46 protein-coding genes, 1 pseudogene and 1 riboswitch (1 of these 48 only partly in view) are annotated in these 57,351 nt (G+C 73.0%); of the genes and pseudogenes, 15 read left to right on the forward strand and 32 right to left on the reverse strand.

From position 1 onward, the window contains the following. Positions 1-89 precede the first annotated feature (89 nt). The 6 genes and pseudogenes from ACIP5W_RS25760 to ACIP5W_RS25785 form a co-directional block, all read right to left on the reverse strand. A pseudogene (locus tag ACIP5W_RS25760) lies at positions 90-626 on the reverse strand (M15 family metallopeptidase); the annotation flags it as partial. 399 nt (positions 627-1,025) lie between these two features. After that, positions 1,026-1,631, reverse strand: coding sequence for a GTP-binding protein (locus ACIP5W_RS25765; RefSeq protein ID WP_401478034.1), 606 nt, complete (start codon positions 1,629-1,631; stop codon positions 1,026-1,028). Next, positions 1,612-5,268, reverse strand: coding sequence for a hydantoinase B/oxoprolinase family protein (locus ACIP5W_RS25770; protein ID WP_401478037.1), 3,657 nt, complete (start codon positions 5,266-5,268; stop codon positions 1,612-1,614). Before ACIP5W_RS25770 ends, ACIP5W_RS25765 begins: the two co-directional genes overlap by 20 nt. A 24-nt stretch (positions 5,269-5,292) precedes the next feature. Then, positions 5,293-5,688: a DUF742 domain-containing protein gene (locus ACIP5W_RS25775; protein ID WP_401478040.1), complete on the reverse strand. Its 396-nt coding sequence runs from the start codon at positions 5,686-5,688 to the stop codon at positions 5,293-5,295. Between the two features lie 9 nt (positions 5,689-5,697). After that, positions 5,698-6,132: a roadblock/LC7 domain-containing protein gene (locus ACIP5W_RS25780; RefSeq protein ID WP_401478043.1), complete on the reverse strand. Its 435-nt coding sequence runs from the start codon at positions 6,130-6,132 to the stop codon at positions 5,698-5,700. Beyond that, entirely contained in the window at positions 6,129-9,026 is a 2,898-nt protein-coding gene (locus ACIP5W_RS25785; protein WP_401478373.1) for a nitrate- and nitrite sensing domain-containing protein, read from the reverse strand. The genes ACIP5W_RS25780 and ACIP5W_RS25785 overlap by 4 nt, the downstream gene beginning before the upstream one ends. A 420-nt stretch (positions 9,027-9,446) precedes the next feature. On the opposite strand from ACIP5W_RS25785, the gene ACIP5W_RS25790 reads away from it, so the two are divergent. Then, entirely contained in the window at positions 9,447-10,073 is a 627-nt protein-coding gene (locus ACIP5W_RS25790) for a hypothetical protein (protein ID WP_401478046.1), read from the forward strand. Positions 10,074-10,270: 197 nt separating this feature from the next. Here the strand turns inward: ACIP5W_RS25790 and ACIP5W_RS25795 are convergent, their stop codons facing one another. The 3 genes from ACIP5W_RS25795 to ACIP5W_RS25805 form a co-directional block, all read right to left on the reverse strand. Then, entirely contained in the window at positions 10,271-14,884 is a 4,614-nt protein-coding gene (locus tag ACIP5W_RS25795) for a hypothetical protein (protein WP_401478049.1), read from the reverse strand. Positions 14,885-15,024: 140 nt separating this feature from the next. Further along, positions 15,025-15,900, reverse strand: coding sequence for a hypothetical protein (locus ACIP5W_RS25800; RefSeq protein WP_401478052.1), 876 nt, complete (start codon positions 15,898-15,900; stop codon positions 15,025-15,027). Between the two features lie 152 nt (positions 15,901-16,052). Further along, positions 16,053-17,579 carry a hypothetical protein gene (locus ACIP5W_RS25805; RefSeq protein WP_401478055.1) on the reverse strand — a complete coding sequence of 509 codons (1,527 nt, stop codon included), beginning with the start codon at positions 17,577-17,579 and terminating at the stop codon, positions 16,053-16,055. A gap of 291 nt (positions 17,580-17,870) precedes the next feature. Here ACIP5W_RS25805 and ACIP5W_RS25810 point away from each other — a divergent pair, with 291 nt between their 5' ends. The 4 genes from ACIP5W_RS25810 (at position 17,871) to ACIP5W_RS25825 (ending at position 21,017) form a co-directional block, all read left to right on the forward strand. Then, complete coding sequence (locus ACIP5W_RS25810; protein ID WP_401478058.1) at positions 17,871-18,491, forward strand: MFS transporter; 621 nt, start codon at positions 17,871-17,873, stop codon at positions 18,489-18,491. A 12-nt stretch (positions 18,492-18,503) separates the two neighbouring features. Beyond that, positions 18,504-19,256: a LamB/YcsF family protein gene (locus ACIP5W_RS25815; RefSeq protein ID WP_401478061.1), complete on the forward strand. Its 753-nt coding sequence runs from the start codon at positions 18,504-18,506 to the stop codon at positions 19,254-19,256. Then, positions 19,253-19,879 (forward strand): allophanate hydrolase subunit 1, encoded by a 627-nt coding sequence (locus tag ACIP5W_RS25820; RefSeq protein ID WP_401478064.1) that lies wholly within the window; start codon positions 19,253-19,255, stop codon positions 19,877-19,879. The genes ACIP5W_RS25815 and ACIP5W_RS25820 overlap by 4 nt, the downstream gene beginning before the upstream one ends. 268 nt (positions 19,880-20,147) lie before the next feature. After that, positions 20,148-21,017, forward strand: a complete 870-nt coding sequence (locus ACIP5W_RS25825) for a biotin-dependent carboxyltransferase family protein (RefSeq protein ID WP_401478067.1) — start codon at positions 20,148-20,150, stop codon at positions 21,015-21,017. Positions 21,018-21,032: 15 nt separating this feature from the next. Here the strand turns inward: ACIP5W_RS25825 and ACIP5W_RS25830 are convergent, their stop codons facing one another. From ACIP5W_RS25830 to ACIP5W_RS25845, 4 genes are all read right to left on the reverse strand, one after another. After that, a complete protein-coding gene (locus tag ACIP5W_RS25830) occupies positions 21,033-22,319 on the reverse strand; it encodes a glycosyltransferase (RefSeq protein WP_401478070.1) in 1,287 nt (428 codons plus the stop codon). Next, positions 22,316-23,443 (reverse strand): glycosyltransferase family 4 protein, encoded by a 1,128-nt coding sequence (locus ACIP5W_RS25835; protein ID WP_401478073.1) that lies wholly within the window; start codon positions 23,441-23,443, stop codon positions 22,316-22,318. The genes ACIP5W_RS25830 and ACIP5W_RS25835 overlap by 4 nt, the downstream gene beginning before the upstream one ends. 172 nt (positions 23,444-23,615) lie before the next feature. Then, positions 23,616-25,037 carry a HEAT repeat domain-containing protein gene (locus ACIP5W_RS25840; RefSeq protein WP_401478076.1) on the reverse strand — a complete coding sequence of 474 codons (1,422 nt, stop codon included), beginning with the start codon at positions 25,035-25,037 and terminating at the stop codon, positions 23,616-23,618. Positions 25,038-25,361: 324 nt separating this feature from the next. Beyond that, positions 25,362-25,754 (reverse strand): ankyrin repeat domain-containing protein, encoded by a 393-nt coding sequence (locus ACIP5W_RS25845; RefSeq protein ID WP_401478079.1) that lies wholly within the window; start codon positions 25,752-25,754, stop codon positions 25,362-25,364. A gap of 263 nt (positions 25,755-26,017) precedes the next feature. On the opposite strand from ACIP5W_RS25845, the gene ACIP5W_RS25850 reads away from it, so the two are divergent. Together ACIP5W_RS25850 and ACIP5W_RS25855 are read left to right on the forward strand one after the other, a co-directional pair. Then, on the forward strand, positions 26,018-26,212 hold the full coding sequence (locus tag ACIP5W_RS25850; RefSeq protein WP_401478082.1) for a hypothetical protein: 195 nt from the start codon (positions 26,018-26,020) through the stop codon (positions 26,210-26,212). Between the two features lie 55 nt (positions 26,213-26,267). Further along, the gene (locus tag ACIP5W_RS25855) at positions 26,268-27,836 is read left to right on the forward strand and encodes a hypothetical protein (RefSeq protein ID WP_401478085.1); all 1,569 of its coding nucleotides are present in this window, start codon (positions 26,268-26,270) and stop codon (positions 27,834-27,836) included. Between the two features lie 116 nt (positions 27,837-27,952). On the opposite strand, the gene ACIP5W_RS25860 is transcribed toward ACIP5W_RS25855, so the two are convergent. Continuing rightward, the gene (locus ACIP5W_RS25860) at positions 27,953-29,452 is read right to left on the reverse strand and encodes a PLP-dependent aminotransferase family protein (RefSeq protein WP_401478088.1); all 1,500 of its coding nucleotides are present in this window, start codon (positions 29,450-29,452) and stop codon (positions 27,953-27,955) included. Positions 29,453-29,550: 98 nt separating this feature from the next. Between ACIP5W_RS25860 and ACIP5W_RS25865 the strand changes: the two genes are divergently transcribed. From ACIP5W_RS25865 to ACIP5W_RS25880, 4 genes are all read left to right on the forward strand, one after another. Then, positions 29,551-30,216: a YitT family protein gene (locus ACIP5W_RS25865; RefSeq protein WP_401478091.1), complete on the forward strand. Its 666-nt coding sequence runs from the start codon at positions 29,551-29,553 to the stop codon at positions 30,214-30,216. After that, positions 30,213-30,980 (forward strand): glycerophosphodiester phosphodiesterase, encoded by a 768-nt coding sequence (locus tag ACIP5W_RS25870; protein ID WP_401478094.1) that lies wholly within the window; start codon positions 30,213-30,215, stop codon positions 30,978-30,980. The genes ACIP5W_RS25865 and ACIP5W_RS25870 overlap by 4 nt, the downstream gene beginning before the upstream one ends. Before the next feature lie 62 nt (positions 30,981-31,042). Beyond that, positions 31,043-32,398: an MFS transporter gene (locus ACIP5W_RS25875; RefSeq protein ID WP_401478097.1), complete on the forward strand. Its 1,356-nt coding sequence runs from the start codon at positions 31,043-31,045 to the stop codon at positions 32,396-32,398. Between the two features lie 278 nt (positions 32,399-32,676). Further along, positions 32,677-33,051 carry an RNA polymerase-binding protein RbpA gene (locus tag ACIP5W_RS25880; protein ID WP_020128921.1) on the forward strand — a complete coding sequence of 125 codons (375 nt, stop codon included), beginning with the start codon at positions 32,677-32,679 and terminating at the stop codon, positions 33,049-33,051. Positions 33,052-33,165: 114 nt separating this feature from the next. Here the strand turns inward: ACIP5W_RS25880 and fxsA are convergent, their stop codons facing one another. The 4 genes from fxsA to ACIP5W_RS25900 all read right to left on the reverse strand — a co-directional run bounded on the left by fxsA (position 33,166) and on the right by ACIP5W_RS25900 (position 37,546). Beyond that, on the reverse strand, positions 33,166-33,726 hold the full coding sequence (gene fxsA, locus ACIP5W_RS25885) for an FxsA family membrane protein (protein WP_401478101.1): 561 nt from the start codon (positions 33,724-33,726) through the stop codon (positions 33,166-33,168). Between the two features lie 101 nt (positions 33,727-33,827). Then, the gene (locus ACIP5W_RS25890; protein ID WP_401478104.1) at positions 33,828-34,703 is read right to left on the reverse strand and encodes a polyprenol monophosphomannose synthase; all 876 of its coding nucleotides are present in this window, start codon (positions 34,701-34,703) and stop codon (positions 33,828-33,830) included. Positions 34,704-35,271: 568 nt separating this feature from the next. Then, positions 35,272-36,885, reverse strand: coding sequence for an amidohydrolase (locus ACIP5W_RS25895; protein ID WP_401478107.1), 1,614 nt, complete (start codon positions 36,883-36,885; stop codon positions 35,272-35,274). A gap of 220 nt (positions 36,886-37,105) precedes the next feature. Next, complete coding sequence (locus ACIP5W_RS25900) at positions 37,106-37,546, reverse strand: Lrp/AsnC family transcriptional regulator (RefSeq protein ID WP_363091426.1); 441 nt, start codon at positions 37,544-37,546, stop codon at positions 37,106-37,108. Between the two features lie 240 nt (positions 37,547-37,786). On the opposite strand from ACIP5W_RS25900, the gene ACIP5W_RS25905 reads away from it, so the two are divergent. Continuing rightward, positions 37,787-38,254: a hypothetical protein gene (locus ACIP5W_RS25905; RefSeq protein WP_401478111.1), complete on the forward strand. Its 468-nt coding sequence runs from the start codon at positions 37,787-37,789 to the stop codon at positions 38,252-38,254. A gap of 443 nt (positions 38,255-38,697) precedes the next feature. Here the strand turns inward: ACIP5W_RS25905 and ACIP5W_RS25910 are convergent, their stop codons facing one another. The 4 genes from ACIP5W_RS25910 to ACIP5W_RS25925 all read right to left on the reverse strand — a co-directional run bounded on the left by ACIP5W_RS25910 (position 38,698) and on the right by ACIP5W_RS25925 (position 43,299). Next, complete coding sequence (locus ACIP5W_RS25910) at positions 38,698-39,870, reverse strand: acyl-CoA dehydrogenase family protein (RefSeq protein ID WP_401478114.1); 1,173 nt, start codon at positions 39,868-39,870, stop codon at positions 38,698-38,700. A gap of 912 nt (positions 39,871-40,782) precedes the next feature. Further along, entirely contained in the window at positions 40,783-41,442 is a 660-nt protein-coding gene (locus ACIP5W_RS25915; RefSeq protein WP_401478117.1) for a TetR/AcrR family transcriptional regulator, read from the reverse strand. Positions 41,443-41,547: 105 nt separating this feature from the next. Then, a complete protein-coding gene (locus ACIP5W_RS25920; RefSeq protein ID WP_401478120.1) occupies positions 41,548-41,688 on the reverse strand; it encodes an SCO1431 family membrane protein in 141 nt (46 codons plus the stop codon). A 165-nt stretch (positions 41,689-41,853) separates the two neighbouring features. Next, positions 41,854-43,299 carry a peptidase C39 family protein gene (locus tag ACIP5W_RS25925; RefSeq protein WP_401478123.1) on the reverse strand — a complete coding sequence of 482 codons (1,446 nt, stop codon included), beginning with the start codon at positions 43,297-43,299 and terminating at the stop codon, positions 41,854-41,856. A 256-nt stretch (positions 43,300-43,555) separates the two neighbouring features. On the opposite strand from ACIP5W_RS25925, the gene ACIP5W_RS25930 reads away from it, so the two are divergent. Beyond that, a complete protein-coding gene (locus ACIP5W_RS25930) occupies positions 43,556-44,161 on the forward strand; it encodes a uridine kinase (protein ID WP_401478376.1) in 606 nt (201 codons plus the stop codon). Positions 44,162-44,652: 491 nt separating this feature from the next. Then, entirely contained in the window at positions 44,653-46,512 is a 1,860-nt protein-coding gene (locus ACIP5W_RS25935) for an AAA family ATPase (RefSeq protein ID WP_401478126.1), read from the forward strand. Positions 46,513-46,553: 41 nt separating this feature from the next. Here ACIP5W_RS25935 and ACIP5W_RS25940 read toward each other — a convergent pair whose 3' ends face one another. The 9 genes from ACIP5W_RS25940 to ACIP5W_RS25980 form a co-directional block, all read right to left on the reverse strand. Next, positions 46,554-47,600, reverse strand: a complete 1,047-nt coding sequence (locus ACIP5W_RS25940) for a hemolysin family protein (protein WP_401478129.1) — start codon at positions 47,598-47,600, stop codon at positions 46,554-46,556. After that, positions 47,597-48,922, reverse strand: coding sequence for a hemolysin family protein (locus ACIP5W_RS25945; RefSeq protein WP_401478132.1), 1,326 nt, complete (start codon positions 48,920-48,922; stop codon positions 47,597-47,599). Before ACIP5W_RS25945 ends, ACIP5W_RS25940 begins: the two co-directional genes overlap by 4 nt. Positions 48,923-49,144: 222 nt before the next feature. Then, positions 49,145-49,600: a PH domain-containing protein gene (locus tag ACIP5W_RS25950; protein ID WP_401478135.1), complete on the reverse strand. Its 456-nt coding sequence runs from the start codon at positions 49,598-49,600 to the stop codon at positions 49,145-49,147. A 13-nt stretch (positions 49,601-49,613) separates the two neighbouring features. Beyond that, a complete protein-coding gene (hisG, locus tag ACIP5W_RS25955) occupies positions 49,614-50,462 on the reverse strand; it encodes an ATP phosphoribosyltransferase (protein WP_401478138.1) in 849 nt (282 codons plus the stop codon). Between the two features lie 48 nt (positions 50,463-50,510). Then, positions 50,511-50,783 carry a phosphoribosyl-ATP diphosphatase gene (locus tag ACIP5W_RS25960; protein WP_356280403.1) on the reverse strand — a complete coding sequence of 91 codons (273 nt, stop codon included), beginning with the start codon at positions 50,781-50,783 and terminating at the stop codon, positions 50,511-50,513. A 33-nt stretch (positions 50,784-50,816) separates the two neighbouring features. Then, entirely contained in the window at positions 50,817-51,302 is a 486-nt protein-coding gene (gene ribH / locus ACIP5W_RS25965; RefSeq protein WP_398097621.1) for a 6,7-dimethyl-8-ribityllumazine synthase, read from the reverse strand. A gap of 20 nt (positions 51,303-51,322) precedes the next feature. Then, complete coding sequence (locus ACIP5W_RS25970; RefSeq protein WP_401478143.1) at positions 51,323-52,642, reverse strand: bifunctional 3,4-dihydroxy-2-butanone-4-phosphate synthase/GTP cyclohydrolase II; 1,320 nt, start codon at positions 52,640-52,642, stop codon at positions 51,323-51,325. Continuing rightward, entirely contained in the window at positions 52,639-53,280 is a 642-nt protein-coding gene (locus ACIP5W_RS25975; protein WP_401478146.1) for a nicotinamide riboside transporter PnuC, read from the reverse strand. Before ACIP5W_RS25975 ends, ACIP5W_RS25970 begins: the two co-directional genes overlap by 4 nt. Continuing rightward, positions 53,277-53,882 (reverse strand): riboflavin synthase, encoded by a 606-nt coding sequence (locus ACIP5W_RS25980; protein WP_401478149.1) that lies wholly within the window; start codon positions 53,880-53,882, stop codon positions 53,277-53,279. The genes ACIP5W_RS25975 and ACIP5W_RS25980 overlap by 4 nt, the downstream gene beginning before the upstream one ends. A gap of 145 nt (positions 53,883-54,027) precedes the next feature. Next, positions 54,028-54,158, reverse strand: a riboswitch (FMN riboswitch). 217 nt (positions 54,159-54,375) lie between these two features. Between ACIP5W_RS25980 and ACIP5W_RS25985 the strand changes: the two genes are divergently transcribed. After that, positions 54,376-56,748, forward strand: coding sequence for a chitinase C-terminal domain-containing protein (locus ACIP5W_RS25985; RefSeq protein WP_401478152.1), 2,373 nt, complete (start codon positions 54,376-54,378; stop codon positions 56,746-56,748). Between the two features lie 82 nt (positions 56,749-56,830). Here ACIP5W_RS25985 and ACIP5W_RS25990 read toward each other — a convergent pair whose 3' ends face one another. Beyond that, positions 56,831-57,351: the final stretch of an ROK family transcriptional regulator gene (locus tag ACIP5W_RS25990; RefSeq protein WP_401478155.1), read on the reverse strand. Its footprint extends 721 nt past the window's final position; only the last 521 of its 1,242 coding nucleotides appear in the window; the start codon falls outside the window, past its right edge; its stop codon occupies positions 56,831-56,833.

Here is a 57,351-nt window from a genome sequence, read left to right on the forward strand (position 1 = left end):
TAACTTCACCCGAGCACGGTTTACTTCATGTGCATCCACACCTTCAGCGTTCCCCCAGACAGGACCGACAGGCAGACGTAACGGAGTCCTACTAGAGGTTCACTGGGCACGTACGGCCCGGCCGGTCGGGCCGGCAGTCTGACGAGTGTGACGTCCAGGGTCGAGCCGCGGCTGTGACCGGATTTCTCGGCGATGTAACCGTCCTCGAAGAGGCGGGTCTTGTCGACGTTCGGGTAGAACTCCCCCTTCATGGCCTGGTCGTCGAGGTCCTGGGCCCAGCGGACGAAGTGGTTCACGGCGCGCTGGGGGCGGTAGCAGTCGTAGACCTTGAGTGTGTAGCCCCGGCGCAGGAGCTTCGTCTGGGCCCTGTGCAGGGCTTGGGCGGCCGGCCGGGTGAGGATGCACAGCGACTGGCGATAACCGTCGATGCGTTCGCCGACGAAGTTGTGCGGGGTGACGTAGCGCATGTCCTGGAGGATCGTCCGGTCCACGGTCCGCAGAGCGACGAAGTCCGCCGGGGCTCCGGGGTCGGGGTCCGCGCGGGCCGTGGCGGACGCGGTGGTCAGTGCCAGCAGGGCGGCGAGCGTGGTGACGGCACCGCGCACGGCGCTGGAAAGTCGTGTCATGTCCCCTGCATCTATCAGGTCCCGGTACCGCGCGGGAAGACGATCGCCGCGGCTCCCTGCGAGGAGGCGGGCATCGGGCCCGTGGACCTCTGCCCCGCCGAGGTCCACGACCTCCCCACCGCCCTGGAGTTGCGGTGGTACGAGGGCCTCGCGTTGCGCGGGAGGGCCGGCCGGCCGGGCGTGTGGGCATCACGGCGCGGGCCTCGGGGCGGGCGGTGATCGCCTTCGGCTGGGGCTTCGGTGTGCCGGCGGTGGCCTCCTCCGCAACGCCGCCTTCTGAGCGGTCACCGGGTCACGAGCCAGCACCCGGGGGTTGGCCCGAGCCCGCCCCACGCGTGTGCGTCGTCCGGCGGCTGCGGCCCGTACCCCGGTCGTGAGGGTACGGGCCCTGCGCACCTCTCAGGTGGTGACGGTGCGGCGGCGGTCGGCATCGTGGTCCATGGCGTGCTGGACGACACCGACCAGCACGTCCTTCACCGAGCCACGGTCGCGGGCGTCGCACAACAGCACCGGTACGGCGTCGTCGAGGTCGAGGGCGCGGCGTACGTCTTCCACGGGGTACCGGGCCGCGCCCTCGAAGCAGTTGACGCCGATGAGGAAGGGGATGGAGCGGCGCTCGAAGTAGTCGACGGCGGCGAAGCAGTCCTCCAGGCGGCGGGTGTCGGCCAGCACGACGGCGCCGAGCGCGCCCTCGGAGAGCTCGTCCCACATGAACCAGAACCGTTCCTGGCCGGGCGTGCCGAAGAGGTACAGCACCAGGTCCTCGCGCAGGGTGATGCGCCCGAAGTCCATGGCGACCGTGGTGGTGTGCTTGCGCTCGACGCCCGTGGTGTCGTCGACCGGCCGGCCCGCTTCGGTGAGGAACTCCTCGGTGCGCAGCGGCCTGATCTCGCTGACGGCGCCGACGAGGGTGGTCTTGCCCACGCCGAAGCCGCCTGCCACCAGGATCTTGAGCGTGACAGGCTCCACCGGGGGCTTGCCGCGCTCAGAACGCCCGAAGATCATCGGTTACTTCTCCTGCTCGATGGGGGGTCGTGGGCGGCGGACCGTAGCCTCCGCCGCCGGGGGTCTCGATGACGAGCACGTCGCCGGGGCCGACGTCCACGGAGTCGCTGCCGCCGAGTTCGGCGACGGTGCCGTCCGCGCGTTCCACGCGGTTGACGCCCAGTGCTCCGGGGGCGCCGCCCGCCATGCCGTAGGGAGGGACCCTGCGGTGCTGGGAGAGGGTGGAGACGGTCATCGGTTCCAGGAACCGGATGCGGCGTACGGCGCCGTCTCCGCCGCGCCATTCTCCCGCACCGCCGCTCCCCTGCCGGACGGCGAACTCGTCGAGCCGTACAGGAAGCCGCCACTCCAGGATCTCGGGGTCGGTCAGGCGGGAGTTGGTCATGTGCGTCTGGACGACGCTCGCGCCGGGGAAACCGTCGCCCGCGCCGGATCCGGAGGCGACGGTCTCGTAGTACTGGTGGCGGGCGTTGCCGAAGGTGACGTTGTTCATCGTGCCGGAGCCTTCGGCCTGGACACCGAGGGCGGCGTAGAGGGCGCCGGTGATCGCCTGGGAGGTCTCGACGTTGCCCGCCACCACGGCGGCGGGGGGCTCGGGGGCCAGCAGGGAGCCCCGCGGCACGATGATCCTGAGGGGGCGCAGACAGCCGTCGTTGAGGGGGATGTCGTCCGCGACAAGGGTGCGGAAGACGTACAGGACGGCCGCGTTGACGACGGCGTACGGGGCGTTGAAGTTGGTTGCCGGTTGCGCCGACGTGCCCGTGAAGTCGATGGTCGCCGAGCGGTTCTCGCGGTCCACGCGCACGTGTACCCGGATGAAGGCACCGGCGTCGGTCTCGTAGGCGTACTCACCGTCGTCGAGGGCGTCGATGACGCGGCGCACGGCCTCCTCGGCGTTGTCCTGGACGTGCCGCATGTACGCCTGTACGACGTCGAGCCCGAAGTTCTCGATCATGCGGGCGACTTCGTCGACGCCTTTCTGGTTGGCGGCGATCTGCGCGCGCAGGTCGGCGAGGTTGGTCGCGGGGTTGCGGGAGGGGTAGCGGGCCTCGGTGAGCAGGCGGAGGGTTTCCCTCTCACGGAGGCGGCCGTTCTGCGCGAGCAGCCAGTTGTCGAAGAGGACGCCTTCTTCGTCGATGGTGCGGCTGTCGGCCGGCATGGAGCCCGGGGCGATGCCACCGATCTCGGCGTGATGGCCGCGGGAGGCGACGTAGAAGAGGACCCGCGGGTCACTCCCGGTGTCGCGGTCACTCTCCGTGTCGAGGTCGTCTCTCGTGTCGAAGACCGGCGTGATCACGGTGACGTCGGGCAGGTGGGTGCCGCCGTGGTAGGGGTCGTTGACGGCGTAGGTGTCGCCAGGTCGCATGGCGGGGCCGCGACGGCTGATGACCTCCTTGACGCTGGTTCCCATCGATCCCAGGTGGACGGGGATGTGGGGGGCGTTGGCCACCAGGTTTCCGTCGGGGTCGAAGAGCGCGCAGGAGAAGTCGAGGCGTTCCTTGATGTTGACGGACTGGGCCGTCGACTCCAGCCGGACACCCATCTGTTCGGCGATGGACATGAACAGGTTGTTGAACACCTCGAGGAGGACGGGGTCCACTTCCGTGTCCGGGCCGGAACTCTGCGTGATCGCCGTGCGTTCCAAGAGCAGATGCCCGTCGTGCGTGGCCGCGGCCCGCCAGCCGTCGTCCACGACGGTCGTGGCGCTGGTCTCGGTGATGATCGCCGGTCCGGTGACGGTCTGACCGGGAGGCAGGTCCTCGCGGCGGTGGAGGGGTACGTCGCGCCAGGTGCCGCCGGTGTGGAGGCGGACGGTGCGGGGTGGTGCGGTGCGGCCTTCGTACGGAGCGAGGGCGGAGAGATCGGGGGGTTCGGTGATGCCGGTGCATTCCACGGAGAGTGCTTCCACGACGACCGGGCGGTCGAGCACGAAGGAGTACGTGGCGCGATGACGTTCTTCGAAGGCGGCCCGCATGATGGCGGGGTCGGTCAGTTCGACGGTGAGGGTGGTGTCGGTGCCGTCGTAGCGCAGCTGGGCGCGGCGGGTGACCCGGACGCGGTCCTCAGGGACGTGCTCGGCTCGGAGTTCGGCGCGGGCCGCCGCCTCCAGGTCGTCGGCCGTCCTGAGGATCCGGGGCAGGGAGGCGGTCTCCAGCGGCGCCTCCACGGACTGTTCGCGCATGGCCGTGGTGTCGGCGAGGCCGATGCCGAGCGCGGACAGGACACCGGCCATGGGCGGCACGAGCACGGTGCGGATACCGAGGGAGTCGGCGACCATGCAGGCGTGCTGACCGCCCGCACCGCCGAAGGTGGTGAGGGCATAGCGCGTGACGTCGTGGCCCTTCTGGACGGAGATCCGCTTCACCGCGTTGGCGATGTTGGCGACGGCGATCTGGAGGAACCCCTCGGCGACCTGCTCGGGTGTGCGGTCGTCGCCGACCGTCTCGTGGATCTCGCGCGCGAGTGCGGTGAAGCGGTCATGGACGAGTGCGTCGTCGAGGGGCTGGTCGCCATCGGGGCCGAACACCTGCGGGAAGTGGGCGGGCTGGATGCGGCCGAGCATCACATTGGCGTCGGTGACGGCGAGGGGGCCGCCGCCGCGGTAGGAGGCGGGGCCGGGGGCCGCGCCGGCCGAGTCCGGCCCCACGCGGTAGCGGGAACCGTCGAAGTGGAGGACGGAACCGCCGCCGGCGGCGACGGTGTGGATGTCCAGCATGGGCGCGCGCAGGCGGACGCCCGCGAGCTGCGTGGTGAAGACGCGTTCGTACGCGCCCGCGAAGTGGGAGACGTCGGTGGAGGTGCCGCCCATGTCGAAGCCGATGACACGGTCGAAGCCGGCGAGCTGGGACATGCGGGCCATGCCCACGATGCCCCCTGCGGGCCCGGACAGGACGGCGTCCTTGCCGCGGAACCGCCTCGCCTCGGCCAGGCCTCCGTTGGACTGCATGAACATCAGGCGCACATCGCGCAGTTCGTCGGCGACGTGCCGGACGTAGCGGCGCAGCACCGGCGAGAGGTAGGCGTCCACCACAGCCGTGTCCCCGCGCGGGATGAGCTTCATGAGGGGGCTGACCTCGCTGGACAGCGAGATCTGCGGGAATCCGGTGCGGGCGGCGAGTCGTCCCACGGCCTGCTCGTGGGCGGGATGGCGGTGGCTGTGCATACAGACCACGGCGACGGCACGCATGCCGTCGTCGTAGGCCTGCCGCAGCGGTCCTGCGAGGGCGTCCAGGTCGGGGGCGCGCAGGACGGTGCCGTCGGCCGCGATGCGCTCGTCGACCTCGACGACCCGTTCGTAGAGGAGTTCCGGCAGGTCGATGCGGCGGGCGAAGATGTGGGGGCGGTTCTGGTAGGCGATGCGCAGCGCGTCGCGGAAGCCGCGGGTGACGACGAGGAGGGTGCGCTCGCCCGTGCGCTCCAGGAGGGCGTTGGTGGCGACGGTGGTGCCCATGCGCACCGCCTCGACGGGCTCGCACGCGTCGCCGAGCAGGGCGCGGACACCGGCGACGGCCGCGTCGGCGTACCGCGCCGGGTCGTCGGACAGCAGCTTGTGGGTGAGCAGCCTGCCGTCCGGGCGGCGCGCGACGACGTCCGTGAAGGTGCCGCCCCGGTCCACCCAGAACTGCCAGCCTGCCACGTCCTCACCTCGCTTCCGCGCTGCTCACAGCGCTCGGAGGCCGTTGATCACGTCGCGCAGAATACTCTCGTCCGGCAGTTCGGCCGGGGGTACGGGCCGGTTCACATGGACGAATTCCGCATCCACGAGATCCCCGACGAGGACGCGTACCACCCCGATGGGCAGGTCGAGTCCGGCGGCGAGTTCGGCGACCGACTGGGGGGCGTCCCGGCACAGGTCCACGATGTCGACGTGTTCCGGGGACAGCGCGAGGTCCGCGTCCGGGTCGTCGGCCTGGGGTTCGGCGACGACGACCGCGATCAGGTCGAGACGGTGCTGGACCGCACTGGTGGTGCGGCCGCGCGTCATGGCGTACGGACGGACGACCGGTCCGGCCTCGTCGTCGAACCAGTGGCTGCTTCCCTGCCCGTCTGTCCTCATACCGTCCCACTACCCGCCGGCGGGCAGATCGGTGCGCGGGGCGGTGCCCAGATGTACGCCGACCCGCTTCACCAGCAGTGTCATCTCGTACGCCACCAGTCCGACGTCCGAGTCGGCGTCCGCGAGGACGGCGAGGCAGCTGCCGTCGCCTGCGGCGGTGACGAACAGGAAGGCCTCGTCGAGTTCCACGACGGTCTGGCGGACGCTGCCGGCCTCGAAGTGGCGGCCGACGCCCTTGGCGAGGCTGTGGAATCCGGAGGCCACAGCGGCCAGGTGCTCGCTGTCCTCCCGGCTCAGGTCCTTGGAGGCTCCCGTCGCGAGGCCGTCGCCGGAAAGCACGACGGCCTTACGGATGCTGCCGACGCGGTCGACGAGGTCGTCGAGGAGCCAGTTCAGTTCGCCGTTGTCGGTCGTGGTGTGGCCGGTCGCCTTCGGTGCGGTCATCGACCGTCCCCCTTTGTCGTTCGTTGTGGTGCTGTGCCGCTGTGGGCATCGTCGTCCGCGGCGTTCTCCGCGCGGCCGCGCTGCCAGCCGCGCTGGAGCGAGGCCATGCGGCTGCGGACCTCGTCCGCGTCTCGGTCGGCGGGGTCCGAGCGGTCCTGGGCGGGCCGCTCGGGGCCCTGCCGCAACTGCGGGGCCAGGTTCGCCTGCCGTACGCGCCGGGGCAGGGCACCCGTACCGGAGCCGGTGTCATGAGCCGTGTTGCCAGGAGGCCCGGTGAGGCCCTCGGGGCTGCCCGGCGCCGGTTCCTCGGCCTGGTGGAGCGGGTTGCGTGTGAGGTAGGACGTCTCGTCCGGGCCGGCAGGCCTTCGGCTGCGGCTCGGCAGGGCGGGTGGCTGCGGCGGCCGGCCGGTACCGTCTCCGGAGCGCTCGGCGGCACCGGTGCTCCGCGGTATCTGTGGCGTCGCGCCGCGACGGCGGGAGGGCAGTGGGGCCGGGCCGTCCTGCTCCGGCCGCCCTCCGGTGGGCCGCGACGGGGGTTCTTCGCCCGTTCCCGTCTCCGCACCCGCGCGTCGGGACCGCTGATCGGTGACCGGACGGCCGTGCGAGCTGACCAGCTTCGGGGTTCTCCGGCCCGGCAGGGGCACGGGGGCGGCCGGGTCGCCCGTCGCGGGACGGTCCGGTTCGCTGCGGCCGTCGGCCGGCCGACGGCGCTGCTCGACGGCGCCGGGCACCGGGCCGTCCGGCGTGCGGGTGAGGGAGCGGCTGGGACGGAACAGGCCGCCCCGCTCGCCGCTGTCGTCGTCCAGGGGGACCGGGAAGCCGCCGAATGCGTCCAGGTCGACCGGAGCCTCCAGTTCGACCGGGCCGTCCAGCAGCGCGGGCGTTCCGGGGAGCTGCACCGGCGTCTGGGCCAGCGCGGACCTGCGGCTCCTCGCGGGCTCCGTCTCCTTCGCGGGCCGGGGGCGGTCGAGCCGGAAGCCGATGCCGTTGGTGTCGGGGACGTCGTCGGTGAGCAGGGCGTCGGGAATGAAGACGACCGCGGTCGTGCCGCCGTACGGGGAGGGCTGCAGGGAGACTCGGACGTTCTGACGCTGGGCGAGCCTGCTGACCACGAAGAGGCCCAGCCGGTCGGTGTCGGACAGTTCGAACTCCGGCGTCTCGGCAAGCCGGAGGTTGGCGTCCAGGAGCGCCTCGGGCGCCATGCCGAGGCCGCGGTCGTGGATCTCCAGCGTGAAGCCGTTGGCGACCCGGTCGCCGAGGACCTGGACGGCGGTGTGCGGCGGGGAGAACACGGTGGCGTTCTCCAGGAGCTCGGCCACGAGATGCGTGAGGTCGGCGACGGCGGGGCCGGTGACGGCGACACGCGGGAGGCGGCGGACCTCGATGCGTTCGTAGTCCTCGACCTCGGCGACGGCGGCGCGCACGATGTCCATCAGTTGGATGGGCTTGCGCCACTGCCGCGAGGGGGCGGCGCCGGAGAGGATCACCAGGCCCTCGGCGTGCCGCCGCATGCGGGTGGTGAGGTGGTCGAGGCGGAAGAGATCGGCGAGTTCCTCGGTGTCCTCGGTACGGCGCTCCATCGTGTCGAGCAGGGTGAGCTGCTTGTGCAGCAGCACCTGGCTTCGGCGGGCGAGGTTGACGAAGACCTCGGAGACGCCGGAGCGCAGCTCGGCCTGTTTGACGGCGGCCTCGACCGCGGCGCGCTGAAGGGTGTTGAGGGCCTGGCCGACCTCGCCGATCTCGTTCTTGTCGTACTCCAGCCGTGGGGCTTCCGTCTCGATGTCGATCTGTTCGCCCGCGGAGAGGCGGCGCATGACGCTGGGCAGCCGGACGCCGGACGCCTCGTGCGCCTCCAGACGCAGTTGACGCAGGTCGCGGATGAGCCCGCGGCCGATGCGCACGGACAGGACGAGGGAGACGAGCAGGGCGATGAGGCCGAAGACTCCGGCGACGACCGCCTTGACGATCACCTCGACGGCCACGGGGCGGACGCGGTCCTGGTAACGGTCGTTCGCCTGCTCGTCGAGGGCGCCGAGTTCGTCGAGGACGTTCGCGGCCGCGGTGTCCCAGGTCTTGGCGGTGACCCCGCGGGGCATCTCACCGGGCTCGGTGGACGCGACCGCCTGTTCCGCCGTGCGCACGGGGGCGGTGGTGGCGTTCTTCCAGAAGTGCTCGTAGCGTTCGCGCTCCGCGGCGGGCAGTTGGGCGAGGCTGATGTCGTAGACGACGTTGCGCTGGGCCTCGAGGTCGGAGACGTCACGGATCTCGTCCCGGGTGACCCGGCCCACGACCAGGGCGGAGCCGAGCAGGGCGTCCTCCCGGGAGAGCAGCTCACGGGCGCGGGCGACGCTGACGAGGGCCCGGTACTGCTTGTCCATCTCCACGCTGTCGACGACGTCGAGCTTGGCCAGCAGCGTGTAGCAGGGGTCGATCAGACGGTTGTAGAGGTCCAGCGCCTGGGCGCGGGTCACGGTTCCCTCTTCGACACCGCGGCGCAGGACGTCGACCCCGTCGAAGGCGTCGAGGACCGCCGTCAGCCCCTCGCCGTCGTCCTCGTCGAGTACCTCGCGTACGTCGGAGTCCTTGGCGTTCGCGCGGATCTCCGCGAGCGCCTCGTCGGTGGCGGTACGGGTACGACGCAGGGCGGACAGCGCGTCGGAGGCGCGGGGATCGGCGAGGTAGACCAGGGTCTGGCGGCGTTCCTGCTGGACGATTCGGACGGTGTCCTCGATGGGGTAGCCGACCTTCTCCACGAGGTTCGACACCGTGAACAGGCGGTTCGCCTCGCGGCCGGTGAGCACCGTGGCGAAGCCCCACAGGGAGGTCAGGGACACCAGCGGCACGAGCAGCAGCGCCACGATCTTCCGGCGGATCGACTTCCCGCGAAAGCGCATGGACTCCCCCAGCTCGAACCCCCACCGGCAGGGGGTACGCATGTGCGTCAACAAACGGCGCGAGCCTACTACCGACGCGCCGTTAACTCGAAGACGCGTCCGGAATCTGAACGTCCGTATAGGCGTCGCAGCAGGGTGAGTTGTCCGTTCATTGTGGGAGATTGCCTCCCGGAACCAGCACCTTCGAGCGGGGCGGGATCCGACCGGCGCCATGGCGGAGTTGGCCAGAATTTTTCGCAGTTCGGGAATCTTCGGAGTGGGTTGCGCGTCCTACTCATTGGGAATTGGGGACGGAATCGGCCACAGGAGCCGCATGCCGCACCCGGGCGGCGTAAAAGAGCGCAAGCCGGGCAGCCAATGGGGAGCCGGTTCTTGGAGCCGGGGGCAAGCGGTCTGCCGGCGGTGGGGAGTGACACGTTGATGGGCACGGCGGAGCGGCGCGAGGCGCCCGAGGACGGTACGGCGACGCGCGGTACGGCGCTGCGGGACTCCGAGGCACCGGATCGTGACATTCCGGTGAAGGGGCGCAGGGTGACGGAGCGAAGCGGCCCTCCGGTGACCGTGGCGGCCGTCAGTGACGCGGCCGAGGACGCCCGTCGCTCGGGGGCGGCCGGGGGCGGTGGTACGTCCCACGCGGAGCGGGAGCGGCCTCAGTACCGGCCGTTGTGGGTGGAAGAGCCCGCCCGCCGGCGCCGGCTCCCCGACCCGGTTCGCAGGTCTGCGGTGCGGGCGGTGCTGTTCATCGCCGTGACGCTGCTTCAGGCCATGGTCGCCCTCCTGTGCACGCTGGCCGGATCCTGGCTGGCGTTCCCCATGGTCATCAGCAGCGTGGTCAGCACCGTGGTGGCCACCTGGGGCGCGCTGGACGTCTGGGTGACCCGCCAGGTGTGGAACCAGCGCAACGGCGTCGTGTCGACGCCGAGCAGCACCGCGCGAGCACTGCGCCGTGAGCGTCGCCGGGCGCGCCGACAGGAGCGGGTCGCCGGGCGCGCGCAGAAGCGGATACGTCGCCGGAGCGGCGGCGCCGGGCAGCTGTCCCACTCCTGAGACCTGTAACCGATCGCAGGGGAAGCCTCTGACACCCGAGACCGGTGTCACGGGACGCATCGCTCAGCACGCCGCTCCGGCCCACGGTCGGGGCGGCCGCGCCCGCCGTCGCATCACGCCGGTTCCGGCGTCACCTGTCCTTTCTGCCGGCTCTGCAGGGCAAGCGCCCGTCATGGCGGCGGTTTCCCGCCGCCGCGCTACGGGGTGGTCGGTGCCGGGCGCTTGAACATCCTCGTCGCCGTGATCTCGCTGTGCCCCACCTCACCGGAGGACGCTTGCGGCAGTCCCGGGCGGAGGTGTTCCTCCACGCTGATGTACTTCAGGCCGGCCCGGAGGTCGGCGTCGTTGCGCAGACGGATGACCAGGGGAAACTCCGCCAGCGCCGTCGTGTCGAACAGGCCGGTGGTGTACAGGAGCTGCACACCGAGGGCGTCCGAGACCGCGCGCTGGAGCTCCAGCAGATAGGTCGCGTTGGCGCGGCCGATGGGGTTGTCGAGGAAGAGCGTGCCGGCGTGCCGGTGTTTGTCGCGGCCCCGGTCGTTGCTCCTGAGGGCCGCCATCGTGCAGTACAGGGCGATGGCTGCGGTGAGCAACTGGCCACCGGAGAAGACGTCGCCCATCTGGCCGACGGGCACCCGCTCGGCGCGCAGCACGGCGTCCGGCTTGAGGATCTCGACGGCGACGCCCTTGGGCTCAAGCGCCGCCCCGACGCCCCGCAGCAGCAGGGACATGCCGTCGCGCCGCAGGTCGGAGTTCTTCTTGACGGCGGCGCGGGTGGCCTCGTCGACGACTTCACCGAGCCGCTCACTGAGAGTGGCCTGGTCGGGTTCCTCGAAGCGGATGCGCAGGAACTCCTGCCCGGACCACTCGCCGAGTCCTTCGGGCAGCCGGGACAGCCGCTGGGCGGACCGCAGTGTGGCGAGCGCCAACTCCACGAGGCCGCGCAGCCGGTCCACGATCGAGTCGCGATTGCGCTCCAGCTGCTCCAACTCGTCCGTGAGGACGCGGAGCCTGGGTGCGAAGGCGTCCGCCCACTTCTGGGCGTGCTCGGGCAGCGCGGCGGCGGGCAGTTCGCGGATCTGCTGCCGGGCAGGAGTGCGCACCTGTTCGTAGCGGGTGGAGTTGGCGTGCCGGACGAGGATGTCGCTCGCCTCACGGACCGCGGCCTCGGCGGCGGACAGGTCGGCGGCGCAGCCACGCAGGGACCGGCGGGCCTCGGCCGCGGACTGGCGGGCCTCCTCCAGGACGCCCGGGTAGGGCTCCGGCGCCTCCTGTTCCTCCTCGGGGGTGTGCTCGCGCAGCAGGTCGCGGAGCATGGCGGCGATCTCGTCGAAACCGCCGGCCGCGTCCTCGGCGGCACGGTGGGCGTCCAGCAGCTCGGCGTGCGCCTCCCGCGCCTGGGTCAACGCCTCCGTGCGGGAGGCCAGTTCGGCGGTGGCGGTGCGCAGCAGGGCCTGCGCGTGCTCGGCGTCGCGCGGCTCGAGCTCCTCGGGCAGCCGGGTGTGGGCGTCACCGTCCTCGGGCGCGTGCCGTTCGGCCTCGCCGCGGAGCCGGCCGAGCTGCTCGCTCGCACTGGACACGCGGGTCTCCAGGAGCTGGACCAGCTCCTCCGCGCGCGCGGCGGCTGCCTGCCGGGACGGCCCGTCGGAACCGTCGGGTGACTGGAGCAACTGCTCCGCGCGGGTACGGACCTTGTTGCTCAGCCGGTCCAGCTCGGCCAGGGCCGCGCTCTCGTCGCTCTCCGCGCGGGCCTGTTCGGCTCGCAGGTCGGCGCCGACGCCCACCTTCTCGTACACCTGGGAGGCGGCCCGATAGGCCTCGCGCAGGGCGGGCAGGGACGCCTTGGGCGCGTCCGGGTCGTCCTCCGGTACGTCGTCGGGGGCGCCGGCGATCTCGGAGCGCTCGGCACGCAGCGCACGCGCGGTGCGGCGGGAGTCGTCGGCGGCCCGCTGGGCGGCGCGGCGGTCCTCGTCGGCAGCGCGGGCGCGCTCCAGGCAGGCCTGGGCGCGGGCCTCGGACTCCGCGGCCTCGTCGGCGAGTTCACGCAGCTTGACCTGCCAGCCGGCGCGTTCACGCAGCCGGAAGGCGAGGCCGGCGAGGGCGTCGGCGGCGCGCCGGGCCTTCTGGGCGGTGTCCTGCCGCTCGTCGCGCAGTTGCGCGGCTTCGGCGGCCGCCTCGTCGGCCTCCGCGCGCACGGTCCGTGCCTCGGCCAGCTCGGCCTCGGTCTCCTCGGCGAAGGCGCGTGCCTCCTCGGCGGTCCGCGCCAGTTCGGTGAGCCGCCCGGCGGGGCAGCCGGTGCGCCAGGAGGCGAGCCGGGCCGCCAGTTCGCGGTCCTTGCCGAGCCGCGCCGCGAGCCGGCGGATCTCCTCGTCCCGTTCCGTGGCCCGCGCGCGCAGCGTCTGCCGTTCCTCGTCGGCGGCGTGCTCGTCGTGCATGGCCGGGTTCGGCGGTACGAGGAAGACGTCACGGGTGTCGGCGTCGGGCGCCGGGGTGGGGGCGAGGAGGGCGGCGGCGGTGCCGACGGCCACGGCGGACCGGGGTAGCAGCGCGGCCTGGCTGAGCGCTTCACGCGCGCGCGCGTGCGAGTCCGGATCGGTGATGATCACGCCGTCGACCAGTTCCGGCCGGGCGGCGAGGACGCGCGCGTGGTCGACGGGGTCGACGGCCTGGGCGAGGTAGCGCCAGCCGGGCAGGGCGGGGATGCCGTGCTCGCCGAGGAACTCGACCGTCGCGAGCACGTCCGGGCCGGGCGGCAGGAGTCCGCCGTCGCCGAGTGCGCCGAGGATGCGGGAGTCGTCGGCGGCGGCGGTCCGCAGCTCGAACAGCTGCCGCTCGGCGGAGGAGACGGTGTCGTCGAGGAGTTCGCGCAGCTCCTCGGCGTAGCGGTCGAGGTCCTCGGGCATGAGCCCGGTGCTCTCGGCCTCGCCCTCCTGGCGTGGCGGCGGGATGATCCGCGCGGTCGCGCCGCCGGTCAGGCCGAGTAGTTCGGCCAGCCGCTCCTCGCTCGCGAGACCCTCGGCGAGCCGGCGCTCGGCCTCGTACGACCGTTGCGCGGCCGTCGCCGCGTCCGCGGCCCGGGCCGCGGTCAGCTCGGCGCGGGACTCGGCCGAGGCGGCCTCACGGGCGTGCTCGGCAGCTGCCCGCGAGGCCTCACGGGCGGTGTCCCAGGCAGCCACGGCGTTCTTCTCGGCGTCGCTGGCGGCGAGCGCCGCGCGCGCGGGGTCGGCGTCGGGCGCGCTGTCGTCCAGCCAGCCGGCGCGAACCGCTTCGGCGGTCTCCTGCTCGACCTCGGTGAGGCGCTGGCGCAGGTGGCCGGCCTCGCTGCGGGCGCGCTGCGCCTCGGTGGCGGCGGAGGTGGCGTCCCGGTGGGAGGCCTCGCCGACGTCCTGGAGCGCCGCGGAGCGCTCCTCCTCCTCGTTGGCGAGGGTCTCGGCGCTCGCGGCGGCGGCGTGCAGAGCGCGGACGAGGTCGACGGCGGCCTTGGCGCGGGCGGCAAGCGCCGGGGCGGCGTCGCGCTCGGCCTCCTGGATGGCGGCGGACACGCGCGCGACCCGGTCGGCGGCGGCGCGCTGCCGCAGGGAGACCTCGGCGGCCTGCCAGGCGGCGTGCAGGGTGCGCGCCTCGGCGAGTTCCCGCTTCTGCGCGGCGGCGGACTTCTCCGCGGCGGCGAGCGCCAAGGAGGCGTGCCGGAAGGCGAGTTCGGCGGCGATCAGTGCGCTGCGCTCGCGGGCGCCCTCGGCGTGCGTGACGGCGTAGGCGGCGGCCGTGACCCGCTGGGCCAGGTCTGCGGCGCGGGTGCGCTCGCGCAGGCCGCGGGCGGTGAGCCGGCGCGCGAGGGTGCGGGTGCGGCGCTCGGCACCGGCGTGGACGTCACGCGCGCGTGCCCGCGCGTCCGCGGCCTCGACGATGCGCCCGAGCAGGTCCACCGAGCCTGCGGTGAAGTCGCGTTCGGCGATCAGCTCGGCGCGCCGGCCCAGCTTGTTGCCGAAGCCGCCGACGAGGTCGGCGAGACCGTCGGTGTCCCGCGTGTCCGTCACGGCGCGCAGCAGCAGGTCGGTGAAGTCGGAGTCCTTCTTGACCGCGAAGAGGCCGGCGGCCTCGCCCTCGTCGGCGTTCATCTCCCGCTGGTAGCGGAAGAGTTCGGGGTCGAGGCCCAGCTCGCCGAGGTGCTCGATCCACCGGTCGTGGATCTCCTCCCAGTGCACCTCCAGATGCGGGTACGCCTTGCCGGCGTCGGTGAGCGCGTCCCGGAAACCCTTCATGGTGCGCCGGCGGCCCTGTGCCCCCGACTGGCCCTCGACGGACGGCCGTACGGCGGTGGACTCGGCGACGGGGAGGTTGTCGAGGGTGAGGCCGGGGCCGGGACGGAAGGAGTACCAGGCCTCGGCGAACTTCCGCGGGTCGTTGGACACCTGCCGGCCGCGCCACTCGCTGACCTTGCCGACGACCACGCACTCGCCGGTCAGCACGTGCTGCCACTCCAGTGCGACATGACCGCAGTCGTCGGCGAGCAGGAACTTGCGCAGAACGCCGGAGCTGGCGCCGCCGAGGGTGTTGCGGTGGCCCGGCAGCATCACCGAGAAGATCAGCTTGAGCAGGACGGACTTGCCGCCGCCGTTCTCCAGGAAGAGCACGCCCGCGGGCGCGGGCCGGCGCGGCGGGCCGACGGGCTCGTCCTCGAAGAACTCCGCCTGCGTGGGTGCGGGATCGGGCACGACGTCGCCCACGCCTCGCAGGTCAAGCACGGTGTCGGCATAGCGCGCACCGGCGGGCCCGATCGAGTAGAGGCGGACCCGGGACAGCTCGTACATGGCGGACTCTCGTAAGTCTTCGGAAAGGTGCGGTGGATCGGTGCTTCGGGGAACTGACCGGGCTTCGGGGCTCCGGGGAGTTCGTGGAGTCCCCGGAAGCTGCGGCGGGCGCCGGCAGGCTTTGGGGGCTCGGGGCGGCTTCAGGAGTGGAACGGCAGCCCCGCGTCGGCGACGAGCTCCAGGTCGTCGGACTCCTCGGGGGGCAGCAGCGTCGGTGTGCCGTCGGTGACCGGGACGACGCCCAGTTCCAGCAGCTCGGCCATGGCCGCGCTCCCCGCCATGTCGCGGACCTGGAGCTGGTAGCGGGCGGTGGTCCGGTACGTACCGCCGTTGTCGTCGCCGGTGCGCTGGAGGAAACCGGAGTCGGTGAGGAACGCGACGGCCTTGCCGACGATGCCGGTCGTCGAACCGGCGAGCCGGCGGGCGTCCTTGGTGGCACCGGCGGCGCTGCGTCTGGCCCAGATGCGCCAGGCGGCCTCCAGGCCCGGGGCGTCGGTCGCGGGGTCGGTGTTCTCGCCCTGCCGTTCCGCCCGCTCCTCCAGCCGGCGGCAGGCCTGGCGCACGAAGGCGTCGACGCCGTTGACGCTGACCCGGCCGATGTAGCCGTCGTCGGCCAGGTCCTCGGGCCGGGGGAACGCCATCGCGGCGACGGCGAGGTGGGCCAGACCGTGCAGGAACCGGTCCCCGGAGTCGGCGGACGTACGCCGCGCGTAGTCGCCCATGCGGACGGCGAACACCGAGTCCTCGGCGGCGGTGACGGCCATTCCCGCGCGTGGGGACACCTCCAGCACGATCAGTCCCAGCCCGGTGGCCACGGCGTCCGCGAGCCGCGCGAACGGCGGGTCCTCGCGGTAGCGCCGCAGCAGGTCGGCGTACTCCTGGTCGCGCGCGGGCTGGAGTCTGGGCTGGAGCCCGAAGGCGACGAGCCGCGCCGCGTCGGCGGCGTCGGCGGGAGTGACGACGGCGGAGGCCGGCGCGGCGGCCTCGGGCTCACTCCGGTCGACGTGCTCGGTCACGGTTTCGGCTCCTTGCTGCGGGGGTGCGCGTTGCTGCGGGGGTGCTCACTCTTGCGGGGGTCCTGCGGGGACGCTCGTTCCGGTGCCTGGGCGGCCGGTTCATGTTGCTTCGGTCCCGATCCGGCTCATGCCGCTTCGCTCCGGGGACCGTCTCATGCCGCTTCCGTCCGGTCCGCGGCCATCCCCGCCGCGTCCAGCAGCGCCGTGCCCACGATCAGGTCGGCCCCGCCGAACTCCGGATCGTCCAGTTCGGTCCCGTCGTCGACGGCGAACAACAGCTTCTGCTCGCCCTGCCGATAGGCCGTGCCGACCGGCGGACTGGCCGCGTGCACCGCCAGCAGGGCCACCAGGTAGGGCAGTTCGGGATCTCGCCCGCGTGCTTGCGCGAGGAGGCCCGACAGCCGCCGCGGCGCGTCGGCGGGCAGGTCCAGCAGCTCCATCGCGGCGGCCAGCTGCTCCTCGCTGAACCGGCTGTCGTCGGGTGTCGCGATGAGGTCCGGCTCCGGCATCTCGGCGCCGAGGTGCTCCCGCTCCACCGGTGGCGTCAGCAGCAGGTCGACGAGATCACCCACCCGGACGGACACCGGTGTCCGCAGTCCCGTCCCGCGCGCGAAGAACGCGTCGGTGACCCTGACCGCCTCCTCCAGCGGCAACGGCAGTAGGGGCGCGACGAGATGCCCGTAGAGGTCTGTCCCCGACGACGTCATGGGTGTGGCGAAGGCCTGCCGGTCCTGCTCGGCGCGGAACAGCGGTCCGGCCTCCAGCAGCCGGGACTGCAGTTGGGTGTGGCGGCGGATGCAGTCCTTGACGATGTCGACGAGTTCGGCGGCCCGCCGCTTGTTCTCCGCGTCCTCGATCTCGTCGCGGGCCTTGCGGATGTTGGTGAGGATCGCGTTCTCGTGGCGGTAGCGGTCGGCCACGTGGTCGAGGGCCTCGGCGATCATGTCGGGCACGGCGTTGAGCCAGTCCACCGCGCGGACGTTGCGCCGGGTCGCCTCCAGGGCCCGGCGCAGCGTTTCCGAGTACTGCACGGTCCGGTAGCGGGCCTGCTCGGCGGCGAGTTGGGCGTCGGCCAGGCGGCCGCGGCGGACGAGGACCTCGAGCTTGACCTCGGCGGCGATCTGAGCGCTGGTGACGTCGGTGTCGAGGGCGCCCACCAGGACGTTGACCGCCTCGTCCGTGGTACGGAGGTAGACCGTGCCGCCGTAGCCGGGGACCTCTTCGAGAAGCTTGAAGTCGTAGTCGCGGCGGACGTAGGTGCCGTCCGGCGTGAAGGTGCCGTACACGGCGCGGAAGCCGCGGTCGACGCTGCCGACGTTGATCAGGTTCTCCAGGACCCAGCGGGCGACGCGCTCGTGTTCCTCGGCCGGTCGCCGGGGGGCCTGCGCGGCGATGCGCGGGATCAGACGGGCGACTATCTGGTCGTGGTCGGCGCCGGTGTCGAAGTCCATGTTCAGGGTGACCAGGTCGATCGCGGAGAGGGCGATCTCCGCCATGCCGTAGACCGAGTACTCACCGGCGAGGTTGGCCTTGCGTGCGTCGAGGTCGTGGATCGGCGCGGTGCAGGCGAGCGCGCGCAGCCGCCGCGCCAGTCCCTCGTCGGCGGCCGGGCCCGGCGCCGGGCGCGGCCCCGCTCCGAGCTGGGGCGGAACACGGTCCGTCGATGCAGGCGAAGTCACGGTGCACAGACTAGGTCCTCGGTCTGACATCGACCCAAACGACGCAGAAGCGACCCCCGTCACAGCGGCGCGAGACCGCCCGGCGCGAACGCCGGGACACCCCGGCCGCGGCCCGCGACAGCGACGGCCCGCCAGAGCCTGAGCCCTCGAGAGCCACGCCCTGCCGAAGCCGCCGCCCTCGAAGGTCGCGCCCCGCCGGAGCCGCAGCCCGCCGGAGCCGCAGCTGCCAAGGCCGCAGCCGGTCCGGGCCGCGCTCTCCCGGAGCCGTCGCGGAGAGCCTCAGCCGTCGGCATGGTCGCGCTGGCCGCCCACTTCGGCCTGGACAGCGGCCAGACCGGTCTGCTCACCACCGTGCCGCTGGTCGCCTGGGCGGTCGGCGGCGCCCTCGCGGGCGTCCTCGCCGACCGGATCGGCCGGGTCGGGGCCCTGATGATCACGGTCGTCACCTACGCCGTCCTCACCGTGGCCTGCGGCTTCGCGCCCACCTACGAGACACTGCTGCTCTTCCGTTCCCTCCAGGGCCTCGGCTTCGGCGGCGAGTGGGAGGTCGGCGCGATCCTGGTCGCCGAGTACACGAGCGCGCGGCACCGCGGCCGCACCCTGGGCGCGGTCCAGAGCTCGTGGGCCGTCGGCCGGGGCCTGGCGGCGATCGGGGAGAGCAGTCTGCTCCCGGCGGTGCACGGCAGCCCCGTACACTGCGGCGATCCGTCGGGACTGGGCATCGACGACCTCGGCCGCCCCGATTTCGGGGAACCGGTGGACGCCGGGCCGGACGACATCCCGGTGTTCTGGGCCTGCGGTGTGATCCCGCAGACCGCGGTGACGGCCTCGCGGCCGCCGTTCGCCCTCACCCACGCACCGGGACAGATGTTCCTCACCGATGCCCGCGACGAGCAGTACCGCGTGGCCTGACCAGGAGACAGCATGATCGATCTCAACGCCGACCTCGGCGAGGGCTTCGGACGCTGGCAGCTGACGGACGACGAGCAACTGCTGTCCGTCGTGACCAGCGCCAACGTGGCCTGCGGCTTCCATGCCGGGGACGCGTCCACCATGCGGCGGGTGTGCGAGCTGGCTGCCGGGCGGGGCGTGACGATCGGCGCGCAGGTCTCCTACCGCGACCTCGCCGGGTTCGGGCGGCGCGCGATGGACGTGCCGCCCGCCGAACTGGCCGCCGAGGTGGCCTACCAGATCGGCGCCCTGGAGGTCTTCGCCCGCGCGGCCGGCGCCCGCGTGGCGTACGTCAAGCCGCACGGCGCGCTCTACAACCGGGTCGTGCACGACGAGGAGCAGGCGGCGGCGGTGGTCGACGGCGTGCTCCTGGCCGACGCGACGCTGCCCGTGCTCGGGCTGCCGGGCTCGCGCCTGCTGGAGCTGGCCGGGAAGGCGGGGCTGTCCGCCGTCACGGAGGCGTTCGCGGACCGCGCCTACACCGAGGAGGGCACGCTGGTGCCCCGTGGCCGGGACGGGGCCGTGATCACCGATGCGGACGCCGTCGTCGAGCGGTCGGTGAGCCTGGCCAGGCTCGGAGAGGTCACCTCCCGCGCGGGGGCGCGCATCGAGGTACGCGCGCGTTCCCTCTGCCTGCACGGCGACACGCCCGGCGCGGTGGAGCTGGCCCGCCGGGTCCGGCGGCGGCTGGAGGAGTCCGGTGTACGCGTGGCGGCGTTCGCATGAGGGCGCTGCCCGTCGGCCAGGACGCCCTGCTCGTCGAGGTGACCTCCGGTGCGGAGGCCCAAGCCCTCCACGCCGAGTTGCTGCGGCGCCGCGCGGAGGGCTCGCTGACCGTGCGTGAGATCGTCCCGGCGGCCCGTACGGTCCTCCTCGACGGTCTGGCCGACCCGGCCCGCTGGGCCGCCGAACTGACCACGGCCGCCGTGCCGCCCGCTCCCCCGCGCACGGGTGAGGTGATCGAGCTGCCGGTGCGTTACGACGGCCCCGACCTGGCCGAGGTCGCCGCCCACTGGGGCGTCCGCGCCCGGGAGGTGGCCCGCATCCACGCGGCCACCGAGTTCCGCGTCGCCTTCTGCGGCTTCGCACCCGGCTTCGGCTACCTCACGGGCCTGCCGTCGCGCTACGACGTCCCGCGCCGGGCGACCCCGCGCACCGCCGTACCGGCCGGGTCGGTGGCGCTGGCGGGCCCGTACACGGGGATCTACCCACGCTCCTCACCGGGCGGCTGGCAGCTGATCGGGACCACGCCTGCCGTGCTGTGGGACCACGCGCGCGTGCCGGCCGCGCTGCTGACACCGGGCACGCGCGTGCGCTTCGTCCCGGCGGACCGGGAGGGTGCGGCGTGAACGTCCTCATGCAGGTGCCACGTCGCTGCGGCGTCGACGGCCGGACACCGGTGCCACGTGGCCGCGGCGGGAGCAGCCCCATGCCGATGCCACGTCGCCGCGGCGGGAGTGCCCTCGCCACGGCGCGCTGCCCGGGGCGTGCGGGCACCGGCCGGGCCCGGCCGGGCCCGAGGCCCACGGCCGGCTCCCTGCTCCGGCACGGCACGGGCCGTACGCCCGGCCGCGCCACCGAGGGCACCCGCGTCACCCACGTGCGAAAGGGCGCCGTATGACGGACCGTGCGCTCGTCGTCGTCCGCGCCGGGGCGCTCACCACCGTGCAGGACCGGGGACGCCCCGGCCACGCCCATCTCGGCGTGCCGCGCTCCGGAGCCCTGGACGCGCCCGCGGCGGCGCTCGGCAACCGGCTCGTCGGGAACCCGTCCGGGGCGGCCGTCCTGGAGACGACCCTCGACGGCTGTGCCGTGCGCCCTCGGTGCGCGGTCACCGTGGCCGTCACCGGCGCTCCGTGCCGGGTCGTCGTGGACGGCCGGCCCGCCGCCTGGGGAACGCCCGTGCGGGTGCCGGCGGGAGCCGTCCTGGACGTCGGCCGGGCCGTCTGCGGCGTGCGGAGCTATGTCGCCGTGGGCGGCGGCATAGCCGTCGATCCGGTCCTCGGCAGCCGCTCGACGGACCTCCTCTCGGGCCTCGGTCCGGCGCCTCTCGCCGACGGCGCGGTCCTGCCCCTGGGACGGGCGGGCGCGCCGTGCACGCACGTGGACGTCGCCCCGCAGCCCGCGCCTCCGGCCGAACTGGTCCTCCGGGTCACCCTGGGCCCGCGCGACGACTGGTTCACGCCTGAGGCGGTCCGGGTGTTCACCTCGCGCGCGTACCGCGTGTCCGCGGCGAGCAACCGCATCGGGCTGCGTACCGAGGGACCCCCGCTGGACCGGGCGGCGACGGGCGAACTCCCGAGCGAGGGAATGGTCCTGGGCGCAGTGCAGGTCCCGCCCGACGGCAGACCGGTGGTCTTCCTCGCGGACCACCCGACCACCGGGGGCTACCCGGTGATCGGTGTCGTCCGCCCCTCCGACCTCCCGTACGCCGCCCAGGCGGCGCCGGGCACCCCGACCCGCTTCGTGGCGGTACGCAGTCGCTGACGCCTCCGGCCGGCGTCAACACCGTGAGGGAACCGTCCGGACGGAAGCGTCACCTCCGTCGGAGCGCGACACTCCCGCCGTGTCGTCCCCCGTTCCCGTTCCCGTTCCCTTTCCCGGTCCCGCTCCCGCTCCCGCTCCCGCTCCCGCTCCCGCTCCCGCTCCCGACCGAGTGAGCACCGTCGCGTCGTGCGCCGCCAGGAAGGTCTCCACCGCCGTTGCCCACCCGAAGCGCTCCGCACGCGCGCGTGCCGCCTCGCGTCGCTCCACGGGGGGCCGCGCCAGCAGCTTCTCCACGGCGTCCGCGAAGGCGTCCCCGTGGTCCGCCGCGGCCGCCCCCGCGGCCCCGATCACCTCGGGCAGCGCCGAGGAGGCGCTGGCGACCACGGGCGTGCCGCAGGCCATGGCCTCCAGTGCGGCGAGCCCGAACGTCTCCGCGGGCCCCGGTGCGAGACACACATCGGCGCAGGCCTGGAGAGCGCCGAGCAGGCCGCGGTCGAAGACGTGCCCCAGGAAGACGACCGGCAGCCCGCGTTCCCGGGCCTGCCGTTCGAGCCGGCCCCGCAACGGCCCGTCGCCGGCCACCACCAGCACCGCGCGCGTGCCACGGCGCACCAGGGACTCGAGCGCGTCCAGAGCCGTGCCGGGGCGCTTCTCCACGGACAGTCGGGTACACGTCACCAGCAGCGTCTGGTCGTCGCGCGCGTACCGGGCCCGCAGCCGCGTGTCGGCCAGCGCGGGGTGCCGTTCGACCAGGTCGACGCCGAGCGGTGCCCGCATCACGTTCCGGGCGCCGATCCGTACGAACTCCCGCTCGGCGAACTCGGTCGTGCAGACCACGCGCGCGTAGCTGTGCGCCGTACGGACGTTGAGCGAGTCGGCGGCTCGTCGGGCGGCACCCTCCGACAGCCCCCACGTGCGCAGCACGCCGTCGGCGGTCTCGTGGGAGACCATGGCGGCGGGCACCCGGGCCCGTCGCGCCCACTTGCCGGTCCAGCGCAGCGTCGTACGGTCGCAGACCTCGAGGCGGTCCGGTCCCAGGTGCTCGAGCAGGCGGGCGACACGCCGCTTGTCCGTGAGGACGCGGTAGCCGCCGGTGCCGGGCAGCAGCGGTCCGGGCAGGGTGATCACCCTGCCCTGTTCGGTGTCGCGGTCGCTCGCCCGGTCGCCCGGCACGACCAGGACCGGTTCGTGCCCGGCGGCGCGGTAGCCCTTGCCCAGTTCGCGCAGCGCCGTGCGCAGTCCGCCCGAGGCGGGCGCGACGAAGTTGGCGAGACGGACGATCCGCAGCGGTCCGGCGCTCATGCGGCCATCACCGGCCGGCGCGCGGCGAGGACGTCGCCGTAGTGGCCGATCAGCTGGTCGCCGACGGCGGCCCAGGTGCGGCCCTCGACCATGGCCCGTCCGGCGTCCCCGTAGGCCCTCCGGCGTGCCGGGTCGGCGGCCAGGGCGGCGACCGCGTCGCGCACGGCGCCGGCGTCGCGCGGCGGGACGAGCAGGCCGGTGCACCCGTGGGCGACCAGGTCCAGCGGTCCGCCGGCGGCGGGCGCGACGACCGGGACGCCGCTCGCCATGGCCTCCTGCACGGTCTGGCAGAACGTCTCGAAGGGCCCGGTGTGCGCGAAGACGTCCAGCGAGGCGAAGACGCGGGCGAGTTCGTCACCGGTGCGGCGGCCGAGGAAGACCGCGCCGGGCAGTGCCTCGGCGAGCGCTGGCCGGGCGGGCCCGTCGCCCACCACCACGACCCGCACGCCGTCCAGGCCGCAGACGCCGGAGAGGAGTTCGACCTGCTTCTCGGGGGCGAGTCGCCCGACGTAGCCGACGATCACCTCGCCGTTCGGGGCGAGTTCCCGGCGCAACGCCTCGTCGCGGAGGTCGGGGCGGAAGCGGACGGCGTCGACACCGCGCGGCCACAGCCTGACCCGGGGCACGCCGTGCGTGGTCAGGTCGTGCAGGGCCGCGCTGGAGGGGGCGAGGGTGAGGTCGGCGGCGGCGTGCACGGAGCGGATGCGGCGCCAGGCGGCCGCCTCGCCGGCGTGCACGTAGGTGCGGGCGTATCCGGCCAGGTCGGTCTGGTAGACGGCCACGGCGGGAATGCCGAGCCGGGTGGCGGCGGCCATGCCGCGTACGCCGAGGACGAAGGGGCCGGCCAGGTGGACGATGTCGGCCCGGTGGTCGGCGAGGGCCGCGGCGACGCGTCGGCTGGGGAGCGCGACGCGGACCTGGGGGTAGCCCGGGAGCGGGAGGGAGGGGACGCGGACGACGGGGCAGGGCGCTTCGGTGTCCGGCCCGGAACCGGCGGCGGTGGCCGGCGCGACGACAAGCGGGAGGTGGCCGCGGTCCACGAGGTGCCGGGCGGTCTGGAGCGCGCAGTGGGCCACGCCGTTGACGTCGGGGGGAAAGGATTCGGTCACGATGACGACACGCATACGGGTGTTGTCGCCACGCAGGACGTGTACGCGTCAAAGTGGATCTTTCCGGAGGACGAACGTCCCATGAGCGTTGCGCCGCACGCCCGAGCAGGTCAGACGGCGTGCACGCCCGTCTGACCCGTGGGTCGTCCGCCGTTCACCCGGCGGGTGCGCCTCCCTCTGCCGTCGGTCACATGGCGGAGGCGGCGTCCGGCCCGATCCGGCTGCGTACGGCCGTCTGGACCTCCGCCTCCTCGGCGGGGTCGGCGGCGAGGCGGCGGAGCCGTTCCACGACCCGGGCGTCGCCGGTCTCGGCGTGCCGGGCGGCGATCTCGCGGGTGGTCTCCTCGCAGTCCCACAGGCACTCGACGGCGAAGCCGGTGGCGAAGGAGGGGTCGGTGGCCGCGAGCGCGCGGGCGCAGCGCCCGCGCAGATGGGACGAGGCGGTCTCGCGGTAGATGTGGCGCAGCACCGGGGCCGCGCAGGCGATGCCCAGCCGTCCGGCGCCGTCGACCAGGGTCCACAGGGTCGGCGCGTCGCAGCCCTCGCCGCGCACGGCCTCGCGCAGAGCGCCGAGGACCAGGTCGCTGTCACGGGCGGTGCCACGGCAGGCGAGCACCCGCCCGGCCGCGGCGCCGAGGGCGTCGGGTCGGTGGGCCCAGCCGCGGGCCCGGTCGACCGCGGCGCTGCTGCGCATGCGTTCGAAGGCGTCGACGGCGGCCTCCACGACGAACCTGCCGCCCGTCGCCACGGCCTGTTCGATCAGGTCGGGGGCCTCGGGGTCGTCGTGATCGGCGAGATAGCGCAGGGCGGTGCACCGGGCTCCCTCGGTGCCGTCCTCGGCCGCCCGCACGATCTCCGCGCGGTCCTCGGGCCCGGCCACGGCGGTGAGGCAGCGGGCGGCGGGGACATGGAGCGCGGCGCCTCGTTCGATGCCTTGCTGGGCCCACTCGAACACGGCCCGCACGCTCCAGCCGGGGCGGGGACCGGTGGGGCTCATCTGCCGCTGCCAGCGGTCGAAGCATCCGGCTTCCTGGGCGGCACGCACGCGTGCGGAGACGTACTCGCGGGAGTCCTCGGCCCACAGCCGCCAGGGCCGGGGCTCGAACGCGTCCCGTACGACGGCGGCCAGCCGGGCCTCCCCCTCGGGGTCGGTGGCGAACCGCGCGAGCACGGGGACGGCGAGGGCGCGCAGGCCGGCGTCGTCGTCGCGCAGCGCGAGTTCGTCCAGCGCCCAGGCCCAGTTGGAGCCCGAGGCGGCGTACCTGCGCAGCAGGTCGAGGGCGTCCCGCCGGCCGTAGGAGGCGAGGTGGCCGAGGACGGCCAGGCTCAGGCCGGTACGGCTCTCCTCGGTGTCGAAGGCGTCCTCGACGTCGAAGAGGTGCGCCTCGATCTCGTCGAGGCCGCCGTCCAGGTCGAGGTAGAGGCGGGCGTAGTAGAGGGAGCGGTTCTCCACCTGCCAGTCGTGGCGCGGATCGCGCAGCACGCAGTGGTCGAGTGCCGCGAGCGCCTCGGTGCGGGGGGCGGTGAGCGCGTGCAGTGTGCCGTCGCCGCGGCCCCGCTGGAGCAGGCCGAGCAGCGTGCCGCTGGGCGCTATGAACGGATCGAACATGGGAAACAGCCTCACATCAAGCGTCGACGCAACCGGGGACGTGCATTACCTGGCCGCGTGACAACACGTCGGGGCGCCCGCCGTTTCCTGCTTGCTGTAAGCCATCTTCCTCTGCCTCTCGTCGGTGGCCCATGCGGACCGCATCACGGCCCGCGCGGTGCGGCAACACCTGCCCAGCCATCGCGTCCGTGAATCACGTCGCCATGATGACTCGGCAGCTCAGCCTGCCGCGACCGAAATTTCCGGCGGCCCCGTACCGCCTCCCCCGTGGTCGTCGATCTGCCTGGTCAGGAACTGCTTCTCACCCGCTCAGGAACGCCCGGCTCATCCCACGCCGAACAGCTCCAGCAGCTCCGTCCTGCCGAACATGCGGGCCGTGTCGACTGCCGAGGGGGTGCCCGCGGCAGGGTCGGCGCCGGCCTCCAGAAGGACGTGGACGACGTCCGTCTCCCCCTTGAAGGCGGCACCGGCGAGGGGGGTCTGGCCCCGGTCGTTGATCCGGTCCGCCTCGGCTCCCCGGGCCAGCAGCGCCCGGACCGCCTCGGCGTGGCCGTGATAGGCGGCGAGCATCACGAGCGAGTCGCCCCGGTCGTTGGTGAGGTCGGCCGGAACGCCCGCGTCGACGTAGGCCACGAGCGCCTCGGTCTGTCCCCGGCGAGCAAGATCGAAGATCTTGGTCGCCAGTTCCACGACCTCGGGGTCGGGGACTTCGGTCATCGGCCGGACCGCCTCTCATTGCAACCGTTCAGGTGAATCGCCAGGGTACTGGCTCCCCGGGCACATGGCGTGACCCGCCGGAGGCAACCGTCACGGCGGGACCCGTTCGCCGCAACTCCCCTGTTCACGCGGCCCGTCAGAACCTCGGCCACATGGGGGAAATTCGCAGGATTTCACCCAGTTGCACCTTTTATCGTATGGATACATCCTGTGACCCTGGAAGTACTCATGGTGACTGTCCCCCGTGAACCAGGAGAACCGAAATGATCCTGTCCATCTCAGGCGTGGTCCTGCTCGGCATCATCGTCTTCCTCTTCTGCCGCAAAGACGGGCTCAAGGCGTCGCACTGCCTCGTCTGCGCCCTGTTCGGCTTCTACCTGGCCAGTACGGCCATCGCCCCGAGCATCAAGGCCGGCGGCGAGAGCCTGGCCAGCATCCTCGGCGGCATCAAGTTCTGAGGCCGCCCGTCCCCCCGCCGTCCGTCCCTTCCGTACGCACCTTCAGGAGACAGCAGTGGCCCGGCGCCCCCTCCCCCGCATCCTGAGCACAGGCAGCGCGCAGATCGCCCGTAGCCGGGAGCTGGCCCGGACGGCGGCGGACAGCGCCACCGACATCCTCCACCCGCTGATCACGGTGACCCGCGGTCTGCGCCGACTGGCCTCGGCCGGGCGGCGCAGGTGGGCCGAGACCCCCAAGGACAAGCGCGGGCCGCTGCTGTTCCTGGTGGCCTCGGTGATCCTGGTCGTGGCGCTCGTACCGTACGGACCGCTGCTCGCCGTCATCACCGTGATGGCGGCAGCCGCCTGGCAGGGCCGGGACCGCACCCCACCGGTTCCCGACGGCCCCGACGAGTCGCAGATCCAGCGGCTCCAGGCACTGTACGAAGCCCTGGTGCCGTACTTCTCCACGGCGGAGGACCCTTCTCCCCTCTACGCGCACGGCGGCGAGTGGGAGAAGGCCTTCCCGTCGTACGAGTTCGACGGCTCGGGGCGGATCAGCCAACTGGAGATCCACTACCCCGCGTACTTCCCGGACGGCGAGACCGAGGCACGCGCGCGTGTCGAGCATCTGCTCACGGCCAAGTCCGGCCGGGGGCGGGAGTACCACTTCGGCTGGGACGAGGAGGGCAACACGCTCACCGTGTCGGTGCTCGCCCCGCTCCCGGCCGACCTCACCGCCCAGCGCTTCGTGACCGCGCCCGGCGAGACCGTCCTGGGCTTCACCGACCCCTCCCAGGTCCAGCGCACGCTCCCGCTCACCCACGGCGAGGAGCAGCGCGACGTCCCGCCGGTCGTCTGGCGCACCGGCGTCCGCTCCACCGAGCCCCACCTGCTGGCGGTCGGCCAGCCCGGCAGCGGCACCTCGACCCTGCTGCGCTGCATCGCCCTCCAGGCCCTCCAGTACGGCGACGTCCTGGTCATCGACGGCGGCGGCACCGGCGAGTACGCCTGCCTGACCGGCCGGGACGGCGTCCTGGGGGTCGAGGTCGGGCTCGCCGGGGCACTGGCCAGCCTGGAGTGGGCGGCACACGAGACCGAGCGCCGTCTGATCGCCGCGAACCGCGCCCGCCAGGAGGGCCACCCGCCGCCGGACGACACCAAGCGCCCCCTGTGGATCCTGCTCGACCGGCCGACGACGTTCACCCACCTCGCCGACGCCGACGGCCGCAAGGACCCGCAGTCCCTTCTCCAGGTTCCCCTCCGGCACGGCCGCGCGGCCCAGGTCATGGTGGTGGTGGCCGAGCAGTTCGACAGCCTGGACACACTGAGCGACTCCGTACGGCAGCACACGCGCGCGCGGGTCGTCCTCGGGCCCGCCCCCGCCACACTGCTGGAGACGGTCCTGGGCGTCCGGCCCCACACCACTCCCGTCGAGCACGTCCCGCCGGGGCGCGGTTACGCACGCCTGGGCAGCGGCCCGGCGCACCGTCTCCAGGTGCCGGCGACTCCCGACCCCTACGACGACGCCACCAGCGACGCGCACCGGCAGGCGGTGCTGGAGCTGCTGCCGCCGCGGACGACGCCCGCGGACGGCGAGAAGCTGCCGGTGCCCGCCGAGGCCGTGGCGGCGGAGAGTTCCTGACCGGACCTGTCGCGCACACACCGACGGGCCGCGGGGGGGGGGGGGGCCCCCCCCGCCCCGGCCCCCCCCCCCCCGGGGGCCGGGGGGGGGGGGGCCCCCCCCCGGCCCGCGGCCCCTCACGCCACGAACGTGCGGGGGCCCTCGCCGCCCGCGGTCCCCCCGCTCTCCACGATCCGGGCGGCCGCGGCCAGCCGCGTCGCCGCCTCCTCCGCCACCGCGCCGCCCACGGTGAACGGCAGCCGCACGAAGCCCTCGAAGGCACCGTCGACCCCGAACCGGGGCCCGGACGGCACCCGCACCCCGACCCGCTCCCCCGCCTCGGCCAGCCGGGACCCGGAGAGCCCTCCGGCCCGTACCCACAGGGTCAGCCCGCCCCTCGGCACGGCGAACTCCCACTCGGGCAGCTCCCGGCGCACCGCCGCGACCAGCGCGTCCCGGTTGTCCCTGGCCTGTGCGCGGCGCAGCTCCACGGCCTGCTCCCAGCCGCCGGTGCTGAACAGCCAGTTCACGGCCAACTGCTCAAGGACCGGCGTCCCGAGGTCGGCGTAGGCGCGGGCGGCGACCAGGCTGCGGATGACGTCGGGGGCGGCCCGGACCCAGCCGATGCGCATGCCGGCCCAGAAGGCCTTGCTCGCCGAGCCCACGGTGATCACCGTCGACCCGGCGGGGTCGAAGCCGCACACCGGACGGGGCATCTCGACGTCGTCGTCGAGCCACAGCTCGGTCATCGTCTCGTCGGCGACCAGCACGGTCCCGGCCGACCGGGCCGCCTCGACGAGCCTGCGCCGCTGGTCCTCGTCGGCGAGCGCGCCGGTCGGGTTGTGGAAGTCGGCGACCACGTAGGCGATGCGCGGCGCGGCCTCGCGCAGGACCTGCCGCCAGCGGTCCATGTCCCACCCGGCGAGCCCCTCGGCCATCGCCACGGGCACCAGCCGGGCTCCCGCCTCCCGCATCAGCTGGAGGATGTTGGCGTACGAGGGCGATTCGACGGCGATGCGCTCGCCGCGGCCGCCGAAGAGATGGCAGATGGCGTCGATGGCTCCCATCGCGCCCGTGGTCACCATGATCTGCTCGGGCATCGTCGGGATCCCGCGCCGGGTGTACCGCTCGGCGATCATCGCGCGCAGGGCGGGCAGCCCCGCCGGGTAGTCGCCGTGCGTGTGGGCGTACGGGGGCAGTTCCTCCAGTGCGCCCTGAACGGCTCGGGTGAGCCACGGTTCGGGGGCGGGGAGGGCGGCGCAGCCCAGGTCGATCATCGAGCCGAGGGCCTCGGGCGGCAGGGGTTCCAGCCCGCGCGCGGGCACCGGGTTGCCCGCGGGGACGGACGTCCAGCTTCCGGCGCCGCGCCGGGACTCCAGGAATCCCTCCGCGCGCAGGGCCTCGTAGGCGGCGGCGACGGTGGTACGGCTGACGGACAGGGCGAGGGCCAGTTCGCGTTCGGCGGGCAGGCGCGCGGCGACGGGGACCCGTCCTTCCAGGACGAGCAGCCGGACGCCGTCGGCGAGGGCACGGTAGGCGGGCGGGCGGCGCGTCCCGGGGCCGGCGGGCCGGTCCTGCTGGGACGTGAGGAGTCGCGCGAGCTGCGCTGCCCCCACCGCCGAGGTCCACTGCGCCATGGATATCAGTCCACCTTCCCGGGATTGGCCATGGATGACCTTTCCTTGCACGCCACAGAGTGACACGTGTCAGTCCACTCTCACCACCAGGGGTCCACTTGTCCGAGCCGCTTCCCCCCGTCGGCCCGCTCACCCGTCGGCTCGCCCAGCTCTACGGCGGCCTCGCGCTCTACGGCGCCAGCTCCGCCCTCCTCGTGCGGGCGGGCCTCGGTCTGGAACCCTGGAACGTGCTCCACCAGGGGCTCGCCGAGCGGAGCGGCCTGTCCATCGGCGTCGTGTCGATCCTCGTGGGCGCCGCCGTGCTGCTGTTGTGGATCCCGCTGCGCCAGCGCCCGGGGCTCGGCACCGTCTCCAACGTCTTCGTGGTCGGTCTCGCGATGGACGGCACGCTCGCACTGGTCCCCGAGGCGCACGGCCTGGCCGTGCGGGTGCCGCTGCTGCTCGCGGGCATCGTCCTGAACGGCGTGGCCACCGGCCTCTACATCGCGGCGTCCTTCGGCCCGGGGCCGCGCGACGGGCTGATGACGGGGCTGCACCGGCGCACCGGTCGGTCGATCCGCCTGATGCGGACGGCCGTCGAGATCGCGGTGGTGGTGACCGGCTTCGCCCTCGGGGGCACGATCGGCGTCGGCACCCTGCTGTACGCGCTGTCGATCGGGCCGCTCGCCCAGCTGTTCCTGCGGGTGTTCGCCCTGTCCCCGGCATCCGGCGGCAGCACGGTGGTTGCCGGGGGGTCACCGCAGGGAGCGATACTGCGTCCGTGAGCACCCTCGTACGCCACCCGTACCTCGACCACCCGGGTCCCATCGCGTTCGCGCACCGCGGCGGGGCCGCCGACGGTCTCGAGAACACCGTGGCGCAGTTCCGCCGCGCGGTCGAGGCGGGCTACCGCTACATCGAGACCGACGTCCACACCACCCGGGACGGCAGGCTCGTCGCCTTCCACGACGCGACGCTGGACCGGCTGACCGACGGCACGGGCCGGATCGCCGACCTGCCGTGGGCGGACGTCCGCCGCGCGCGCGTGGGGGGCAGGGAGACGGTCCCGCTGTTCGAGGAGCTGCTGGAGACCTTCCCCGAGGTCCGCTGGAACGTCGACATGAAGGCCGAACCGGCCCTCCACCCCCTGCTCAACCTGATCGCCCGCGCCGACGCCTGGGACCGCGTCTGCGTCAGCTCCTTCTCCGAGGCCCGCGTCGTGCGCGCCCAGCGGCTGGCCGGACCGCGCCTGGCCACGTCGTACGGCACCCGCGGGGTGCTGAACCTGCGGCTGCGGTCCTGGGGCGTGCCCGCGACGGTGCGCCGGTCGGCGGTCGCCGTCCAGGTACCGGAGACGCAGTCGGGCATCCAGGTCGTGGACCGGCGCTTCGTGCGTTCCGCCCACGCGCGCGGGCTCCAGGTGCATGTGTGGACGATCAACGAGGCGGATCGGATGCACCGGCTCCTGGACCTGGGGGTGGATGGCATCATGACCGATCACATCGACATGTTGCGCCAGGTCATGGCGGACCGGGGCGTCTGGGTCTGATCCCGGCCCCCTCCCGTCCCGCAGCCGCGCGCGGCATCTTCGGCGGGGAGGCGGGGGCGCGGGTGGGCACCGACACCGTGCGGACGGAGACGTCCGACGACGTGGCCGGACGGCGGCGCGAACAGCGCGGCTGGTACTTCTACGACTGGGCGTGCTCCGTCTATTCGACGAGCGTGCTCACGGTGTTCCTGGGCCCGTATCTGACGTCGGTAGCCAAGGAGGCCGCCGACCCGGCCGGCTATGTGCATCCGCTGGGCGTCCCGGTCCGCGCGGGCTCCTTCTTCGCGTACTCGGTGTCGCTGTCGGTGATCGCGGCCGTCCTGGTGATGCCGCTGGTGGGCGCGGCCGCCGACCGCACCGGCCGCAAGAAGCCGTTCCTGGGGGCCGCCGCCTACACCGGGGCCGCGGCCACGACGGGCATGTTCTTCCTCTCCGGTGACCGCTATCTGCTGGGTGGCGTGCTGCTGGTGGTCGCCAACGCCGCCCAGTCCGTCGCGATGATGCTCTACAACTCCTACCTGCCCCAGATCGCCCCGCCCGAGGAGCGCGACGCGGTGTCCTCACGGGGCTGGGCCTTCGGGTACGCGGCGGGCTCCCTGGTCCTGGTCGTCAACCTGGTCCTCTATCTCGCCCACGGCTCCTTCGGCGTCTCGGAGTCCACCGCCGTACGGATCTGTCTGGCCTCGGCGGGCCTGTGGTGGGGCGGCTTCACGCTGATCCCGCTGCTGCGGCTGCGCGACCGTCCGCCGGCGGCCGCCTCCGCGGGCTCGGGGAGCACCCCGGGCCTGCGCCGGCTGGTGGCGACCTTCCGGGACATGCGCCGCCGTCCGCTGACCCTCGCCTTCCTGCTGGCCTACCTCGTCTACAACGACGGCATCCAGACGGTGATCTCCCAGGCCTCGGTCTACGGCTCCGAGGAACTCGGCCTCGGCCAGTCCACCCTCATCGGCGCCGTCCTTCTGGTGCAGGTCCTGGCCGTCGCGGGCGCCCTGACGATGGGCCGGCTGTCCCGGATCTACGGCGCGAAGCGCACGATCCTGGGCTCGCTGGTGGCCTGGACGCTCACCCTGGCTGCCGGCTGCTTCCTGCCGTCCGGCGCGCCGGTGGGCTTCTTCCTGCTGGCGGCCGCGATCGGTCTGGTCCTCGGCGGCAGCCAGGCCCTGTCGCGCTCCCTCTACTCCCACCTCGTCCCGCCCGGCAAGGAGGCCGAGTACTTCTCCGCGTACGAGGTGAGCGACCGCGGGACGAGCTGGCTCGGCCCGCTGCTGTTCGGGATCACCTACCAGGTGACCGGAAGCTATCGGGACGCGATCATCTCGTTGGTGGTCTTCTTCGTCCTCGGTTTCCTGTTGCTGGCGCGGGTTCCGGTACGGCGGGCGATCGCCGACGCGGGCAATCCCGTACCCGAAAGGATTTAGCGCTGGGGACCAAAGGGCGGTAGTGTACGCGTTTGGCCTGCCAGGCGTACCGTTACTGCGCGTCAAAGATGCCGAAACGCTGGGTGACATCTCCATTCAGATGTGACAAACCGGGCGCCGGTGGGTACTGCACTGGTTGACAAGGCTGCGGCTACGACGGCGACGCACGCCCCGGAACGGGACTCCGAACGGGAATCTTTACCGCCGACCGGACGTTGACCGGATGACGACGACAGCGACACCTGTCCTGTGGGCGACAAGCCCGGGAGGCACGATTCATGAGTGAGCGAGCTCTTCGCGGCACGCGCCTCGTGGTGACCAGCTACGAGACGGACCGCGGCATCGACTTGGCCCCGCGCCAGGCCGTGGAGTACGCATGCGAGAAGGGGCACCGCTTCGAGATGCCCTTCTCGGTGGAGGCGGAGATCCCGCCGGAGTGGGAGTGCAAGGTCTGCGGAGCACCTGCGCTCCTCGTGGACGGCGACGGCCCTGAGGAGAAGAAGGCCAAGCCCGCGCGTACGCACTGGGACATGCTGATGGAGCGGCGGACCCGCGAGGAACTCGAAGAGGTCCTCGAGGAACGGCTGGCCGTTCTGCGTTCCGGAGCGATGAACCTCGCGGTGCATCCTCGGGACAGCCGCAAGTCCGCGTAGTTCCGCGGAGCTGGGGCTGGTTTACAGCGAACGAGAAATGACCGCGGGCGCCGTACGCACTGTCGCGTACGGCGCCCGCGGTCTTTATCGTTTCTCACCGCCCATGGGCTCGGCTCACTGCGTCAGCGGGGGACGCCGGTCCTGGCGGCTCTCCTCGCGCTCGTCCCTCCTGATCACCTCGCCCTGGACGACCTTTCCGTCCGGGCGGTGCATGCGGGCCTGCTGGAAGGCGTCACCGAGGCTTCCGGGGCCGGCCGCGCGCAACGTGCGGTCGACCGTGCGTTCCGCGTAGCGGCCGACGGCCTTCTGGACCGGGGGGAGGAGCAGAAGCAGCCCCAGCGCGTCGGAGACCAGGCCGGGGATCATGAGGAGGAGGCCTCCCAGCATCATCAGGCCGCTGCCTCCGCCCGAGGAGGGGGGCGTGCCGCGCTGGAGCGCCTCGTTGAGATTCCGGAAGGCGCGCCGGCCCGCCCGCTTGATGACCACGGAGCCGAGCAGGAACCCGGCGAGCAGCAGCAGGAAGACCGTGAACCCGCCGGCCGCGCCCGCGACCACGGTCAGCAGCCAGATCTCCAGCACCAGCCACGCGGCGAGCCCCAGCGGCAGGAACGTCCGCAGGCGGGAGCGCCGTGGCCGGGTGTCGAGGTGCGGGGGAGTCTGAGCGCCGGTCGTCATGCTCCCAGTGTGCCTGGCCCCGGCTCAGAGCGGCGTAAGGGGGCGATCAGCCGTTCCTGCGCGATCCGCCGGACGGCTCGGCCCCGGCGTCACGTCCGGACCTAGGACTGCGGGGGCTGCTGCGGCGAGGAGGTGGACGGGGTGGACGATGTCGGGGAGGACTGCGACGGGGGCTGCGGCTGCTCCTGCCCGCCCGGCCGGCCGGCGATCTTGCCGACGCGCTCTCCCACGCCCCAGGCCGTGACCCGCCACAGCGCCTCCACGAGGATGTCGCGGCTCATCTTGGAGTCCCCCAGCTCGCGCTCGACGAAGGTGATGGGCACCTCGACGACGTGGTAGCCGGCCTTGACCGCCCGGCGGGCGAGGTCGACCTGGAAGCAGTACCCCTGCGAGGCGACCTCGTCGAGGCCGAGGCCTTCGAGGGTCTCGCGCCGGAAGGCGCGGTATCCGCCGGTGATGTCGCGCAGCGGCAGGTCGAGCGCCAGGCGCGAGTAGAGGCTGCCGCCGCGGGAGATGATCTCGCGGGACCGGGGCCAGTTCACGACCCGGCCGCCCGGCACCCAGCGGGAGCCCAGCACGAGGTCGGCGCCCTTGAGGGCGGTGAGGAGCCGGGGCAGTTCCTCGGGCTGGTGGGAGCCGTCGGCGTCCATCTCGACCAGGACGCCGTAGCCGTTCTCCAGACCCCAGCGGAAGCCCGCGAGGTAGGCGGCGCCGAGGCCCTCCTTGCCCTTGCGGTGCAGCACCTGGACGTGGTCGTCCGCGGCGGCCAGCTCGTCGGCGAGTTTGCCGGTGCCGTCGGGGCTGTTGTCGTCGGCCACGAGGACGTGCGCCTCGGGGACGGCCTCGCGCACCCGGCCGACGATGCTCTTGATGTTCTCCGCCTCGTTGAAGGTCGGAATGATCACCAACGCCGTGCCGAGCGGACCGAACTTCCTCCCCCGGTCCTGTGCCGCGCGAGTCGCGTCGCCGTCGTTCACTGCTGCCCCTTCGTGTCCGTACGCAGGGGTCCACCATAGTGGCCGCCGCCTGGGGGGACGCGACAGGACGTTCGTATGGTGGTGTCGTTTCCGCAAAAGCGGGGTATGAGTGCGCTTTTGGGCTCGTATGACCGGACGTGCCGCCGGAGGGCGTGCCCGTAGGGTCCTGCGGATGGGGGCCCGGCGCCCTTCGGGCCGACCTGGGACCCGCCGGCTGCGGGTCGACCTGAAGCCGTTGTCTACTGAGCGTCCGGGCCCCACCCGGGTCGCACCGCCCCGACCGGCCGGAACGTTCCCTCGTCCTGGTGCGGCGCTGCGCCTGGCTCCCAGTGGCGGCGCGCCGGTGCGGCACACCGTCCCTGACCCAGCGGCGCACCGGCGAGTGCGCGGACGTTCCCCGGCGGGGCGTCCGGTGGTGGACCCGGCCGAACCTACCGGCCCCCCGCGGTCGGCTGTCAACAGCCGACCGACCTGCGACTCTTCGGGTAACGCGCTGGTCAGCAGGCGGGCGGCGACTCCCGCGGGGCGCCGTGCGGACGGGTGATCTTCCACGCCGCGCCCCGGCGGATCACTCGCCCGGCCCTACGAACACCGTCCGTCCGCCGACCACCGTGCGCAGGCATTCGGGCAGGTCGGTGCCGGGTGTGAGGTCGGGCAGGCCGGGAGTGCCCGAGCGGGGGTCGGTGGACCAGCGGGCGACGCGGTCGTCCGGGGCCTGCACGACCAGGGCGCCGGTGCGCCAGACGGCGTAGTCGGCGGGTGCGCCCGGCACCAGGACGCCCGCGTCGTCGCGTCCGACGGCCCGCCAGCCGCCCCGGGTGTGGGCGGTGAAGGCGGCGCGCACGGAGATCCGGTGCTCGGGCGTGCGGTGGAAGGCGGCGGCGCGGACGGTGCCCCACGGGTCGAGGGGGGTCACCGGGCTGTCGGATCCGAAGGCAAGGGGGACGCCGGAGCGCAGCAGGGCGGCGAACGGGTTGAGGGCGCGGGCCCGCTCGGCCCCCAGGCGCTGGGCGTACATGCCGTCCTCGCCTCCCCACAGCGCGTCGAAGGCGGGCTGGACGGAGGCGGTCAGGCCGAGTTCGGCGAAGGCGGCGATCGTCTCGGGGGTGAGCATCTCGGCGTGCTCGACGCGGTGGCGGGCGGCCCGCACGCGGGCCAGGCCCACCTTGTCCGCCGCCGCGCGCACGCCTTCGACGACGGCGGTGACGGCGGCGTCGCCGATGGCGTGGAAGCCGGCCTGGAGGCCGGCCTCGGTGCAGGCCGTGACGTGTGCGGCGACCGCGGCGGCGTCCAGGTAGGCGGTGCCGGTGTGGGCGGCGTCGCGGTACGGGTCGTGCAGGCAGGCGGTGTGGGAGCCGAGGGCGCCGTCGACGAAGAGGTCCCCGGCCGCGCCGAGGGCACCCAGCGCGCGCGCCTTGTCGACGTCGCGCTCCGCCCAGTAGCCGACGACCCGCGGGCCCGGTTCCTCGGCGGCCAGCCGCAGCAGGGCGGTGAAGTCGTCCTCGGAGGAGATCTCGGGGCCGGCGCACTCGTGGACCGAGCCGATGCCGAGCGAGGCGGCGTGCGCCAGGGCGGCCCGCTGGGCCTCGGCCCGCTGAGCCGGCGTCACGGCTGCGAACGCCGCGGCGCGGACGGCGTGGTGGGCGTCGGCGGTGAGCGGGGCGTCGCCCGGCCCGTCCGTCGCACCGACGCCCGGGGTCATGTCCAGCAGGGCCGTGGTGACGACCGCGGAGTGGACGTCGATGCGGGACAGGTAGAGGGGCCGCCCGCCGGTGGCCTCGTCCAGTTCGGCGCGCGTCGGGGGGCGGCCGCCGGGCCAGCGGGCGGCGTCCCAGCCGTGGCCGAGGAGGACCGTGTCCCGCGGCCGGGCCGCGGCGAAGTCCCGTACCCGGGCGAGGGCCGCCTCCAGGGAGGGCGCGGCCGACAGGTCGAGGCCGGTCAGGGCGAGGCCCGTGGAGGTGGTGTGGACGTGGGCGTCGGTGAAGGCGGGGGTGACCAGGGCACCGTCCAGGTCGACCACCTCGTCGACGCCGTCCGCGAAGGCGTCGGCCGCGCCCTCGGAGCCGACCCAGGCCACCTGGCCGCGCTCGACGACCATCGCGGTCGCGAACGGGTCGGCGGGGCTGTGGACCTCTCCTCGGCGGAGCAGGACGGTCTTCGGGTCGGGGGTGCGCTCACTCATGGCACCAGTCTCGTACCTCGCCCCGGCCGGCCGGCACCGGGGACCCCTCGTACCGGCGGCACGGGATCATCCGGTGCGGGGACCGTCGTACCCGGATGTCGGGTGAGCGGGGTCCATCCGGTGCGGGGACCGTCGTACCAGGGTGTCGGGCCTCCGGGGTCCACCCGGTGCCGTCGTACCCGGGTGTCGGATGCCGGGGGGCCGTCCGGGGCGGCGGTCCTCAGATCCGGGGCGGGCGGGCCTCGTACGGGGTGGACAGCACGACCGTGGTGCGTGTGGAGACGCCCGCGAGTGCCCGCAGCCGGCCCAGCAGCTCCTCCAGTTCGTGCGGGGTGGCCACCCGCACCTTGAGGATGTAGTTCTCGTCGCCGGCCACGCTGTGACAGGCCTCGATCTCGGGCACTCCGGCGAGCCGGTCGGCGATGTCGTCGGGGGCGCTGGGGTCGAAGGGTTTCACCGAGATGAAGGCGGTCAGGGGCAGCCCGACGGCCTCGGCGTCGACGACGGCCGCGTACCCCCGGATCACGCCGCGCTGTTCCAGCCGGCGCACCCGCTGGTGCACGGCCGACGTGGACAGGCCCGTGGCCTTGCCCAGGTCGGTGTAACTCATCCGCCCGTCCTTGACGAGCAGCTGCACGATCTGTCGGTCCAGCTCCTCCATGGCGCAAGAACTTACAGGGCGCACGATCTCTTCGTATACGTATACAGCCCAGGTCATACCGGTTCGTGATGTGGCGGACGGGACGGGCCGATCGGCATCTGCGCATGGCATGTGACCAACACCACAGCCCGTGCGAAGTCTTCGTGATGGTCCCGTGATTACCGCCACGGAGGGCTGGGAAGTGCTTGCTGTGGTCGAGGCCGCAGTGCCTGAACGGCCCAGCCCGAGGGGGAGAATCCCATGCAGAGCCTTAAGCGTCCTGGTCGTACCGCGCCCAAGCGGTTCCAGCCCACCGTCGTCGAGTCCGAGCCGGAGGGTGTCGAACCCGACGGCTACGACGGCTTCGACGACGAGAGCGGCGACCGCTCCTACGAGTTCGACGCCTACGACACGTTCGAGATGTACCGGGTGATCTGCCCGGACTGCGCGCAGCCCATCGCCCTGCTGGCGGACGAGGAGGTCCTGCCGGAGCACGCGCTGTGCGCCTCACCGTGGAACCCGTTCGGGCTCACGGTCTGCGCCGGCACGGGCCGTGCGGCGGCCGAGGCCCGTCCCGCGGACGAGTCGGTGGAGCTCCAGGAGCAGGAGACCGCACTGCTGTTGACGCTCCCTCAGGGACTGGACTGGCGCATGCAGCCCTTCTCGCACGTCGGCGGACCCGCCTCGCGCCCGATCCGGGTGCCGGCACTGCGCCGCCACGCCGCCTGAGCTCCTCCGCCCGACTCCCCCGACCGACACGCGCCATGGCCCGCATCCCGGCCGTGGCCCGTAGTCGGTGCGCCCGGAGCGGTCAATCGCTCTCCAGGAACAGGTATGTGACGGCGAATCAGTGCGGGGTCCTGCCAACGCGGGCCGTACCGGGGGCACATCCCGAACTCACGCACGAGGGTGCGAGCCGTGACCTGGCGTCGCGTGCTCGCGTTGCCCTGGTATGACCCCCACCTATCAGGCGTCCGGGCGTCACCGCCAACTGTCCGTCCCGGCCTCCGTGTCGGCGAAATCGGTTCCGTCGGCTCCGCCGCCGCCCCCGCAGGACCCGCCGATCTACCGCGCCATGATGCGCGCCTGGGCCGACCGGGGCCGCGCCCTGCCCGGCCGGCGTGACCCGGAGTGGGTTCGGCTGGTCGCACCGCTGGTGCGGCCGGGCCAGTTCAGCGGGTCTCCGGACCCAGCAGCTGACGGGCGATGACCATGCGCTGGATCTGGTTCGTGCCCTCGACGATCTGCAGCACCTTGGCCTCGCGCAGGTAGCGCTCGACGGGGAAGTCGGCGGTGTAGCCGTAGCCGCCGAGCACCTGGACGGCGTCCGTGGTGACCTGCATCGCCGCGTCGGTGCAGTGCAGTTTGGCCATGGCCGCCTCGCGCACGAACGGCCGGCCGGCGTCGCGCAGTCGCGCGGCCGCGAGATACAGGGCCCGGCCCGACTCGACCCGGGTCGCCATGTCGGCGAGCAGGAAGCGCAGCCCCTGGAAGTCGGCGATCGGCCGCCCGAACTGCCGGCGCCCGGTGGCGTGGGCGACCGCCTCGTCCAGGGCGGCCCGGGCGAGGCCGACGGCGCAGGCGGCGATGCCGAGCCGTCCGGAGTCGAGGGCGGCGAGGGCGATAGCGAAGCCCTGCCCCTCGTCGCCGATGCGCAGCGCGTCGGGGATCCGCACCCCGTCGAAGTGGACCTGGGCGGTCGGCGAGCCCTTGAGCCCCATCTTCCTCTCGGGCGGCGCGGCGCTCAGCCCCTCGGCGTCGCCGGGCACCAGGAAGGCGGTGATCCCGCGGGCGCCCTCGCCGCCGGTACGCGCCATGACGGTGTAGAAGTCGGCGATGCCCCCGTGGGTGATCCAGGCCTTGGTCCCGTCGATGACCCAGCCGTCGCCCTCCCGGACGGCCCGGGTGCGCAGCGCGGCCGCGTCGGAGCCGGAGGCGGGCTCGGAGAGGCAGTAGGCGCCGAGCTGTCCGCCGCCCAGCATCGCGGGCAGGCGGGCGGCCCGCTGCTCCCCGGTGCCGTGGGCGGCGAGGGCGTAGGTGGCCAGGGTGTGCACGCTGACGCCGAGGCCGACGGTGAGACGGGCGGCGGCGAGTTCCTCGAGGACCTGGAGGTAGACCTCGTACGGCTGGTCTCCGCCGCCGTACGCGGACGGGTAGGGCAGACCGAGGAGGCCCGCTTGGGACAGGAGGGTGAACAGTGCGCGCGGGAAGTGTCCGGCGTCCTCCTCCGCGGCGGCGCTCGGGGCGATCTCGCGGCGGGCGATGTCCTGGACGAGGGCGAGCAGGTCGCGGGCTTCCTCCGTGGGCAGGAGACGGTCCACGGGCGGTGCTGCACGGTCGGGCATGACCCCACTCTCCTCCTCGGGCCGGCCGGCGGCCCGGCGCGGTGAGTATGCCCGCGGGGGGCGGCGGCCGCACGGCCCGAGCGGAGGCGATCGGTCCGCACCATTGACCGGGCTGGTCTGGTCCTCCTGCGCTCTCGGCACCGTGCTACCGCGTCCATGCCAACCGGTGCGCGTTCACCTCTCCGCCACGAGGTGGCACCCGATGCCGCACCCTCCCCACCGTCGCTCCCGCTTCCGGGCGCTCGCCGCCGCCTGCACGGCCGTGCTCGGCGCGGGTCTGCTCGCCGGCGCGGGCACCGCGACCGCCCCCGCCGCCCCGTCCGTGCGGGCGTCAGCCGCCGCCACCGACGCCACCACCCGTCCGTGCGGGCGGCCGCCGGGTCCAAGGTCCTCGGCTGCTTCACGGAGTGGGGCACCCACGACCGCAAGCACCTCGTCAAGAACACCGAGACGTCCGGCTCGGCGACCGGGCTCACCCACACCTCGGCGACCATCGCCAGGCTCAAGGGCCTCGGCATCGCCGCCTCGAAGCTGCTGCTGGGCATCGGCTTCTACGGGCGCGGCCGGACCGGAGTCACCCCGGGCGGCGCCCGGCGGCACCGCGACCGGCCCGGCCGCGGGAACGTACGAGCAGGGCGTCGAGGACTACGAGGTGCTCAGGAGCAGCGCCCCGCGACGGGCACGGCGGGCGGGACGGCGTACGCCAGGTGCGGGAACGACCGGTGGAGTCACGACACCCCGGCGACTGTCGCGACGAAGACGACGTACGAGAACCAGCAGGGTCCCGGCGGGACCTTCTTCCGGGAGCCGAGCGGGGACACCGCAGACGGTGGGCTGGTCACGGCCATCGACTGGCCGGTCCCGCACGGACACCCGGGGCGGAGGAGCACGAACCTTCGCCCCGGGGGCGGTTCAGGGATCGCGCCGGGCCGGCTTCGGGGCCGGGAAGGCGGCGTCGAGTTCCTCGACGGCGCGCAGGGCGCCGCCCAGGGTCTTCACGAGGAGGTCGCGCATGGTCTCGCGGGAGAGTTCGGGGCGGTCGATCCAGTCGAGGGTGGCGCCCTCCACGCTGCACACCCAGGACAGCAGGCTCATGCGGGGCAGCGCCGGGATGTCGCTGCGGCCGTAGGCACCCTCGGCGATGGTGGCCACGATCGCCTCGCGCACCCCGTCCCGGATGGCGTGCACCTCGGTGTCGAAGCCGACGCCGCCGCTGACGATGGTGCGGTAGGCGGCCTGGTGGTGCTCGGCGAAGCGCAGGTAGCCGTCGATCGTCCGGTGGACCCGGTCCACCTGGGGCAGTTCCATGCCGCTCGCCGCGAAGGAGACCAGGTCGGCGACGGAGTCCCGGATGATCGCCAGGTAGTAGCCGCGCTTGGACTGGAAGTAGTAGTAGATCAGTCCTTTGGCGACGTGCGCCTGCCGGGCGATGTCGTCCATGGAGAGCGCGTCGTAGGACGTGTCGGCGAACAACCTGCGCCCGATGGCGATGAGTTCGGCGCGACGCGCCAGTGAGCGCTCGGTGCCGCGCGCCCGGGGGCGGGACGCGTCACGCTGCTGACTGATGTTCAATGTCGACCCTGGCTCCAACGCTCGGCGGGACGACGTCAGTATGTCAGGTCGAACCGGGGCCGGGCGCAGCGGGACCGGCCCGCGGACGGCGCTCCCGCGCCGGCGTCAGACCAGGCCCAGCTGGGCCACGAGCATCGCCACGACGACGACCAGGGTCCATCCCATGACGTGCTCGAAGATCTTCGGACCGTCGTCCTCGGGCCCGCCGGTACGGGTGCGGGCGGCGGCGGTGGCGTGTGCGGTCATGGTCTCTCGCTGACGGTCGTGCATGCGGTGGACGGCGGGCTCCCCCCGATCCGTCCACCTTGCCACCGTGCGGGGCTTTTGCGGCCGAGAGCTTGCTCACACGCGGACGGCCCCCGCCGCGACGGGGGCCGTGACGTCGAGGGACGTCCGCGTGCGGGGCGTGGCTCAGCGCACTCCGACCGCCGCGAGCGCCCTGCGCTGGAGCGCGCTCGGACGCGCCGGGAAGTAGAGGTAGCAGACGCCTCCGGTGCCCGACGCGACCTTGCCGCTCGCGTTGTAGCGCTTGGTCCGCAGCCAGATGTTCTCGAACTCCCGCCGCCGGTAGACGCGCCGCACCGCCGGATCGCTCGGCGAGGCCGGGTCGTTGGCGATCACGTCGCCGTCCGCGGTGAAGCCGATCACGGTCATCAGATGGCCGGAGGTGCCGTACCCCGCGCCCGTCAGCTCGTCCTTCAGGAAGGACTGTGACGTGATGGCCGGGATGCCGGCCGCGATCAGCGTCTCCAGGTCGGTGAGGGAGCCGAGCCGGGTCACCACGCCCTGGAGATCATCGAACGTGGCGGCGTAGGCCGCGTTGAACGGCCAGTTGCCACAGCCGTCGTACTGGTGGTCGAACGTGTGGCGAGCCGCGTGGCACACCTGCGGGTCGGCGTACGCGGGGTCGACCCAGGCCAGTTGCTCCGGTGTGAGGCGTCCGCCCCAGTACTCGATGATCATCTGCGAGGAGGTGGGGCTGCACCAGGCCTCGCCGCCGTTGTCGTACTCGGGGTACTGGCCGACGTGGATCTCCTGCGAGTAGCGGGGGACGACCAGTTCCTGCGCGAGGCCCGGCACCGAGGCCGGGACGGTGAAGCGGTCCGGGACGTCGGAGCCCATCGCGCCCACCCGCCACACGGTCGGGGTGAGCTCGGTGCCGGGCCTGCGGTGGAGGGTCAGACGCAGCCGGTACGACGTGAGGCGCAGGCCCGTGGCCGCGTCGTCGACCGCGAGGGTGTCCGTCCACACGGTGCTCCTGCCGTCGGTCTGGCCGTCGACGGAGGTCCGCTTGATGTCCTGGTCCCCGGCGGCCCACCGGCCCATCACGTACCAGGGGGTGGCCGTGCCGTCGGAGTAGCCGGCCTTCAGCTCGACCTGGAGCCAGGTACCGGCCGGTGTGCCGGCGTTCCAGGAGGCGATCGCCTCGGTGGCGGGGACGGCGAACCGGTGGACGGGAGAGGTCCAGGTCGCGTACTCCCAGGCGGCGGTGGTGCCGGTGTGCGGGTCGGTGTAGTCGGCGGTCCCGGCCGGGGCCGCGAGGACCAGCCCGGGCCGGACGCCGGCGACGGCGCGGGTGCCCGCCGCGGTACCGGAACGCCAGTCGGTGTATGTCGTCCAGGAGTGGTACTCCACGGGGCGGTCCGGGGCCGCACCCGGCGCCGCTTCAGGCGCTGCGCCCGGTGCTGCGCCCTGGTTCGCGGGCTCGGTCGGAACGGCGGCCTCGGCCACCGCGGGGGCCGCGCCGCCCGCCACGGCGGCGACGACCGCGGCGGCGAGGAGCGTCCTGCGGGACGGCTGGTCGGTTCGGTCGGAGAGCTGGTCGGCCCTCCTGGACGGCTGTTCGGCTCTGCTCATGAGCGAAAGACTCCCAGGGTGTCCGAGTCGGAGCGGGTCCGGTGTGCGGTGTGCGGTGTGCGGTGTGCGGTGTGCGGTGTGCGGTGTGCGGTGTGCGGTGTGCGGTGTGCGGTGTGCGGTGTGCGCCAACTATGGCGGGAGGGGGGCGGGGCTGCCAGCACTTCCGCCCGCGCCGCGCCCGGCAATATTGGCCTGGTCCACTGGCGTGACCTGCGGGAGGGCCGACCCGCGCCGCTAGACTTGCCCGGCCCCGCCACTGCCGTCACCGCCACCACCGCCAGGAACCGCCATCCGCCAGCTCGCCTCCCGGCTCCGCAGCCTGCCGCCGTCCTGCGGCCCGGTCCGCCTGATCGGCGTCGACGGGCACGCCGGCTCGGGCAAGTCCACGTTCGCGGGACAGCTGGCCGAGGCGTCGGGCGGGGCACCGGTACTGCGCCTGGACGACATCGCGACCCACGACGAACTGTTCGCGTGGACCGGGCGGCTGCTGGCCCAGGTGATCGAGCCGCTCGGCCGCGGCAAGACGGCGCACTACACCCCCTACGACTGGCGCGTCCGCGGGTTCGGCCCGCCCCGCCCGCTTCCCCCGGCCCCCGTGATCCTGGTCGAGGGCGTCGGCGCCGGCCGCCGCGCCCTGCGGCCGTACCTGGCTCACCTGCTGTGGATGGAACTGCCGCGCGAGGAGGCCTGGGCTCGCGGGCGGTCCCGGGACGGGGAGGACCAGCGGGAGTTCTGGGACGGATGGGTCGAGGCGGAGGCGCGACATTTCGCCGAGGACCCGTCGAGGCCGTACGCGCACGCTCTGGTGCGGCAGTTGCCCGAGGGCTACGAGGTGCTGCCGGGGCCCGCGGGAACGCGCTGAGCACACCACCACGTCACGCAGGGTGAAGGGTCGCATGCGATGTGGTGAAAATGTGAAGGCCCTTGCATTCGAACTCCGCCAAGTGCTCCAACTCGGCTTGACCGACGGCCCGTACAGGACTTACGTTCTCAATGTGCGGCATTGGAAGCCGCCCCGCAGTCGCGAAGCCCCCGGTTGTTCCCCCGTGATCGGGGGCTTCGTTCTGCCCGCACACCCCTTCGGGGCCGTTTCGCCGACGCACCGCGATGCCCTTCGCTCACCCAGGGTCACCGTGCGGCGGTGCGCCCCCTCTGCTCCCACTTCGCCGAACGGGCTGTGCGGCACCCTTCGGCGGGGTGCTCCCCCGCAGGTACGATGCCCTCGGTGCGACCTGCGGGCGACTGCTGCGCGCACCTGGCAACTCCGGTCCGCGGCACAGCGGTTCGACCATCGCAGCCGATGGGCTCCGGCCCGGTGGCATACCGACGGGGGCACGGTTCGTGGGGGACGTGATGGACTTCGGCACGCGGGGCCCCGAGGCCCCGGCCGACCTCGCCTGGCTACGCGGCGTGGACGCCTACACCATGGGTGCGTATCCGCAGGCGGAGGAGGAGTTCCGCGCCGCGGTGCGGATCGATCCCGGCATGGCCGACGGCTGGCTCGGCCTGCACGCGCTGCGCGTCGACACGACGACCGCGCTGCTCAGGATGTTCCGGCACCGCGACCGCTTCGGCGAACAGCGCACCCGGCACCGCCGCACCCTCAACTCCTGGTACTGGCTCGGCTGGTGGGTACAGCCCGTCCTGGAGAGCCCCCGCGACCTGCTCCTCGCGCACGCCTCGCACTGGCTGGACGGCCGGCACGTGCCCGAGCTGGACCGGGCGCTGGCGGGCCTCCCGCCCGTCGACGCCGACCACCACGTCCGCTTCCTGCACGCCTGCCGCGCCTATCTGGTCAAGGACTGGGAGCAGCTCGTCCGGCACACCGACCCGCTCCTCGACGACCCCCTCCTCGGTATCGAGGCCGGCCTGTTCGGCGGCATGGCCCGGGTCCGGCTGGAGATGTACGGGCAGGCCGAGCCGCTGCTGTCGACGGCGCTCATGCGCTGCCGCAGCGAACAGCCGCAGCGCAAGGAGTTGCGGTACTGGCTGGCCCGCGCGCACGAGGGCACCGGCCGGTCCGCCGCCGCGCTCCCCCTGTACCGGGCCGTGCACCGGGTCGACCCCGCCTTCATGGACACCTCGGCCCGGCTCGCCGCGATCGCCGAGGGCGACGGTTACGACGACACGGGCGACCTGGCGTCCATCACCCTGGCCGGAGTCGGTCAGGACGTCGGGGACGGGGCGGACGTCCTGGACCCGCTGTTCGGCACCGAGGGCCGGGACCTGAAGCTCGGCGACCCGTCCGACCTGCCGCCCGTGGTTCCCGTCCCGACGGTGCCCGACCCGGCCGTGCGGGAGAAGACCGTAGTGCCCCCGGTCCTGCCGGCCGGTCCCACCGACCCGACGTTACTGGAGGAGGCGCTCACCGAGCTGGAGCGCATGGTGGGGCTGGAGCCGGTGAAACGGCAGGTCAAGGCTCTGTCGGCGCAGCTGAACATGGCCCGGCTGCGAGCCGGCCAGGGCCTCCCGGTCCAGCCGCCGAAGCGGCACTTCGTCTTCTCCGGCCCCTCCGGAACCGGCAAGACCACGGTGGCCCGCATCCTCGGCCGCGTCTTCTACGCCCTCGGCCTGCTCGGCGGCGACCACCTCGTGGAGGCCCAGCGGGCCGACCTCGTCGGCGAGTACCTGGGCCAGACCGCCGTGAAGGCCAACGAACTGATCGACTCCGCGCTGGGCGGGGTCCTGTTCGTGGACGAGGCCTACTCCCTGTCCAACTCCGGCTACGGCAAGGGGGACGCGTACGGGGACGAGGCCCTGCAGGTGCTCCTGAAGCGGGCCGAGGACAACCGGGACCACCTGGTGGTGATCCTGGCCGGCTATCCCGAGGGCATGGACCGGCTGCTCGCGGCGAACCCCGGTCTGTCGTCCCGCTTCACGACCCGCGTCGACTTCCCGTCGTACCGGCCCCTCGAACTCACCTCGATCGGTGAGGTGCTCGCGGCGGACAACGGGGACGTGTGGGACGAGGAGGCGCTGGACGAACTGCGGTCGATCGCCGGGCACGTGGTGGACCAGGGGTGGATCGACGAACTGGGCAACGGACGGTTCCTGCGGACCCTGTACGAGAAGAGCTGCGCCTACCGGGACCTGCGGCTGTCGACGTACCCGGGGACTCTGACCCGCGACGATCTGTCGACACTGCGGTTGCCGGATCTGATGCAGGCGTACGGCGAGGTGCTGTCGGGGCGGGGGCCGCAGGACCCGGCCTGAGGCCGGACCCCACGAGCCCGGCCTGATCCGAACGAGAGGCCCTAGGTAGCCATCACCACCTCGGGGTAGTCCCGGTGGGCGGGGTCCGTCACCTCGCCCACCAGCAGTTCCAGGACGTCCTCCAGGGCGACCAGCCCGAGCACCCTGCCCGAGGCGTCCGCGACCTGCGCCAGGTGCGTCGCCGCCCGCCGCATCACCGTCAGCGCGTCGTCCAGCGGCAGTTCGGAGCGGAGCGTCGTCATCGGGCGCCACACCTGCTGGGGCACGGCCCGGTCGGACTCCTCGAGGTCGAGGACGTCCTTCACATGGAGGTAGCCCATGAAGGCGCCCTTCTCCGCGGCGACGGGGAAGCGGGAGTAGCCGGTGCGGGCGGTGAGGGCGACGATCTGGCCGGGAGTGACCGACGGCGGGACCGTCACCAGCGACTCGCGCTTGAGCAGGACGTCGGTGACCGGGCGGGAGCCCAGTTCCAGCGCGTCCTCCAGCCGCTCCTGCTCCTCGGGATCGAGCAGGCCGGCCTGACCGGAGTCCTCCACCAGCCGGTTGAGCTGTTCGCTCGTGAAGACGGCCTCGACCTCGTCCTTGGGCTCGACGCTGAAGAGGCGCAGGATGCCCTGGGCGCAGGCCCCGAGGGCGACGGTGACCGGCCGGCAGAGACGGGCGAAGGCGACCAGACCGGGGCTGAGCCACAGTGCGGCCTTCTCCGGGGCCGCCATGGCGAGGTTCTTCGGGACCATCTCGCCGACGACGAGGTGGAAGAAGACCACGGCCGCCAGGGCGATGACGTAACCGAGCGGGTGGATCATGCCGTGCGGCAGGTGGATGCCCTCGAAGACCGGTTCCAGCAGGTGCGCCACCGTCGGCTCGGCGACGGCGCCCAGGGTCAGCGAGCACACGGTGATGCCGAACTGGGCGGCGGCCATCATCTGCGGCAGGTGTTCCAGACCGTGGAGGACCTGGCGGGCCCGCGCGGTGCCCAGCGGCTCGATCTGGCTGCGGCGGACGGAGACGAGGGCGAACTCGGCACCGACGAAGAAGCCGTTCGCGAGCACGAGGAGGCCCGCGAAGACGAGTTGGAGCACGCTCATCGGGCGACCTCCACGACCACTCCGGTGCGGACGATGCGGACCCGTTCGGCCCGGTAGTGGCCGACGCGGCGGACCGACAGCCGCCAGCCGGGCAGCTCGGCCCGGTCGCCGACGGCCGGGATGCGGCCGAGCAGGTCGGCGACGAGCCCGGCGACCGTCTCGTACGGTCCTTCGGGCACGTCGAGGCCGATGCGCCGGAGCGTGTCGACCCGGCAGCTGCCGTCGACGTCCCAGGCGGGCCTGCCGTCCTCGGGCGGGGCGGCGGCCAGTTCGGGGGTGTCCAGGCCGTCGTGCTCGTCGCGGACCTCGCCGACGATCTCCTCGACGATGTCCTCCAGGGTCACCACGCCGGCCGTGCCGCCGTACTCGTCGACGACGACGGCGATGGGCTGCTCGCTGCGCAGCCGGGCCAGCAGGGGCCGCACGGGCAGGGTTTCGGGGACCAGCAGGGCCGGGCGGGCGATCCGGCCGAGCGGGGTGCGCAGCCGGTCGTGGACGGGGACGGCCAGGGCGTCCTTGAGGTGGACCATGCCGACGACCTCGTCGATCTTCTCGCGGTAGACGGGGAAGCGGGACAGGCCGGTGGCGCGGGTCAGATTGACCACGTCCTCGGCGGTGGCCGACGCCTGGAGGGCGCTGACCTTCACCCGCGGGGTCATCACGTGCTGCGCGGTCAGCTCGGCCAGGGACAGGGTCCGCACGAAGAGGTCGGCCGTGTCCTGTTCGAGCGTGCCGGCCTGGGCGGAGTGCCGGGCCAGGGAGACCAGTTCGCCGGGGGTGCGGGCGGAGGCCAGCTCCTCGGTGGGCTCGACGCCCAGGGCGCGCACGAGCCGGTTGGCGACCGCGTTGAGTGCGGCGATGACGGGCCGGAACAGGCGGGCGAACGCGTGCTGCGGGCCGGCGACGAATCGCGCGACCTGGAGGGGCCTGGAGACCGCCCAGTTCTTCGGCACGAGCTCACCGATCACCATCTGCACGGCGGAGGCCAGCAGCATGCCGATGACGACGGCCACCCCGGAGACGGCGCCCTCGGGGACACGGATCGCGGTGAGGGGGCCGCCGAGCAGTTCGGCGAGTGCCGGTTCGGCCAGCATGCCGACGACGAGGGAGGTGATGGTGATGCCGAGTTGGGTGCCGGAGAGCTGGAAGGACAGCTCCTTGAGCGACTCGACGACCGTACGGGCCCGTCGGTCGCCCTCGGCGGCGGCTTTCTCGGCCTCCTGGCGCTCGACGGTGACGAGCCCGAACTCGGCGGCCACGAAGAAGCCGTTGGCGAGGATGAGCAGGAACGCGGCTGCCAGGAGCAGCAGGGGGATGGTCATGAAGCCGCCGCCTCCGCTTCGGAGGGGGCGGCGCAGGTACTACAGGACGAACCGTCCATCGCCGGAGAGGGTCACTCCTCGGGTAGCAGGACCCCCCGTGCGCCCGGCAGGGCACGACGGGGGTGGAGGCGCAAAGGGGACGCCTCCGTCACCAGATTAATCAAGACAGGGGCTCCAGCGGCAGGGCGGACGCCCCCGAGTCAGCCCTGATCCTGCTCCGCGTCAGCACTGATCCTGGTCGGAGCGGTGCACGGACCGGGTCTCCACGAGGCTGCGCAGGGCGCGCGCGTGGGCGATGGCCTGCTGCTTGTCGATGCCCGGCTGGATGCCGAGCGCGGGCAGGCTGGTGCCGTCGCTGAGGTCGAGGAACACCCAGGGGTCGCCCTGCCGGAGGTTCACCCGGAGGATCTCGGCCCACTCCAGGCGCCGCCTGCTCGCGATGTTCACCACGGTGACACCGGAGTCGTCGGCGACGACCCTGACCCGGGCCAGCTGGGCCGGCACCCAGAAGCAGAGGGCGCCGGTGAGGACGAAGCTGAGCCGCTCCCCCGGCCCGAGCTGCTCCAGCAGCAGGGCGACGGCGGAGATGACGAGGAAGAGCACCGCTCCGGCCGAGAGGAGCACCGCGCGGGTGCGGCTCGGCCGGAAGGTGACGGGGAGCGTGGGCTGGTCGGACATCTTCCCGGGGTTCTCAGAGGCGGCAGGCGTGGATGGCCGTGGTGAGGATGGCGCGGGCGCCGATGTCGTACAGGTCGTCCATGATCCGCTGGGCCTCCTTGGCGGGGACCATGGCCCGGACGGCGACCCAGCCCTCGTTGTGCAGCGGGGAGACGGTCGGCGACTCCAGACCGGGGGTGAGCGCGACGGCCTTCTCCAACTGCTCGACACGGCAGTCGTAGTCCATCATCACGTACGTCCGAGCGACCAGGACGCCCTGGAGGCGGCGCAGGAACTGCTGCACCTTGGGCTCCTCGCCGTCGGCGCCGGTGCGGCGGATGACGACGGCCTCGGACTTCATGATGGGCTCGCCGATGACCTCCAGACCCGCGTTGCGCAGGGAGGTGCCGGTTTCGACGACGTCGGCGATGACCTCGGCGACGCCCAGCTCGATGGCGGTCTCGACGGCGCCGTCCAGGTGGACGACGGAGGCGTCGACACCGTGGTCGGCGAGGTGCCTCGCGACGATCCCCTCGTAGGAGGTGGCGACCGTCATGCCCCTGAGGTCCTCGACGCCGCCGGCGGTGCCCGGCTTGGTGGCGAAGCGGAAGGTGGAGCGGGCGAAGCCGAGCGGGAGGATCTCCTCGGCGTCGGCGCCGGAGTCGATGAGCAGGTCGCGGCCGGTGATGCCGATGTCGAGGCGGCCGGAGGAGACGTAGATCGCGATGTCGCGGGGGCGGAGGTAGAAGAACTCGACCTCGTTCTCCGGGTCGACGATCCGCAGTTCCTTGGACTCGCGGCGCTGCTGGTAGCCGGCCTCATGGAGCATCTCCCCCGCAGGTCCGGACAGGGAACCCTTGTTGGGGATGGCGATGCGCAGCATGAGGTCGGCTTCCTTCGCGTGGTGTTGTTCGGAGGTGGTGGGCGGGGCTCACAGGTGGGCGTAGACGTCGTCCAGCGAGATGCCGCGGGCGACCATCATCACCTGGACGTGGTACAGCAGCTGCGAGATCTCCTCGGCTGCGGCGTCCTTGCCCTCGTACTCGGCGGCCATCCAGACCTCGGCGGCCTCTTCGACGACCTTCTTGCCGATGGCATGGACCCCCTTCCCGACCAGTTCTGCGGTGCGGGAAGTGGCGGGGTCGCCGTCGGCGGCCTTCTGCTGGAGCTCGGTGAACAGCTCCTCGAACGTCTTCTTGGACATGGTGACCCCACCCTAGCCGTTGTACCGGCCCGCCTATCGCCAGGGTTCGGATACTGAGCGCAGGGTGGCCGCGGTCGCCACCGCCGCCGTCACCGCCTCGTGTCCCTTGTCCTCGGTGGAGCCCTCGATGCCGGCCCGGTCCAGGGCCTGCTCCTCGGTGTCGCAGGTGAGGACGCCGAAGCCGACGGGCACGCCGGTGTCGACCGAGACCTGGGTCAGGCCCTGGGTGACGCCCTGGCACACGTACTCGAAGTGCGGGGTTCCGCCGCGGATGACGACGCCGAGGGCGACGATCGCGTCGTAGCCGCGGCCCGCGAGGACCTTGGCGACCACCGGAAGCTCCCAGCTGCCGGGGACCCGGAGCAGGGTCGGCTCGTCGATGCCGAGGTCGTGCAGGGCGCGCAGGGCGCCGTCGACCAGACCGTCCATCACCTTTTCGTGCCACTGCGCCGCGATGACGGCGACCCTGAGGTCACCCACATTGCGTACGGACAACTCCGGTGCACCCTTGCCGCTCACGTCTCTCCTTCGTGCCGTGCTTACTGGTTGCCGCAGGGGGACACGGGGGCCGTGTCCAGCCAGGGCAGGTCGTGTCCCATCCGGTCCCGCTTGGTGCGCAGGTAGCGGATGTTGTGCTCGCCCGCCTGGACGGGCATCGGTTCGCGGGCGGCGACCTCGATGCCGTGCCGGGTGAGCGCGTCGGTCTTCTCGGGGTTGTTCGTCATCAGACGTACGCTGCGCACGCCGAGGTCGTCGAGGATCCGGGCGCCGGCCGCGTAGTCCCGGGCGTCGGCGGGCAGGCCCAGCTCCAGGTTGGCGTCGAGGGTGTCCCGGCCGCGCTCCTGGAGTTCGTACGCCCGGAGCTTGGACAGCAGGCCGATGCCGCGGCCCTCGTGTCCGCGCAGGTAGACCACGACGCCCCGGCCCTCGGACTGGATGCGCTGCAGGGAGGTGTCGAGCTGGGGGCCGCAGTCGCAGCGCGCGGAGCCGAAGACGTCGCCGGTGAGGCATTCGGAGTGGACGCGGACGAGGACGTCCTTGCCGTCGCCGATCTCGCCGTGCACGAGGGCGACGTGCTCGACGCCGTCGACGGTGGAGCGGTAGCCGTACGCGGTGAAGGTGCCGTGGACGGTGGGCAGGCGGGTCTCGGCCTCGCGGCGGACGGTGGGCTCGGCGGTGCGGCGGTAGGCGATCAGGTCCTCGATGGAGATGATCGTCAGGCCGTGCTTGCGGGCGAAGGGGATCAGCTCGGGCAGGCGGAGCATGCGGCCGTCCTCGCCGGCGATCTCGACGATCGCGCCGGCCGGGCGCAGGCCCGCGAGCCGAGCGAGGTCGACGGCGGCCTCGGTGTGCCCGTTGCGCACGAGGACGCCGCCCGGCCTGGCGCGCAGCGGGAAGACGTGGCCGGGGCGGACGAGGTCGGTGGGTCCGACGGTGCCGTCGGCCAGGAGCCGCAGGGTGGTGGCGCGGTCGGCGGCGGAGATGCCGGTGGTCACGCCGTGCGCGGCGGAGGCGTCGACGGAGACGGTGAACGCGGTCTTCATCGACTCGGTGTTGTCCGCGACCATCTGCGGGAGTTCGAGCCGGTCGAGTTCGTCGCCCTCCATGGGGGCGCAGATCAGGCCGCGGCACTCGCTCATCATGAAGGCGACGATCTCGGGGGTGGCCTTCTCTGCGGCGATGACGAGGTCGCCCTCGTTCTCGCGGTTCTCGTCGTCGACGACCACCACCGGGCGGCCGGCGGCGATGTCGGCGACGGCCCGCTCGACCGGGTCGAGGGTGAACTCCTCGATGTCGTCGGGGGTGTGGCGGACGGCTGGGATCGAGGGGGTGGAGGTGGGGGATGGGTGTGCGCTCATGCGGGCGCTCCTTCCAGAGCGGGCCGCGGACCCCTGCGGGAGCGCAGCCACCAGTCGCGCATGCCCCACAGGACGAGCGCGCCGTAGATGACGTAGACGAAGCCGGAGAAGGCGTAGCCGTTGGCGAAGTTCAGGGGGACGCCGACGAGGTCGACGAGGAGCCAGGCGAACCAGAACTCGACCATGCCCTTGGCCTGGGCGTACATGGCGACGACGGTGCCGACGAAGATGTAGGCGTCGGGCCAGGGGTCCCAGGACAGGGTGGGGTAGGCAGTGAAGAGGAGCGCCACGGCGACCGTGCCGCCGGCGGCGGCGCCGGTCATGGCGGCGCGCTCGCGCCAGGTGGCGAAGCGCGGGGTGATGTGGCCGTCGGCGGATCCGCTGCGGTCGCGGTTCCACTGCCACCAGCCGTAGAGGGCGACGGCCATGACGACGGCCTGCTTGCCGGCGCTGCCGGTGAGGTGGCCGAAGAAGGCGCCGAAGAGGACGAGGCCGGAGAGGAACTGCACCGGCCAGCTCCAGATGGACCGGCGCCAGCCGAGTGCGAGGGCGGCCAGTCCGAAGATGTTGCCGATCATGTCCGACCAGAGGATGTGCTGGTCGAAGAGGACGAAGGCCTCGGAGTTCAGGGAGTTCACTTCGTCTCCCCCGCGGTGGCGGCCATCAGCCGCTCCACGTACTTGGCGACGATGTCCACCTCGAGGTTGACCGGGTCGCCGGGCTGCTTGAGGCCGAGGGTGGTCAGGGCGAGGGTGGTGGGGATGAGGCTGACGGTGAAGTGGTCGGACCCGGCCTCCACGACCGTGAGGCTGATGCCGTCGACGGTGATGGACCCCTTCTCCACGACGTACCGGGCGAGGTCGGCGGGCAGCGCGATCCTGACGATCTCCCAGTGCTCGGAGGGCGTGCGCTCCAGCACCTGTCCGGTGCCGTCGACGTGGCCCTGCACGATGTGGCCGCCGAGGCGCGCGCCGACGGCGGTGGGCCGTTCGAGGTTGACGCGGGAGCCGGCGGTGAGGGCACCGAGGCTGGACCGCTTCAGGGTCTCGGCCATGACGTCGGCGGTGAACTCGTCGCCCTCGTGTTCGACGACGGTGAGACAGACCCCGTTCACGGCGATGGAGTCACCGTGCTTGGCGCCGTCGGTGACGACGGGGCCGCGCAGCCGGAAGCGGGAGGCGTCGCCGAGGTCCTCGACGGCGGTGACCTCACCCAGTTCTTCGACGATTCCGGTGAACACTTCCCGGGTCCTCCTGCCTCGTGGGGCACGGACTCCGGGGCCTGTCGATGACGACAGAGAAACGGGTGAGGACACCGGGGGCGACGCCGGACAGACTCGTCCACGGACGAGTACGGATACGGCGGCGCGCACGAATGCCCGCCCGCCGCGCACTGCCTCCCATCCGGACTTTAACCGTCGGTCCAGGAATTTCACCTGGTCAACCGGCCGCTGGAAGCGGTCGGGTCGCGGACTGTAACCGCCGGTTCGGAATTTCACCGACCCCGGAGTGCGCTGCTTTAGGTACAGGGCCAGTGTGCCACGCCCGGTACGCGTCCATGCGGGTGAAGGCTGTGGGGTGGCTCACAGGTGAGGCGGACGGACGTCTCGGGCGCGAGCCACCTGCGCCCCGGCCCCCTCCCCGGGCACCCCTCCCCGGATTGGTCCATACCTATTGACGCACTGGTCTAGTCCTCTCTAGGGTCTGCGCAACTTCCGTGGAGAGGAACCGACTGTGCTGTCCCCCTCACGACACCGGGCGAGACCCGCGCTGCTCGCCGCCGCGGCGGCGGTCGCGGGCCTGCTGCTCGCCGGACTGCCGGCCACCGTCTCGAACGCCGCCGACCAGGAGTCCTGCCGCCCCGACGGCCTCTACGGGACGCCGGGCGTGGACGTCCCCTACTGCTCGGTCTACGACACGGCCGGCCGGGAGAAGATGGGCGCCGACCACCAGCGCCGGGTGATCGGCTACTTCACCGGCTGGCGCACCGGCAAGGACGGCACACCCGCCTACCTGGCCCCGGACATCCCGTGGGACAAGGTCACCCACCTCAACTACGCGTTCGCGCACGTCGACGGGGCCAACAGGCTCTCCGTCGGCGCGGACGGCGCCGCCAACGCGGCGACCGGGATGACCTGGCCGGGCGTGGCCGGTGCCGAAATGGACCCGGCACTGCCCTACCGCGGCCATTTCAACCTGCTCAACAAGTTCAAGAAGCAGCACCCGGACGTGAAGACCCTGATCTCCGTGGGCGGCTGGGCGGAGACCGGCGGTTACTTCGCCGCCGACGGCACCCGCGTCGGCTCGGGCGGCTTCTACTCCATGGCCACGAACGCGGACGGCTCGGTCAACCAGACCGGCATCGACACCTTCGCGGACTCCGCCGTCGACTTCATCAGAAAGTACGGCTTCAACGGCGTCGACATCGACTACGAGTACCCGACGACCATGAAGGACGCGGGCAACCCGCTCGACTGGTCCCTGTCCAACGCCCGCCGCGCCGGCCTCGTCAAGGGCTACGCGGCGCTGATGAGGACGCTGCGCGAGAAGCTCGACCGCGCGGGCTCGGCGGACGGGAAGCACTACCTGCTGTCGGTGGCCGCGCCCTCGTCCGGGTATCTGCTGCGCGGCATGGAGACCTTCCAGGTCCAGAAGTACCTGGACTACGTCAACATCATGTCCTACGACCTGCACGGCGCCTGGAACGAGTACGTCGGCCCGAACGCCTCCCTCTTCGACGACGGCAAGGACGCCGAACTGGCCGCGGCGGGCGTGTACTCGACATCGCAGTACGGCGGGATCGGCTACCTGAACACCGACTGGGCCTACCACTACTTCCGCGGGTCGATGCCGGCCGGCCGCATCAACATCGGGCTCCCCTACTACACCCGGGGGTTCAAGAACGTGACCGGCGGGACCGACGGGCTGTGGGGCAGGGCGGCCACGACCACCTGTCCGGCCGGGTCCGGCCTCACCAGGTGCGGGGACGGTGCCGTCGGCATCGACAACCTCTGGCACGACCTGGACACCGCCGGGAAGGAGGCCCCGGCCGGATCCAACCCGATGTGGCACGCCAAGAACCTGGAGAAGGGCGTCGTCGGGGACTACGTCACGCGGTACGGCTTCCCGGCCGACACCCGGCTGACCGGCACGTACGCCCGCAGGTACGACGCCACGCTGGTCGCGCCCTGGCTGTGGAACGCCGAGAAGAAGGTGTTCCTGTCGACCGAGGACGAGCAGTCCGTCGCCGCCAAGGCCGACTACGTCGTCGACCAGGGCATCGGCGGCACCATGGTGTGGGAGCTGGCCGGTGACTACGGCTGGAACGCGGCCAAGGGGCAGTACGAGCCGGGGTCGACGCTGACCTCCACGATGTACGAGAGGTTCCGGTCGGCCGCGCCGTACGGCGCGAAGCGGTCGACGGTGGAGGTGCCGGCGGAGGCGCTGAAGATCGACGTGGAGTTCGGGCAGTTCCCGCTCGGCGACTCCAACTACCCGATCAGCCCCAAGCTCAGGATCACCAACAACACGTCCACGACCCTGCCCGGCGGCACCGAGTTCCGCTTCGACTACGGCACGTCGGCGCCAGCAAACGCCAAGGACCAGTCCGGCTGGGGCACTTCGGTGATCAGCAGCGATCACACGGGGAACAACGTCGGCGGCCTCAAGGGCGCCCACCACCGGGTCTCGCTGAAGCTGCCGGCCTGGCAGACGCTGGCGCCGGGGGCGTCGGCGGAGCTGGACTTCGTCTACTACCTGCCGGTGTCGACGCCCTCGAACTGGACGGTGACCTTCGGCGGACGGACGTACGCGCTGGCCGGGGACCTGGCGCGCGGCACCACGGTGGTGGAACCGGGGCCGTCGGCTCCGGCGAGCCCGAGTGCGAGTGCGAGCCCGAGTGCGAGCCCGTCGGGCAGTGTCTCCCCGTCGCCCTCCGGCGGGACCGGGCAGTGCACCGCCCCGGCCTGGACCGCGACGACGGAGTACGGCGGCGGGAGCCAGGTGTCCCACCAGGGGCACACCTGGCGCGCCCAGTGGTGGACGAGGGGCGAGGAGCCCGGCACCACCGGTGAATGGGGGGTGTGGCGGGACCTCGGTTCCTGCTGACCCCGTACGACCGGCCCGGTGGCGGTGACGACGGCCCTTGCCCGCCACCGGGCCTCTCCATGACCCGGCCCCCTCGGGGAATTCAGCTGTCGCGGCCTGCGAACAGCTCCGCCTGGGCGGACTCCCGTGCCGTCAGCAGTGCGCCGCGCAGTACCGCCGCGCCGCCCAGGGCGCTCGGGCGCACCTGGGTGGGGAGCGGCGCCATCCGACGCAGCCGTTCCGTCACCCGGACCGCGAGGGTCTCGCCGCCGGCCCGGCCGACCTCCCCGCCGAGGACCACGCATCCGGGGTCGAGGACCGCGACGACGGAGGCGGCGCCGATGGCCAGCCGGTCGGCGAGGGAGTCGAGGAAACGTGCGGAGGCGCTGCCGGGGGCGTCTCGGCCGTCGCCTGCACCGGCGTCCACCCGCGCCACCGCCGCCTGCGCCACCGCCGCCCGCACCAGACCGGCCGCCTCCGGTTCGCCGGGCACCGGGTCCGGGGCCGGGCCCAGCCCGTGCTCCCGCGCCAGCGCCGCGACCGCGGCCGAGCCGGCCAGCGAGTGGAAGCCGCCCTCGCAGTCCGTGGCCGACGGCAGGCCGGTGGTACCGGGGACCGGCAGGA

Origin of the sequence: Streptomyces sp. NPDC088766, from assembly GCF_044750845.1 — a bacterium.
In the GTDB taxonomy this organism is placed as follows: domain Bacteria; phylum Actinomycetota; class Actinomycetes; order Streptomycetales; family Streptomycetaceae; genus Streptomyces.

Bases quoted from the DNA above. Each gene is read 5' to 3' on its own strand.
- ACIP5W_RS25895 (WP_401478107.1), bottom strand. From the start codon at position 36,885: ATGAGTGAGCGCACCCCCGACCCGAAGACCGTCCTGCTCCGCCGAGGA.
- ACIP5W_RS25765 (WP_401478034.1), bottom strand. From the start codon at position 1,631: ATGATCTTCGGGCGTTCTGAGCGCGGCAAGCCCCCGGTGGAGCCTGTC.
- ACIP5W_RS25935 (WP_401478126.1), top strand. From the start codon at position 44,653: ATGGACTTCGGCACGCGGGGCCCCGAGGCCCCGGCCGACCTCGCCTGG.
- ACIP5W_RS25920 (WP_401478120.1), bottom strand. From the start codon at position 41,688: ATGACCGCACACGCCACCGCCGCCGCCCGCACCCGTACCGGCGGGCCC.
- ACIP5W_RS25775 (WP_401478040.1), bottom strand. From the start codon at position 5,688: ATGAGGACAGACGGGCAGGGAAGCAGCCACTGGTTCGACGACGAGGCC.
- ACIP5W_RS25970 (WP_401478143.1), bottom strand. From the start codon at position 52,642: ATGAGCGCACACCCATCCCCCACCTCCACCCCCTCGATCCCAGCCGTC.
- ACIP5W_RS25795 (WP_401478049.1), bottom strand. From the start codon at position 14,884: ATGTACGAGCTGTCCCGGGTCCGCCTCTACTCGATCGGGCCCGCCGGT.
- fxsA (WP_401478101.1), bottom strand. From the start codon at position 33,726: ATGACGACCGGCGCTCAGACTCCCCCGCACCTCGACACCCGGCCACGG.
- ACIP5W_RS25790 (WP_401478046.1), top strand. From the start codon at position 9,447: ATGGGCACGGCGGAGCGGCGCGAGGCGCCCGAGGACGGTACGGCGACG.
- ACIP5W_RS25840 (WP_401478076.1), bottom strand. From the start codon at position 25,037: ATGTTCGATCCGTTCATAGCGCCCAGCGGCACGCTGCTCGGCCTGCTC.
- ACIP5W_RS25860 (WP_401478088.1), bottom strand. From the start codon at position 29,452: ATGGCGCAGTGGACCTCGGCGGTGGGGGCAGCGCAGCTCGCGCGACTC.
- ACIP5W_RS25940 (WP_401478129.1), bottom strand. From the start codon at position 47,600: ATGAGCGTGCTCCAACTCGTCTTCGCGGGCCTCCTCGTGCTCGCGAAC.
- ACIP5W_RS25880 (WP_020128921.1), top strand. From the start codon at position 32,677: ATGAGTGAGCGAGCTCTTCGCGGCACGCGCCTCGTGGTGACCAGCTAC.
- ACIP5W_RS25810 (WP_401478058.1), top strand. From the start codon at position 17,871: ATGGTCGCGCTGGCCGCCCACTTCGGCCTGGACAGCGGCCAGACCGGT.
- hisG (WP_401478138.1), bottom strand. From the start codon at position 50,462: ATGCTGCGCATCGCCATCCCCAACAAGGGTTCCCTGTCCGGACCTGCG.
- ACIP5W_RS25845 (WP_401478079.1), bottom strand. From the start codon at position 25,754: ATGACCGAAGTCCCCGACCCCGAGGTCGTGGAACTGGCGACCAAGATC.
- ACIP5W_RS25830 (WP_401478070.1), bottom strand. From the start codon at position 22,319: ATGAGCGCCGGACCGCTGCGGATCGTCCGTCTCGCCAACTTCGTCGCG.
- ACIP5W_RS25780 (WP_401478043.1), bottom strand. From the start codon at position 6,132: ATGACCGCACCGAAGGCGACCGGCCACACCACGACCGACAACGGCGAA.
- ACIP5W_RS25825 (WP_401478067.1), top strand. From the start codon at position 20,148: ATGACGGACCGTGCGCTCGTCGTCGTCCGCGCCGGGGCGCTCACCACC.
- ACIP5W_RS25900 (WP_363091426.1), bottom strand. From the start codon at position 37,546: ATGGAGGAGCTGGACCGACAGATCGTGCAGCTGCTCGTCAAGGACGGG.
- ACIP5W_RS25905 (WP_401478111.1), top strand. From the start codon at position 37,787: ATGCAGAGCCTTAAGCGTCCTGGTCGTACCGCGCCCAAGCGGTTCCAG.
- ACIP5W_RS25910 (WP_401478114.1), bottom strand. From the start codon at position 39,870: ATGCCCGACCGTGCAGCACCGCCCGTGGACCGTCTCCTGCCCACGGAG.
- ACIP5W_RS25820 (WP_401478064.1), top strand. From the start codon at position 19,253: ATGAGGGCGCTGCCCGTCGGCCAGGACGCCCTGCTCGTCGAGGTGACC.
- ACIP5W_RS25850 (WP_401478082.1), top strand. From the start codon at position 26,018: ATGATCCTGTCCATCTCAGGCGTGGTCCTGCTCGGCATCATCGTCTTC.
- ACIP5W_RS25785 (WP_401478373.1), bottom strand. From the start codon at position 9,026: ATGCGCTTTCGCGGGAAGTCGATCCGCCGGAAGATCGTGGCGCTGCTG.
- ACIP5W_RS25815 (WP_401478061.1), top strand. From the start codon at position 18,504: ATGATCGATCTCAACGCCGACCTCGGCGAGGGCTTCGGACGCTGGCAG.
- ACIP5W_RS25945 (WP_401478132.1), bottom strand. From the start codon at position 48,922: ATGACCATCCCCCTGCTGCTCCTGGCAGCCGCGTTCCTGCTCATCCTC.
- ACIP5W_RS25950 (WP_401478135.1), bottom strand. From the start codon at position 49,600: ATGTCCGACCAGCCCACGCTCCCCGTCACCTTCCGGCCGAGCCGCACC.
- ACIP5W_RS25960 (WP_356280403.1), bottom strand. From the start codon at position 50,783: ATGTCCAAGAAGACGTTCGAGGAGCTGTTCACCGAGCTCCAGCAGAAG.
- ACIP5W_RS25925 (WP_401478123.1), bottom strand. From the start codon at position 43,299: ATGAGCAGAGCCGAACAGCCGTCCAGGAGGGCCGACCAGCTCTCCGAC.
- ACIP5W_RS25835 (WP_401478073.1), bottom strand. From the start codon at position 23,443: ATGCGTGTCGTCATCGTGACCGAATCCTTTCCCCCCGACGTCAACGGC.